Origin of the sequence: Streptomyces sp. NPDC006739 (genome assembly GCF_042869815.1) — a bacterium.
Lineage (GTDB): Bacteria > Actinomycetota > Actinomycetes > Streptomycetales > Streptomycetaceae > Streptomyces.
Window position 1 is genome coordinate 1 of the sequence record NZ_JBIAGM010000034.1, and the last position, 53,808, is coordinate 53,808.

Below are 53,808 nucleotides of genomic sequence, written 5' to 3' on the forward strand. Positions count from 1 at the left end.
CGTCGCAATCCACACCGAACCGGAAGGCCCTCACCTGTTCAAGATCCCTCAGCCGAGACCTGGCTCACCTGTCCACAACCTCCCCGGACAGAACAACTAGGTCGCGTATGGAGTCGTGATCAATCTGCTGGATTCGCCCTCGTAGAGGTCGTTCTCTTTCCGAACCTCGTGTGACGTTTTCGCTGGTCAGGCGTGAACTAGCTACTGCTGCGGGAGCCTCGGCTCGTCGGTCGATCAGGGGCCGTCCCCGGCTGGTGGCCAGGGCGAGGAACACGCCGACCTGGGCGTTTTCGATGCGCCCCGCGGTGCCGGTGTGTTGTCTCTGCACTCCCGCCGAGGTGTTCGGCGGCGTAGGCACGCAGGTCGTCGCGGACAGCATCGGCATCCCAGCGGGCGTAGCGCAGCAGACGTTGCATCGGCTCGGGGCTCAACTCGCCGGAACCGGCCCGCGATCCGGGCCATGACCTGGTCGAACATCGGCAGCCAGCGGGCAGGGTCCACGCTGTGGCCCGCGGCCACCGCACGATCTTCAGGAGTCCACACACCCCTTGATGATCACGGTGGCCGTTGCCGCTCTTACCCTGCTCCGGCGCCGCGCAAAGGGGAAGGCACTCAGCCGTATGCCGTGGACCTGGCTTTGCTGGCTGAAGCCTCGGGGACCGGAAGGACTTCAGGCATCCGTGTGCCGTAGTGCGGTGACGGCCTGCGCGGTGGCGGCGCCGATGGCACGGCTGATCGCGGCGTCGTCCGAGCCAGGCAGGGATCGAGTGAAAACAGCGGCGGCATATCGCCGGCCGTCGGGATAGGAAATCACGCCGATCTCGTTGCGGATCACGCCGACCAGGCTGCCGCTCTTGGCCGCGACGCGCACTGGCAACCGGAACCCGCTTGCGATCCGGTGCCGGGTCAACTGCCTGGCCATCGCGGCGCGCACACGTTCACACGCGGCTGCTGGGGCCGCCTGGTCCGTCCAGATCAGCCGCAGTAGGTCGACCATGTCGCGAGGGGTCGTGCGGGTCCCCTGCAACGGGTCCAAGGCGCGGGAGGCAAGGAGCTTCTCGTCGGCCTGCGCCATCTCGTTCGCCGATGCGCCGGCTGCCCAGGCCAGCAAGTCCTGCCAGTTGGCACGGCCGAGGTCCTGGCCGATGGAGTCGAGCATGGTCTGCAGGTCGGACTCGATCGCCGTGCCGGTCAGACCGAGCCGCGTTGCCGTTGCGTTGAGTGCGTCAACGCCAATTTGCCGCAGCAGTGCGTCGGTGGTGTGATTATCACTGATAGTGAGCATCAGGACGACCATGTCCCGCCATGAGAGCACGGCGTCGTCGTCGAAGAGCGAGATCCCGACCGGGCCGGGAGTCCGATCGGTGGCACTCAGCGTCACCCGCTCGCGCGGGTCCAATCGGCCTTCAACGAACAAGGTCTCCGCCTCGAGGGCGACCTGCACCTTGACCACCGACGCCGGGACCACGGGCTTGTCAGCATGCAGACCGAACTCGGCGTCGCCTTCCAGCGGCTGGACGCACAAGGCATCCTCGCAGCCAGCCTGTTCGAAGATTGCTCGGATGTCGTCTGTCATGGGCGTGGATTCTGCCAGCGTCGAGGCATGAGATCACGAAATCGCACTGGGGTGGGCTCCGTTAGGTTCTGGTTCTGCTTGTCGGTAGGGGCGGCCGCAGGTGGTGCAGGTGCCGGTCCAGTACCTCAGCAGGTCCTGGGGGGTATCGAGGACCTGGTAGAGGCATCTGAGCCTTCGGGTCGAGACGCCGGAGGGTGTGAGGAAGGCCTGGGCGGCGGTGACGATGGTGACGTGGTGGTGCCGGCCTCGCCAGGTGCGGCCTTCGAAGTGGTCCAGGCCACTGCGCCCGCGGCCGATTACCGGAGTGGGCCGGCTCAGCAGCTGGGCACCGAGCCTGGGTTCGTCTCCAGTGCCACCAGGGAGTTCACCGCGCTCTTCAGCGTGGTGACCGGGACCAGGCGGAGACCGTTCGGCAGTTCAGCCTTCGCGTCGGCGCACTCCGCCTTCGGCACCAGAAACACCGTGGCCCCGTCCCGGCTGGCCGCTTGCGTCTTCTGGGCCACTCCGCCGACCGCGCCGACCCCGCCGTCGGCGTCGATCGTCCCTGTACCGGCGATGGTGCGACCGCCCGTGAGGTCACCCCCGCTGCCGTCGCCGTCCAGCTTGTCGATGATGCCCAGGGTGAACAGCAGCCCCGCGCTGGGGCCGCCCACTCCGGCGAGTTTCAGTGCGATCCTGACCTTGCCGGTGCCAAGCCCGAGGTACTTGAGCGCCGCCTGGGTCGCCGCATCCTGCGACTCCCGCATCTGCGCCATGTTGTGACGCTCGATCTCCTCATCCGTGTTCCCGGTGTAGACGGCGTTGTGCGGCATCACGGCTCGGTCGGTGCGGAACCAGTTGCCGACGACTGCGCCGAGCGAGACCTTGGCATCCGGGCCGGTCACCACGATCGTGGCCGTCCGCAACTGCCCGATGGTCCTGCGGACCGGGGCGCCGGAGATGGTGATCACCTCCGTGCCCTTACTCCAACCGAGCACGTTCGCCGTCGGACCGGGCTGGGCTACAGAGAAGGGCAGCGGCGCGAACGCAGCCGTGGCGATCAGGGCCACGACGGGCAGAGCGCAAAGGGTCACGGCCTGGAAACGTGTGAGACGTAAGAGCATGCCAGTCCATCTAGGGGTTGTCTCATACATGAGCTATGGACTGCTGGTTGACCAGTCCGTTTCTTCGCTACCTGGCCAGGACGAGGTGCCGCCGTCTGCTGGATCTCGCGGCTTGGCGCGACTCGGGGAGCGCAAGCGGGAGACACCCCCGTGTTCCCCCGGCTCGGCTCCGCCAAGGGATCAGTGGGGCGTGGGCAGGCCGCGTTCGGCGGAGTTCATGAAGTCCAGCATGAGCCGGTTGGCCCGCTCCGCATGGTCGATCTGAGGTCCGTGGCCGGTGCTGGATATGATCTCGGCCCTGGCGCCGGGAATGAGCCGGGGGACGCGTTCGGCCTGCCGGTCAGGGTGCAGCAGGAGGCTGCGTCGGCCGAGCACCAGATACAACGGGACCCGGATGGAGCCCAGTTCAGCGTCGGTGAGGGGCTTAGGCGCGGGCCGGCGGATGCGGTAGGCGCGAACCCCGGCGTGGACCATGGCGCGGAGTTCGGGCACGACGAGGACCGGCTGTTCCAACCATGAGGCGAGGCGTGGTCGCAGCGGCTTCGGGGCGAAGGTGGCGAAGAGGCTGACGAAGATCCATACGAAGAAGCGCAGTCCCACCTTCTCCAGACCGCCGGGGTCGAGCAGGGTGACCGAGGCCAGCCGGTGCGGCGCCCGGTACGCCTGGTTGAGCGCCAGCCAGCCGCCGTACGAGGAACCGACGAGGTGCACCTGGTCAAGCCCGAGCCCGGCGAGGGTCTCGTCCAGCCACCGGGCGCCGTCCTCGGGCTCGTGCAGGGGCGCGCGCTGCACACTGCGGCCGGGGTCGCCCGGGGTGTCGAGGGCGTAGACGGGGCGCTCGGCGCTGAGGGCGGCCGTGTTCGGGTACCACATGGCGGAGCAGGAACCCGCGCCGTGGACCAGGACGACGGGGGTGCGGGCGCGGGCGGCCGGGTCCTCCGGGTCGTAGCGGTAAACGTGCGTGGTCCCGTACGACGTCGTGACGTCCTGCTCCCAGGACGCCGGCGCGCCCAGCGCGAAGAGCGCGTCGCAGGTCGCGAGGTAGCGGTCGCGCCAGGCGTCGCTGACATAACGGCCGACGTCGGGTCGGGATCGGGCTGCTGCGGGCTCGGGCACGGCCACCTCCGGGGCAGTCGATTCTTTGTGATACGAACGTACCATGAAATTGGTACGGCCGTATCATCAAGGTGGTTCGGAAACGATCACAAAGGCCGAGGACACCAACCCAGGACGGGAGCCGGACGATGCCCAAGCTCGTGGATCACGCGGAGCGGCGGACAGAGATCGCGCAGGCGCTCGTCCGGGCCGCTGGACGACGCGGGCTACACGCGGTGGGGATGCGGGACGTGGCGGCCGAGGCGGGTGTCTCACTCCGGCTGGTGCAGTACTACTTCGAGTCCAAGGAGAAGTTGCTGCTCTTCGGGCTGCGCCATCTGGCCGACAAGTTCGGGGAACGGGTGGCCGCCCGGGTCCGCGCCGCTGGTGCCGGCCCGGGGCCGCGCGCGGTGATCGAGGCCCTACTGACGGCGGCACTGCCGGTGGACGAGGAGAGCCGGCTCTTCCACCACCTGTACACCTCGTACGCCGTGCTGTCCGTGACCGACGAGGCCCTCGCCGCGCAGCCGTTCATCAAGGATCCAGACGCGGCCGAGGAGACCCTGAGCAGGGTGCTGCACCAGGCGGCAGACGCCGCACTGCTGCGGCCCGGGGTGGACACCCGCGCGGCGGCCATCGGGCTACTGGCCATGTCCGCGGGGCTCGGCACCAGCGTCCTGGTGGGCCAGCGCGACGCGGAGTCCGCCACCACCGTGCTCAACTACCACCTGGACCAGATCTTCCGGCAGTAGTCCAGTGACGTCCCTTCGGCCACGGTGCGCGTTATCCGCCGGCCGGACAAGTCCTAGCCAGTACTGTGCGGGAAAATTCACCGGGTTGTGGCAGACGGTGCAGCGTTCACGGGAATCCGTTGGGGATCGTTCGGTGTCTGCAGGCAGTCCTGCCGGATCCGTGGCTGGCCCTGGGGACAGACGCGCTGGTTGAGGCGATGCCCGCGTCCATGCAGGCACCGGATGCCGGGATCCAGTTCGATGGACGGACAGGTGATCGTCGGGCCGGAGTTCCGGAAGCTGGAAGAGGCGTGGATCGAGGGGGGCGCCGCGATGGCCCGTGCTGATGCCCGGGGCATCGGTATGGCGGCGTCCCAGGCCGATGTGGTCCACCGGGGCATGGTCCATGACCTGGAGGCGGACACCACGCGTGCCGAGTCGATGGAGTGCGCACGGACCATCGCCGCGCATGTCAGCTGATCGGCGGCCCGGCTGTCTGCCGCTATGACCGTAACGCGGGGACCGGTCAGGCCGCTGTGGCCAGGGGTCATCCTCCCCAACGTATGCCCTTCTCGCTGCGGATCCGGGCGCGTTCACGGTATTGGGCTGCCAGCATGTCGGGGTGACGGGCGTTGGTGCCGATTGCGCCGGGTTCAGGTGGCGGTGGCGCCCTGGCCCCGCCGGATACGCCCGAGGAGGTCCCGGTGGTAGGCCGCGAGGCTTCCCTCGGGGATGGGGGCGGTGCTGCCGGTGAGGGTGTACCACTCACCGGCACCCGTTTACTGGACGGCGACGCGCGTGCTGCGCTGGTCGTCGGTGAGTGTGGTGCGGACGGTGAGGTCACCGGTGATGACGCCGACGTGGTCGGTCATCGCCCCGCCGGGGCCGGTGGTGACGGTGCTGGTGTAGGAGTCGGTGTCCGGGCTGGTGTTCATGCGGGGCAGGTGTCCAGCATCTCGTTCAGCTTGTTCTTCTCCGGCTCGGTGATGTTCAACTCGTACACGTACTTCACGTGGGTCCAGGCCCGTGCGTACGTGCACCAGTAGGAGCGCAGCGGCGGTGCCCACTGGTCGGGGGACTGGTCGCCCTTTAGCCGGTTCGAGCTGGCAGGCACGGCGATCAACTGCGGGTTGGTGAGGTCGTTGGCCGACTTGCGGCGCTTGGCGGTGGTCCACTCATCGGCTCCGGAGCGCCAGCCGTTGGCGAGGGGGACGACGTGGTCGATGTCGACCTCGGTGGACGGCCGTGTGGAGATCTTTCCGTCGTAGGCGCTCATCCAGGTGCCGGAGACGGCGCGGCACTGCTCGTCCTGGACGACGTCCTGGCCGTCGCGGGCGGGGACGAATTCGCGGGTGACGCGGGTGCCGTACTGGGTGATCCAGTGGGGGTACTTCGAGCGTGAGTAGCCGGTCATCGGGTGCGGGGCGGCGACGGTGAGTTCACCGAGTTCCTTGCGGACGACGTCGGCCGGCGGCGGCTCGGGAAGATCCCGGCGCATGCTCGGCGCAGCAACCACGTGGGTGACGGGCGCTGCGGCCGCAGCTGGGGGAGCGGAGCTGACGGGGGCGAGCAGCGCGGCGACCGCCGCGGTGACCAGGGCGGGCTTCGCGTGGAACGGATGTATGTGCTCATCCCTCTCGAGCGGCAATGAAGGTGATCAAGACAGGTAGCGGCCCTGACGCGCTGGTGCGGGCGTACCGTCAGGGGCATCACCCGGATGGCGGGGGGAGTTCACCGGAGAAACGAACCACCAACGGTCCGCCACTGCTTGAGGCGTCTGCTCGCCCGCGGGAAGCGGTGGCGTCACTCATTTCCGATCCTCGTTGCCGGTTGCGTGCTGTTCGGCCTGAGTCCGGCCTCGTCGATGGTGGCCGTGCGGCTGGGTTCCTTCGGCTGCCGGTCCCGGGTGTCGGTTGCACGCGCGCCCCGCAGTCCCGGCAAATTGAAGGCCACGGCATCGCTTTGAGTCATACGCGCTGCGTGTCTGTGGTGCGTGAGGTGCGAGGCAGGGGGAACCGTTCACGGCGTGCGGCGCGCATATGCCCCTGATCCCTTGGAAGTAACTCATATTTTGTATGCTTGTAGGGCTGAAGTAAGGGAATCCGTTGGTCAGGAGGTTGATAACGATGGTTCCCCTGCTTCTGGTTCTTCTGCTGGCTCTGATCCTCTTCGGTGCCGGCTTCGCGCTGAAGGCACTGTGGTGGATCGCGGTGATCGTGCTCATCGTGTGGCTGCTCGGCTTCGTCGTCCGGACCGCGGACGGTGCAGGCCGCAAGGGTCGCTGGTACCGCTGGTAGGCACACTTTCTCAGCGTGAGGAGCGCTGGCTGTAGCGGAGATTGACGTGGGGTCCGGCCGGGCAGGCTGGGCCCCACGTCGTGCAAGAGGGGGTCTCTCGCTCCAGTTGAGGGGATGGATCGGGCGTACCGGGCGCGTGAGGGGGTACGTGTGGTGTGCACCGGCCCCGCAGAAGTAGCAGTGGAAACCTGCGCCTCCTGATCTCTGCGGGGCTGCTGCACGCTCCCGCCTTCTGAGCAACCGGCGCATGACGAGCGCAGGCCCGTTCACGCCCCTCCGGCGCATGCGGTGCCCACCGGGCAGGACCGAGGCAGCCGACCGCCCGCTCAGCTGATCCCGTACCGCGCCCCGATGCCCGCGACCACCAGCGCCAGCCCCTCCTCGAACTGCTCGTCGTAGCCGGCGAAGAGCAGCCGGCCGGCCTCGGCGGCGAGCGGGTACCCGGCCATCCGCCGGGCGCGTTCCTCGACGTCGTACCCCTCCCGGCGCTCGTTCGGGAGGGGGTTGACGCCCTGCTCCTCGGTGACGAAGCCGATGGTGTACGCGTTCGCCGTACGATCCGCATGGACCGCCTGGGCGAGGGTGAAGCCGGCGTCCGTCAGCAGCCCCAGGGTCGTCTGCAGCTCACCGGCGTGGTCCGTGCCCGTGAAGCGTGAGCCGCTGAACACCTTGGCCCCGTCGCGGTAGCCGAGCAGTGCGGCCCGCAGTCCACGGTTGGTCATCAGCAGCCGCTCCCGCCAGGTGTCGGCGCCGTCGAGCGCGGTACCGGCGACCATCCGCCGGTACATCTCCGTCGCCATCTCGTCCAGCAGTGCCTGTTTGTCCTTGAAGTGCCAGTACAGCGCGGGCGCCTTGACGTCCAGCTCCTTGGCGATGGCGCGCAGGGTCAGGCCGTCCAGGCCGACCTCGTTCAACAGCCGCAGCGCGGCGTCGGCGACGCGTCGGCGATCCAGCGGGGCGCGTTTCTCGGGGCTCACACTTGACAGCTTAACAGCGTTAAAGGCACGCTCATGGGCAACGGAACTTAACAACGTTAAGGGGAATGGTGATGGATGTTCTGATCGTGGGTGCGGGTCCGACGGGTCTGACCCTCGCCATCGACCTCGCACGGCGCGGGGTGGAGGCGCTGGTGGTGGAGCGGGACGCAGGCCTGTTCCCCGGCTCGCGCGGCAAGGGCCTCCAGCCGCGCACCCAGGAGGTCTTCGACGACCTGGGCGTACTGGAGGCGATCCGGGCGGCGGGCGGCCCCTACCCGGCCCGGATGATCTGGAGGGACGGCGAGCGGCTCGGCGAGGAGCGGATGTTCGACGCGATCGAGGCGGACGCGGGCACGCCGTACACCGAGCCGCTGATGGTCGCCCAGTGGCGGACCCAGGAGGTGCTGTACGCGCGGCTGGCCGAGCTGGGCGGGAATGTCGCCTTCGGGCGTGCGGCGACCGGCCTCGAGCAGGACGCGGACGGCGTGACCGTCCGGTTCGCCGACGGCACGACCGCCCGCGCCCGGTACGTCGTCGCGGCCGACGGGGGCCGGTCGGCCGTCCGGCGCGCGCTGGGCGTCGGCATGACCGGGGAGAGCGTCGACCCTGCGCCGTGCCTGGTGGCGGACGTACGGCTGACAGGCCTGGAGCGCACCCACTGGCACACGTTCACCAGGTCCGACGGCACCGTCGTCGCCCTGTGCCCGCTCGCCGGCACGGACGACTTCCAGCTGCAGGCGCGCCTGGCGGAGGGCAGGGCACCCGACCTGTCACTGGAGGGCGTCCGCGAGCTGGTGGCGGCGCACACGTACCTGGACGCCGAGGACGTCACGGAGCTGCGCTGGGCCTCCGACTTCCGGCCGCGCACCGGCCTCGCGGACCGGTTCCGGATGGGCCGGGTCCTCCTCGCGGGTGACGCGGCACACCTCCACTCCCCGGCCGGCGGCCAGGGCCTGAACACCAGCGTCCAGGACGCCTACAACCTGGGCTGGAAGCTGGGCGCGGTGCTTCGCGGCGAGGCCCCGAAGACCCTGCTGGGCACGTACGAGGAGGAGCGCCGCGCGAACGCGGCGGCCATGCTGGACCTGTCGACGGCCGTGCACCGCGGCGAGGTACGGCGCGGAAAGGCGACGGTGCAGCTGGGGCTGGGCTACCGGAAGTCGTCCCTGAGCGTGGAGACCCGCACGAACCCGACCGGGATCCGGGCGGGCGACCGCGCCCCGGACGGCACGGTGACTGGCGTCCGCCTCTTCGACGCGTTCCGCGGCCCGCACTGGACGCTGCTCGGGGCGACGACCTCAGCCGTCGGCGTGCGAGCGCTGCCCGCGGCGCCCGAGTCCTACGGCCCGGGCGTCTTCCTGATCCGCCCGGACGGATACGTGGGCTGGGCGGGCGACTCCTTCGACGGCGTCGAGGCTTACCTGGCCGAGGTCGGCGTCTGACACCGCCCGGGCACCGGCCACTGCGCGCTCGCCAGCGTCAGCTTCACCGCGAACCCAGGAACAGCGCCCCGGCCGCCGAAGTGGCCCTCGCCGACAGCCTCTTGCGCCGGCGGAACGCGGCGGCGAGCCGTGTCCGCTGAATATCAGCGTGCTGAGATGGAGGAAGCTGGCCAGCTGCGCGAAGGCGCCGACGACGACGAAGGCCTGGGCCGGGACGCCTACGAGACGCACGCCCCGCTTGAGGTCTTCGGCTTGATCGACGTCACCCCCGACGTCGGCCGTCACTCCGACGGCAAGTACGCCGGCTACGGCACCGAGGCTCGGCCGCCCGTCCTGCCACCGTGTCACCTTGACCGACGGGATCACCCGCAACGCCGTCGACGCGATCAAACCGGTGCTGAAAGACTACGCGGCTACCGGTACCTGGACGCGGACGCGGCCGCTGAACGCCCGGTAAGGCACACGAACGGTCCAAGGCTGGGTGGACCCGGTGGCCGGGACCGACGCAGGTACCGTACTCGCCCGGTACCGCGCCTGCCGGGAAAACGGTTGATGCGTCATGAGGTGCCCGGCCCGTTGCTGTCCCCGTGGCAACGGGCCGGGCCTTCGTTGTGCCTCCTGCCGGAGTGGAGCGCGGGACCGCCAGCCGGATCACAAGAAGTCCGTGCGGTCACCACCGTACGCAGAGCAACTTCGATCCGAGCATCGCCCGGCTCACCGGCACGGTCGATCGCGAACCGCGGGGACATGTCAGGGCTACGCAGCTCGCTGTTCCGCTACTGCCGGGCGGCGGTCTGTTCGTCAGCGACGGTCACGGTGGCGGCTTTGCCGTCCTGCAGTTGCTGAAGGCGCTTGAGTGTCGCGGCGAGCATGGCCTGTGTGCCCGAAGGGTCGCCTGCGGTGCCGCCTTCGATCCGTACCCGGATGTTGACCCTGCCCGAGCGGACGTACCCGTAGACGGAGTCGTCGCTGAGTCCGGGGTTGACGACCAGTGTGCTTTCGTCGCCCACCGGTTTTTCGGGTTCTGCTGCTTGCTGGTCTCGGTGCCCTTCAACGTCGTGTACTGGCGGTGGGCGGTGGGCGGTGGGCGGCGTCGGCGTCCTTTGTGCCGTTGCAGTACTGCCCTTCCGTCACCGACTTGTCGCCGTGGAAGGGCCAGCCGGGAAGGTTCTCGCCGTCGCCGAAGGGCTGTCCCGTAACCCGATGGCAGACGCGACGACGCGATCGTTGATCATGGTGGGATGCAGGTCATGACGGCATCATGCCCGGAGTGGATCGCATCGTTCACCGGCCTACGGCCCGGCCGGTTCCGCAAGCTCGTGCGCGTCGTGGCCCAGCGCGGCGGGGACGAGATCGCCGACGGACGCCCTGGCCGGCAAGGGCGACTGGACCTAGCCGACCGCGTGCTACTGGTCGCCGCCTACTGGCGCACCAACCTCACGATGCGCCAGACCGGACCGCTGTTCGGCGTCTCGCACTCCGCCGCCCATCGCGTGATCGACACCCTCGGCCCGCTACTGGCACTGGCCCCGGTCCGGCGCTCCAATTCCGACATGGGTGCTGCGCTCACCGTTCGGCCGTCGGTCGCCTGCGCGACCGAGCCGTCCACCGCGTGCACCGGAGCCTGGTAGAGCAGATGCGGGCCGGCGCCGCTGCAACGCCCGCCGAACGCCGTGCCCCAGCAGAAGCGCCGCCGTTATCGTTGACCGGTGATCGGCAACCTTGAGACGTTCCAGGACGAGCTGGCCGCCAGCGGGTTTCCGCCGCTGGTCAACAAGCTGGCCGGGGCCAGCTTCCGGGGCCGGATCGCCACCTGCGACCTCGGGCCGCTGCGGCTGGTCTCCCTCGACACGCCCGAGAGCGCCTGCATCGGGCGGGAGCGCGACGCCTCCGACGGCGAGAACCTGGCGGTCAAGGTGATGACCTGGGGCCGGACGCGGATCGAGCAAGGGCGCGGCGGCGCCGAACTCGGGCCGACCGACCTGGTGCTGCTCGATCCCACGCGTTCGCTCCGGTTCGAGAGCACCGCCGCGTCCCACGTCACCATCCTGGTTCCGCGCCGGGAGCTGCGGATCCGGCCCGCGCAGATCGACCGGCTCATCGGCGTACGCATCGACGGCAGCCACGGCCCGGGCGCTCTCGTCTCCGTGCTGGCCCGGGAGTCGGCGCGGTCGGCGACCGAGTTCCGCGAGGCGGAGGCGCTGCGGTCGGCGGCGGCCGTCGTCGAGCTGATCGCGGTCGCACTGGAGGCCCGGCTCGGCGACGAACAACCGGCGCCGGACGAGTGGCTGCGGGACCGGGTCACCGGCTACATCGAGGCTCGGCTGGCCGATCCCGATCTGTCGCCGCCCGGCATCGCCGCCGCCCACCACATATCCGTGCGCCGGCTGCACAAGCTGTTCGAGGACCAGCCGCTCACCGTCGCGGCCCTGATCCGCCGTCGCCGCCTGGAGCGCTGCCGAGCCGAGCTGACCGGAAGCGGACGTACGGTCACCGCCGTGGCCGCCCGGTGGGGATTCTCCGATCCCACCCACTTCAGCAAGCTCTTCAAGGCGACGTACGGCTACAACGCCCGCGCACTGATAACCAGCAACCGTGCACAGACGACCAAGACGCGCACAGCCGGCCCGGAGAAGGATGGTGGTGACCAAGGCAGGCAATAGCAATAGGAGAAGTCGTGGCGAAGGTAAACATCGTCCGCCCCGGTGAGGGCGAGATCCTCGGCAGCGGGGCACAGCAGATCCGCATCCTGGAGAACGGTGAGCACACCGACCACCGGCTGGGGTTCGCCGAGGTCACCATTCCGCCGGGCACCCCGAGCCCGTTGCAGCATCGCCACGCCCAGCATGACGAGGGCTTCTACGTGCTGGCGGGAACTTTCCGGTTCACCGTCGGCGAGGACCAATACGACGTGGGGCCGGGCACCTGGGTCATCGTGCCGACCGGGGCGCCGCACACGTTCGCCAACGTCGGCGACGAGAACGCGGTCATGCTGAACACCTTCACGCCGGACCTGTATGTGCAGTACTTCCGCGACTTCAAGGCCATGATCGATTCCGGGCAGCCGGTCAACGCCGAGACCATGCAACCGCTCTGGAAGAACTACGCCACCGAGATCTCGAACGAATACGCCTCGTGAAGCGCCTTCGATACGACCGCTACGGCGGCCCGGAGGTGATGCGGCTCGCTGAGTTGGAGCCACCACGCCCGGGTCCGGATGAGGTTCTCGTCCGCGTCCGAGCGGCCGGGCACTGACACGCCGCCTTGCTGGCAGTGGTTCGTCGCTGAACAGCACCGAGGCCACCGCTGTTCGGGGCGGCCTCGGCTGTTCGGCTGGCGAGGACCTCGATGCCGCCGCCGGAGCCGAGGCCCAGGACACGCTCGCCCTCGCGGAGTTCGGCGACGGCGGTGGGGTTGCCGCAGCCGAGGGAAGCGGCGACGGCCTCCGCCGGCAGGGCATCGCGGTCGTCGGCGGCGTAGAGGGTGGAGCCGAAGTTCTCGTCGACCTCGACGGGCTCGGGCCCACAACAGGCGGCGTTGCCCTCGGTGACCTTCACGGCCGCCGCGGCGTGGCGCTCGCGGACGGTTTCGGTCTGGGGCAGGTGCCACAGGGCGTTGTCGGTGCCGCGGAAGAACACGTCCAGGCGTCCGTCGGCGTTCTCGGCGACGACCGGTCGCCGCCGATGTTCTGCACGATCCTCACGGGGCTGTCCCAGGTGTTGCTGTTGGCGTCCCGCTGGCGGGTGACCCACAGACCATCGTCGGTGCCGCGGAAGAACACCTGAAGGCGGCCGCGGGCGTCTGTCGCCACTGCCGGGTCGCCGGACGGGGAGCCGCCCAGGCTGCCCGTGTCGGTCCAACCGCCGTAGCCGGACTTGGCGGTCTCCCACACATGCCACAGGGCGTCGTCAGTACCCGGGAAGAAGGCGGTTTCAGAGCCCGATCGACTACGAAAACGACTACTGGGCCAGCCTCGGTGAGGGGCTGGCTGCATAGGAAGGTCTCCACGATTCGAGGGGATTGGCAGGTCTCCGTGGGACTGGTGGAGTAGGAATCGCGTGGTCACGCGCTCAGGGGGTAACGGATCCACCAGGAGATCCCGGAAGGGCCGCCGGCTGGAAGGGCTGCCACGTGGAACGCGCCGACTGGCTGCTCACCCCCGCTCAGCGGGGGAATCCCGCGTCGCGGGTGGACCGCCGTCATGCCGATGGTGCGGCGTGGTCCACGGGCAACGACGTCCGCCCCCTGGTACACGGGGCGGTGTACTTCGCCGAGCTGCTCGCGGCCGTGCGGGCGCAGCGGGCCGGCGACATATTGATGTTCACGGACTGGCGGGGAGACCCTGACGAGCTGCTGGATGGTCCGAAGAGCGCTATCGGCGACGTGTTGTGCGACGCCGCACGCCGGGGTGTCGTCGTGAAGGGGCTGGTGTGGCGCTCGCACCTGGACCGGTTCCAGTTCAGCGAACAGGAGAACTATCACCTGGGGGAGGAGATCGAGGAGGCGGGAGGGGAGTGCCTGCTCGACATGCGGGTGCGGCCGGGTGGCTCGCACCATCAAAAGTTCGTGGTGCTGCGCCACCCGGGTCGGCCCGAGCGGGACGTCGCCTTCGTCGGCGGGATCGATCTGTGCCACAGCCGTCGGGACGACGCCGCCCATCAAGGTGATCCGCAGGCGCAACGCATCGCCGATGCCTACGGTTCCCGTCCGCCCTGGCATGACGTCCAGCTGGCGGTGCGCGGGCCCGCCGTGGGCGATGTCGAGGCCACGTTCCGTGAGCGGTGGACGGACCCGGCTCCGCTCAGTCGCAGCCCGCGCAGCCGGCTGCGGGCGGCACTCCGGGGCGAGGACACCCAGGCGGATCCGCTCCCGGTACAGCAACCCGACCCGGGCCCCCGCGGTTCCCACACGGTCCAGATCCTGCGCACCTACCCGAACCGCCTCAGGGGCTATCCGTTCGCTCCCGACGGTGAACGCAGCATCGCCCGCGCCTACATGAAGTCCCTGCGGCGGGCACGCCGGCTGATCTACCTAGAGGACCAGTACTTGTGGTCAGAGAGTGCCGCTCAGCCGTTCGCTCAGTCTCTCGCAGATCATCAGGGCCTGCGGATGATCGCCGTCCTGCCGCCACTGCCGGACCAAGAAGGGCGGATCAGCACACCGATGAATCTGCTGGGCCGGATCCGCGCCCTGGAAGTCCTGCGACGGGCCGGCGGTGACCGTGTGGCCGTCTACAGCCTGGAGAATCACGCCGGGACGCCCGTGTACGTCCATGCCAAGGTCTGTGTCATCGACGATGTCTGGGCCTCGGTCGGTTCCGACAACGTCAACCGGCGTTCCTGGACCCACGATTCGGAACTCAGCTGCGCTGTCCTCGACGAGACCCGTGACCCCCGTGAACCTGTGGACCCCGGCGGCCTGGGTGACGGCGCCCGCGTCTTCGCGCGCGAGCTGCGGTTGTCGTTGAATCTCGAACACCTTGACCGCGACGGGGACGGGGAAGCGGCTGCGCTCTGCGACCCGGGCCGCGCCTTTGCGGCCTACGCCGACTCGGCCGCCGCTCTGGACGCGTGGCACGACGGCGGCCGTCACGGTCCACGACCGTCGGGACGGCTGCGCACCTATCACCCGCCGCATCTGTCCCGCATCACACGGGCCCTGACCGACCCGCTCTACCGGGCCGTCGCCGATCCCGACGGCCGACCGCGCTCCCTGCGTCGGCAGGGTGCCTACTGACAGTGTCCCGGAGGCGGACCAGGCAGGACAGCCGGCCATACCCCAGTCCAGAACCCCTGGCGAGGGAAGGGCGACTGTCCAACTGGCAGCCGAGGCAGATGATGGTCCTCCGCAGCGAGAGCTGAAGCCGCATCCCAGGATCCTCCGCCGACTGGATGGTGCAGCGGCCCGCTGGCATCCCGCCGGCTCGGCGTTCCGGCTGCGCAGGCCTTCGAGGGCGTCTTCGGGCGGGGTTCTCCTTGTCGCCGCCTGCCTGACCCTGCTGCCAGCTCGCCCCGCTGTTGGGTATCTCTATCAGCTGCCGACCGGATCATCGATCACATCGGGCCCTTGCTGGCGCTGAAGGAACGGCAGCGCTTCTCCGCAGGCACCGTGCTCATCGTCGACGGCACGCTGGCGCCCACCCGCGACCTTTGCAGGGCTGATACAGGCAATGACCTCGGTGAATGGTCGACCGGCGATCCGGTCGATGGGCAGCAAGGTGCCGTCGAGAAACACGAAGGCCTTGTGCGCGACGATGCGTACGGCTGTGGCGAGGTCCGGTGCGATTGCGGCCAGGATCTCGACCGCTTCGGTGATGTAGCGGTAGCCGGTGGCGATTCGCCCCCGAACCCGGCTGCGAGCTGGGCGTATGTGTGACCGTACCGCAGGTGGGCCAGGACCGGCAGGGCCTGCCGATCTACGGGGAGCCGACGCCACCGCGTGTCCCGCTCCCGGCGTCGGGTGGCCAGCAAGCGGGAGAGGTAGCGCAGGGTCGAACTGGACAGATCGATCCCCGCTGGGCAAACGAGCACGTGAAGCTCCAGACAGACGGGTTGGAGGGTGTGTCCGGGAAGAGGGGAAGGTCCTGCATGGATCGCCCCGAGGTGACCGTGTATGGCTACGCCGGCGCCGGCATCGGTAGCCGACTTGCCGCCGCCAGCGGCAGAGGGGGCAGTGGCGAGAGCGCAGGACACCAGGGCTCACCGCGGGAGAAGATCACCTCGTTCCCGATGACTGGGGCTGGGCACCCAGTGCCTATGGCGTCGAGTCCGGTTCCGGTGCGAACCATCCTCGCCACCATCGGTCTGGTGCTCGCCACCTACGTCGCACTCGAGCTGGTAGTGCATGCTCGTCGGGTCTTGATCTGGGTGGTCATCGCGTTGTTGTTGGCCGTCTCCCTTCATCCGGCGGTCGAGGCGCTGCAGCGACGGATGCCGCGATGCCGACGGTCGGTGGCGACCTTGCCCGTCTTCCTGGCTGCGGCCGTGGCCGTCGCCGCGGTGGTCGCCCTGTTCGTCATCCCCCTGGCTCAGGAAGGAAGCCGGCTCCCCGGTCGTCTACCCGCCATGATCAGGGACGCACAGGCCGGTCGCGGGCCAGTCGGTAACTTACTGGAGCGGACGCACGCTCTGCAGTACGTCCAGCGGCATCAGGTACAGATCCGCGCGTTCGCCACCGGACTGACTACGGCCGCCGTGAAGTTCGTCCGCGGTGCCGCGACCACGGCGACAGGCGCTCTCACTATTTTCGTCTGGCCGATCTGATGGTCCTGGAGGGCCCCAAGAGGCCCCAAGGCCGTAGATCGGTCCCTGGCCCTCGTGGACACGGCGCCCGCGTCCCGCATACGCCGCGTCGGAGCCGCATGCGCCCGTACCGTCAACGGCTACCTGACCGGAAACTTGCTGATCAGCTTCATCTGCGGGCTCCTGGCCTACGTCGTGCCGGGCGCAGGCCGGCTTCGGCCGAAGCGGCACCGGCCAGCTGCCGAGCCCCTTGGCCGGAAGACCGGGATGCGGTGACAGAGGAGGCCGAGCCCGTGCCGTGGGCCCGCCTCCCCCTACGCGACACGTGGTCCGTCGTGGTGGATCCTCGTCTTGGAATCAGTCAGGGGGACGCCCGTCCCTCCGCGCCGGGTGGCGACGATCTCCGCCGCGATGGACAGCGCGGTCTCCTCGGGTGTACGGGCGCCGAGGTCCAGGCCGATCGGCGACCTCAGCCGGGCCAGTTCGTGATCGGTCAGGCCGGCTTCACGCAGCCGCCGGGTGCGGTCCTCATGGGTGCGCCGTGAGCCCATCGCCCCGACGAACGCGACCGGCATCCGCAGGGCCGACTCCAGCAGGGGGACGTCGAACTTGGCGTCGTGGGTGAGCACGCACAGCGCCGTCCGTCCGTCCGTCGACGTGCGCCGCAGGTAGCGGTCCGGCCAGTCGACGACGATGTCGTCGGCCTCGGGGAAGCGGGCCCGGGTGGCGAAGACGGGGCGGGCGTCGCACACGGTCACGTGGTAGCCGAGGAACTTGCCCGCGCGCACGAGCGCCGCGGCGAAGTCGATCGCGCCGAAGACGATCATGCGGGGCGGCGGTACGGTCGCCTCGACGAGCAGCGTGAGACCGCCGGGGCAGTGCGAACCGTCCTCGGAGAGACCGATCGTGCCGGTGCGCCCGGTGTCCAGCATGGCCCGGGCCTCGGCCGCCGCGGTCCGGTCCAGCTCCGGGTGACCACCGAGCCCGCCTTCGTGCGTTCCGTCCGGGCGTACGAGCAGAGCCGCACCGAGGAGGTCGGCCGAGCCCCGGGCGACCCGGGCGACGGCGACCGGCTCGCCCCGGACGACGGCCGACAGCGCCTGCCGGAACACCGCCGCGGCGGGCCCGTCCGCGCGGACCGGTGTGATCATGACGTCGATGACCCCGCCGCAGGTCAGCCCGACGGCGAAGGCGTCCTCGTCGCTGTAGCCGAACCGCTCGAGGACGGTTTCGCCGTCCTCGAGCGCCTGGACGCACAGGTCGTACACCGCTCCTTCCACGCAGCCGCCGGAGACCGAGCCGATGACCGTGCCGGCGCTGTCGACCGCCAGGGCGGCCCCGGGACCCCGGGGAGCGCTGCCGCCGACGGCCACGACGGTGGCGACGGCGAAGTCCCGTCCCTCCTCCATCCAGCCGTTCAGCTCGGAGGCGATGTCAAGCATCCCGGGCAGCCATGAGGACGCGGTCGGGCCGGATGGGGAGGTTCCGGTGGCGGGTCCCCGTCGCGTGCCAGACCGCGTTGGCGATCGCCGCCGCGGCACCCACAGTGCCGACCTCGCCGATGCCCTTGATCCCGACCGGGTCGTCGGGGTCCGGGTCGTCGATCCAGTCCGCCTCGATGTGCGGCACGTCGGCGTTGACGGCGACGTGGTAGCCCGCGAGGTCGGCGGCGTAGTGGCCACCCGAGGCCCGGTCGCGGACCGCCTCCTCGTGCAGGGCCATGGAGATGCCCCAGACCATTCCTCCGCGGAACTGGTTACGGGCCGTCAGCGGGTTGACGATCCGGCCCGCCGCGAAAATTCCGAGCATGCGGCGCACGCGCACCTCGCCGGTGGCGGGGTCCACAGCGACCTCGGCGAACTGCGCTCCGAAGGAGTGCCGTTCCTTCTGCGTGAGGGCCGCGAGGGCCTCGGTGGTGTCCGACCGTACGGTGATGCCCTCCGCGGGGATGCAGGCGCCCGGCACGAGCCGCTCGCGCAGTTCCCCGGCGGCGGCCGTGACGGCCCAGGACCAGGAACGGGTGCCCATCGAACCGCCGGCGATCCCAGCCGGCCCGAAATCGCTGTCCCCGATGCATACGTGGACGCGGTCCGGTTCCGTCCCCAGCGCGTCGGCGGCGACCAGGGTGAGCGCGGTCCTGGCGCCCGTTCCGATGTCCGCCGCGTTGATCCGTACGGTGAAGGTTCCGTCGGCCTCGGCCGTCACGGCCGCCGTGGACGGCAAGGCCCCGGCGGGGAAGGACGCCGCCGCCGTGCCGGTCCCGAGCAGCCAGCGTCCGTCGCGGCGCAGGCCGGGGCGCGGGTCCCGGTCCGCCCAGCCGAACCTGCGGGCGCCCTCCCGGAAACAGGCGAGCAGATTGCGGCTGCTGAACGGCAGCCCGGAGACGGGACCCCGCTCGGGCTCGTTGCGCATCCGCAGCGTGATGGGGTCGATCCCGCACTTCTCGGCGAGTTCGTCGAGCGCCGACTCCACGGCGAACGACCCCGGTGCCTCACCCGGCGCACGCATGAACGTCGGCGTCGGCAGGTCGAGCCGCACGACCCGGTTGGCCGTGTGGTGGGCGTCGGCGTCGTACATCACCCTGGCCACGCCGGCACACGGCTCGACGAACTGGTGCACGGTCGACGTGAGGCTCAAGGAACGGTGCTCCAGCGCGCGCAGCCGCCCGTCGGCGTCGGCGCCGAGCCTGATCCGCTGCGTCGTGGGGCTCCGGTAGCCGGTGAGGGAGAACATCTGCCGGCGTGTCATGACGACCCGGACCGGACGCTGGAGGACGGTCGCGGCCATCACGGCGGCCACCTGGTGTGCGCGGACGCCCTTGCTGCCGAAACCGCCGCCGACGTGTTCCGACCGTACTCGCACCGACGCCGGGTCGAGCGAGAACAGGTTCGCCAATTCGGACGCGACCCAGGTGGTGCCCTGGTTGGAGTCGACGACCTCGAGTCGGCCGCCGTCCCAGCGGGCCGTCGCCGCGTGCGGCTCCATCATGCCGTGGTGCTCTTCGGGCGTGGTGTATTCCTCGTCCACGACGACGGCGGACGCGGCGAGTTCGGCGTCCAGGTCACCCTTTTCCGCGACCCCCGGCATATGGCCGTCCACCGCGTAGGCGTCCGGGCGGTCCGCGGAGAACGCGATGTCGTGCGGCTCCTGCTCGTAGTGCACCGCGAGCGCCTCGGCGGCCTCCCTCGCCTGCTCGGAAGTCTCGGCGACGACCAGACCGACCGGCCAGCCGAGGTACGGTACCCGGTCGTGCTGGAAGACGGCCACGGTTGGGTCCGGAGCTCCAAGCAGGCCGACGTAGTCGGTGTCGAGGCGTGGGGCGTTGTGATGGTGCAGCACGGTGAGAACGCCCGGCATCGCGAGAACGGACTCCGTCTCGATCGACCGGATGCGGCCGCGAGCGACGGTGGACAGCACGAGCCAGCCGTGGGCGAGGCCCGAGAAGGGGATCTCTCCGGCGTAGCGGGCCGCGCCGGTGACCTTCTCGCGACCCTCCACGCGGGTGTGCGCGGTGCCGACGGAGCCCTTCGCCGCCGTGGTGCGGGATGTCGCGGTGGTCATCGGGCGGTCTCCTCGGCGAGTTCGGACAGGACGGCCACGACGAGGTTGCGCATCAGGGTGACCTTGTATCCGTTGTGAGGCAGCGGCTTCGCCGCCGCCAGTTCGGCGTCCGCGGCGGCGGCGAACGTCTCGGGACCGGCCGGTGCCCCGGCCAGTACCCGCTCGGCCGTCCGGGCCCGCCAGGGCCGCGACGCGACGGCTCCGAAGGCGAGGCGCACGTCGTGCACGGCGCCGTCCCGCACGTCCAGCGCGGCGGCGATCGATCCGATCGCAAAGGCGTACGAAGCGCGTTCGCGTACCTTCCGGTAACGCGAGCCCGCGGCGACCGGGGAGGGCGGCAGGGTGACGCCGGTGATCAGCGCGCCCGGGGGCAGGGCCGTCTCCAGGTGCGGGGTGCCGCCGACAGGCAGGTAGAACTCGGCGAGTGGCAACTCTCCCCCATAGGGGGTACCCCCAGGCCCGTCGGCCGTTTCGTACGTCACGACGGCGTCGAATGCGGTCAGGGCCACGGCCATGTCCGAGGGGTGTACCGCCACGCAGTGGTCGGAGGCGCCCAGGATCGCGTGGTTGTGGTGCTCACCTTCGATGGCGGGGCAACCGCTGCCGGGTACACGCTTGTTGCAGGGTTTGGTGACGTCGGTGAAGTAGCCGCAGCGCGTGCGCTGCAGCAGGTTCCCGCCGACCGTGGCCATGTTGCGCAGCTGCCCTGACGCGCCCGCCAGTACCGCCTGTGCGAGCGCCGGGTAGCGGCGCCGGATCTCGGGGTGGGCGGCCAGGTCCCCATTGGTGACGGTCGCGCCGACACGCAGACCGCCCTCGGGCGTCGTCACGATCTCATCGAGCGGGAGTTCATGGATGTCGATGAGCCGGGCGGGTCGCTCGACGCCGGTCTTCATGAGGTCGACGAGGTTGGTGCCGCCACCGAGGAAGCGTGCGTCCGGATCGGCGCCGAGCAGAGCGACGGCGCCGGCGACGTCGGATGCCCGCTGATAGCCGAACTCCCTCATGCCACGGCCTCCTTCTCACCCGCTGCGGGGTTCACGCGTCCCTCGCCCGTCCGGGATTCCGCCGCGCGGGCCACCGCCTCGACGATCGAGACGTACGCGCCGCAGCGGCACAGGTTGCCGCTCATCCGCTCCCGGATCTCGTCGGCGGTCAGGGCTGGTGGCCCCGCTTCGGGACGGACGTCTTCGGTGACGGCACTGGGCCAGCCCGCCGCGTGTTCCTCGATCACCCCGATCGCCGAACAGATCTGTCCGGGAGTGCAGTAGCCGCACTGGAAACCGTCCAGGTCCAAGAACGCCTGCTGAACGGGGTGCAACCGCTCACCGTCGGCCACACCTTCGATGGTGGTGATCTCGCGGCCCTCGGCCGCGACGGCCAGTTGCAGGCAGGCGACGGCCCGCCGCCCGTCGAGCAGCACGGTGCAGGCGCCGCATTGCCCCTGGTCACAGCCCTTCTTGGTGCCGGTGAGATCGAGACGCTCGCGCAGTGCGTCGAGCAGGGTGGTGCGATGGTCGACGGGCAGTGCGTACTTCTCGCCGTTGATCTTCAAGGTGATGACACTGGACGTCGATAAGGCCATGGGGTGCTTCTTTCGCGTTTTCCAGGACAGGTGGGAGAGGCGCGGCACCCGGAGTGCCGGGCGCGCGGAAACTGCATCGTGCGGGCGTGCACCATGACCTCGAAGCAAGCGTGCGGCTTCTCGGACCGAACGGTGGCAGTTGGCGACTGCCGCAGTGTCGCGTCCACAGCTATGGTGAACGTAAGCGGACAGGTGTCCATTACGGGAAATCTAGCGGACAGCTGTCCGCTTAGCAAGGGTCAGGTTCGGTCGCGAACCATCGAGGAGGACGAGTGCCGCAGCAGAAGGACTCACCCCGGCGCTCGGACGCACAGCGCAACCGCGAGCGCATCCTGCAAGTCGCTCTCGCCGAACTGTCGCACTGCGCGGACACCCCGCTGAGCGCGATCGCCAAGAAGGCCGGCGTCGGACAGGGCACGTTCTATCGCAACTTCCCCAATCGCGGATCACTCGTCCTCGAAATCTACCGCCACGAAATGCAGCAGGTCGCGGACTGCGCGGACCACCTTCTCGTGACCCGGGCACCCGACGAGGCCTTGCGCGCCTGGATGGACCGGCTCTCCGAGTTCGCCATGGCCAAAGCCGGATTGGCCGATGCGCTCCGGCAGGTGACGGGCGCACCGGGCGGCCCGGCGAAGCCGTCCCCCACGCCGGTGGCCTCCGCGGCGGAACGCCTGCTCCGTGCCAACGAGGCAGCCGGCACCATCCGGCCCGGAGTCACCGCGGACGACTTCCTCCTCGCCATCACAGGTCTGTGGCAGCTCGACCCGCACGACGACTGGCATTCACGCGCCACCCGGCTCTTCGACCTGGTCATGGACGGCCTGCGGACAGGAGCGCCCAGCACGTGAGTGTCGCGCCGCCGACGGCGGACGAATCACCCTCCCTCTCGGCATGCCCATACCCACGTGATCGGATCTATGGCTGAACAGCCAGCCGTTGTCCTGGTCGGCAAGCTTCAACAGTGGGAGATGTAGAGGTCACGCTGCGCATCGGAAGACTTCCTCGGTAACGGGTTCGACAGTACGACCGCCGGACGCCGCAGGACTCATCGCGGCTCGCGGATCCCCGGGCCGAGTGACACGCCCAAAAACGTCACGCGCCTGGCAGCCGCTACACGTGCAGGCCCGATGTCCTGGCACGGACGGATCATCGCGGTAGTCTTCGACACCGGACGCAGCCACACCATCCCATGAGCGCGGAAACCTGAAGCCGCGCCTCTGCTTACGGCGATCGCCGATCCGGACCGGGAGTTCGACGCCGTCGTCATCGGCCCAGTGAACGCGCCTACGACAACCAGTTCGCGGCCATGGTTCCGCTTTTCGACACGGCATCCTCCTGGGCACCGTGACCCGCACACCCGCCCCGACACCACCGCCGTGCTGCCGCCCGGATCCACCCTCCTGCTCTACACCGACGGTCTCATCGAAGCAGCCGGGCACTCCCTGGACGAGGGGCTCGGACGGCTGCGTCAGTTCGCGGCGGTCCTCGCCCACCGCCCCCTCGCCTCCTTCGCCGACCAGCTCCTGCGCCGGGCCCGCCCCGCCGACAACGACGACGTCGCCCTCCTTGCTTTGCCCACCCCCAGCGGAAACTCGCGAGATACAGTAAGCCGGGCGTCTCCCTGCATACGCCGAGGGCACTCTTCGCCATGCCGACACCGAGTGGGGCACGCCCGCGGCGCACGGGACTACTTTCGGGCCTTCACCGATGCCGTGGAGAAGACCTTCCCGGCCTTGGAGTACGTCTTCGCCGCCCCCGACCTCGCGGTCGGTGGACCGCCAGGGCGGCGCCCGACGGCGCCGATCAGGTGCTCGGACAGCAGCTGTCGGATCACGGTGGTACACCCCCGCTGCACGGAAATCTTTCCAGGGCCACTCAGCGGAGTACCTGGACAACCGCTCGTAAACCGTCTGCCGTGGCCCGTAGCGTTCCGTCAGGTCACGCCAGGGAGCACCTGTTCGCAACCGCCATAACACGCCGTTGATTACCTGCCGGTGGTCGCGCCACGGACGGCCTGGTCCATCGGTAGCCGGCAGCAGGGGCTTTCAGCGCCTCCCACGCTGCGTCCGTAAGCTCGCCGTGTCCTGTCACGTGATCGGTCACGAACTGGCCCTCATGCAGCCGTGGGCGTCTGCGTCTTGGCCTGGCGCACCGCGCGCAGGGCGCCGGACCAGGCGATCACCTGGTCGAGCATGCCGCCCACGGCGGCGTCGAGGCCCTCCTGGGGGACGAAGGTGCCGGTGTGGAACGAGGGGTGTGTCGAGATGGTGGGCTGGGCGCGGACCGTGGCCACTTGGAGTTCGGCGAGGACGAGCCGCAGCGCTTCGGCGGCCCGGGCTCCGGCGACCCAGCCGCCGTAGCTGATGATCCCGGCGGCCTTGTCGTTCCACTCCCGGTAGACGTAGTCCAGGGCGTTCTTCAGGGCTCCGGGGAAGGAGTGGTTGTACTCGGGGACGAGGAAGACGTAGCCGTCGAAGCTGTCGATGAGTGCGCCCCAGGCGCGTGTGTGGCCGTGCTGGTACTGCTGGTAGTTCGGGTTGCCGGGCTCGTCGAGGTTGCCGAGGTCGTGGTCGGCGAGGTCGATGAGTTGGTAGTCGGCGCCGCCGTGGGCACGGGCGGCTTCCAATGCCCAGGCGGCGATCTGGTCGCCGCGGCGTCCGGGGCGGGTGCTTCCGAGGATGACTGCGATGCGAAGTGGCATGGTCTTCCTTCCAGGGAGAGTTGTCACGTCAACTCTAGATCGGAGAGAGTTGACGTGACAACTCTGCTGGTCGCGGTATCCTCGGCGACATGACGGAGACTCGATCGCTGGTACCCGAGGAATGGGAGTTCTGGAATACCTGGATGCGCGCGCAGCGCCTGCTCACCAGGGAGCTGGAGCGTGGTCTGCAGCATGATTGCGACATCTCGAAGGCCGAGTTCAGCGTGCTGGTGACGCTGTGGCAGGCCGCTGGCCGTGAGATGCGTGTCGGCGAGCTCTCCGAGTCGCTCGACTGGGACAAGAGCCGCGTCTCACATCAGCTGACGCGCATGGAAAAACGCGGCTTCATCAAGCGCATCCAGTACGGGGCAGATGGTCGCCGCGCGGGGGTCGGGCTGACTGCCGAGGGGCGCCGCGTCGCTCAGAGTGCCATCCTCGTGCACGGCGGCAACATCCGCCGCCACTTCCTCGAATCGCTGACCTCCGAGCAGGCATCAGCCATCCGGGCATGGAGCGAGCAAGCAGTCGATCGCCTCGAGCCGCACCGCAGCGAGGCTGCCGGCGGCGGCGCGTCTTAGGGGCCTTTCCCCGTGAAGGTGGGCACGCGGTTATTGATCACGCGGCGAGCGTGAGTTTAGCGGTGTGGTGTCGGTGTTCGTATTCGTTGGGGCTGAGGTGACCGTTGGCGGAGTGCCGGCGGCGGGTGTTGTAGCGGGTCAGCCAGGCGAAGACCGTCCTTCTGCAGGTGGCGGCGTCGCCGTAGTCGTGGGCGCCCTGCAGGGTCTCGCGTTTCAGGGACCGTGGAAGCTCTCGCAGGCCGCGTTGTCCGCACTCGTGCCGACCAGAGCGGGGGCAATCAGTACGAGCTGGAGCAGCCCGTGAAGAAGGCGGTCCGGCACGCCGAGGAGGATCCAGCGGAGTAACCGGCCGTGCCGACCCTCCGGTCACTGTGGCTCCGGCCAGGTCATCAGCGTCTGATCGGTTTCCTCGTCGGTGAGGGTGATGCGCGCGCCGGGCAGGGTGCGTTGCTCATTGATCCAGGTGGAGAACTGCCGGCGCGCGGTCTCCTCACTGCCCCACCACCCCTGCACCATTGGGGGACGGCGTCCGTCGCCAGCGCCCGCGTGGCGAGAGTCTTGCCGGAGCGTGCCGCCCCGGCAGGACTCTCCCCTACGCGAAGAGAGCGCGGAGCGTCTGGCGCCGGAGGCCCTGCCGGCGCCCCGCTGAGCGACGAGGGTGGCAGCCCGGCGCCCGAGGACACCCGACTGCCACCGCGGGTACGTGCTCGGCGGCGCTTTTGGCTCGGCGTCGCTGCCGCCCAGCGCCACGTGCCGCCCAGCCACCTTCGCCGCCCTGTCTCACATACTGCTCAACGGAACCGAGAACAGCACGCGTTGCGGGACCGCCGGTGTGCCGTGCGCGTCCCCGTCGGCGCCGGCCGCCCACTCAGTCTGGGACCAGACCTTCTGCGTGCTCCACCACAGCGAGATGCCCTCGCTGTGCTGCGCCCAGCAGGCGTTGTCCATGTCCGAGCTGCTGCACGTGTCCGAGGTGGTGCCGCTGGTCCTCATCCGCCACATGACGCCGGACTGTCCGACGCCGCCGCGGGCGTCCGCACCGTAGTAGGTGTCGTTGTGCGCGAGGACCGACTGGAGTCCCACGGCGTTGGACTTCAGCAGCTGGCTGGCGTGCACGGTCCCCGTACCGCCGTCTTCGAGCGGCATGTTCCCGCCGGGCGCGGCGAGTTTGTAGCGGAAGATCCGGGCGGCCGGCCCGCCGCCGGACGAGAACCACTCGTTCGCCACGATGCTGAACGGGTTGGTGGTGCGGTCGAGGGAGATGGACGCGAAGCAGGGAATGTCGGTGTCGTTCGCCATCGTGCAGGCGCCCGGCTGGCTGTAGGAGCCGACGGCAGGCATAACGTACTGGTAGCCGTCGGCGGAGAAGCCTCCGCTCACCTTGCCGACCACGGTGCTGTTCACCTGTGTCTGCAGGATGTGCTTCATCGAGAAGACGTACAGCGCGTTGTTGCTGCCGTCGCCCCCACGTCCCGTGACGATGAGCTTGTCGCCGAACCAGACCATGCCGCCCACATGCGAGCCGAATCTGGCGAAGTTGTTGCCGCTGTCGGTGGGGATGACCAGAAGCACCCAGCGGTACTTGAGGTGGGCCGGGTCGTTGGCGTCGATGAACGCCACCCGTGCGGAGGTGCTGTCCTCGGTCCAGCCCGAGAGGATCACCTTGTTCGTGCCCCACATGCCGTCGTCGTCGGCGTCACCCGACGACGTCAGTCCCTGCGGCACCCAGTCCTGGGTGACCGAGTCGCCGGTGTCCCAGCAGTAGGCCGCGTCGGCGGTCGGCTTGACGGGCAGGGCCGCCAGTTCGGAGCCCTGGCAATCGGCCTGGTTGCGCATTGAGTGGTTGGCGCTCTTGAGGACTGTGTCCACGCCGACGTTGGGCATCTGCCCGTCGAGGGTGCTGATCGTGCCGGGGGACACCTGGTGTTCCGTGAGTCCCAGCTTCGCCATCTCGGTCGAGGAGGATGTCCGGTCGACCAAAAGCCCCGGGTTGGCCACCGAGCTGGCATAGGCGGGCGTGCCCGCCGACAGCGCACCCAGTAAGGCGGCCACCGGTATCAGGCCGAGCAGTACACGGGTTCTGGACATTTTCATGCGGCCTCCCTGGCACGAACGCACCCAGCTCCAGCAGGAGTTGTACCTGATCTGCGCGGGGGCGCCGCACCAGAAAATCACGGCACTCGCCTGCTCCGCAACGGCCGACGATCATGCAAGGCACCGACAATGGCCAGGACGCCGAGAACACGACAAACCGGTCCGCCCGGCGCAATCACCGACAACCCGGCCGAACCAGCTCCCGCAGGCGGCCTGAGCTACTCGTCACCGCCTCGGGTCGTCCGACACCAGCCCCGGTGAGCCGCACAGCTCTGGCAGGCCCAGGCCCAGCAAGCCGTCGCCAGCTGACCGGTGTCCCCGAGTTCACGGCCATGACGTCCCGGGCCGCCCTCACCAGCGGTTCGCCAGGCGAGAACCCGCCCGGCACTTTAGGCTTGCCACTCCGGCGCCAGCACCGACCAGACCTCGGCGTCGTGGCGGACGCCGCGGTAGAGGTAGGTCTCGCGCAGGACGCCCTCACAGGTCATGCCGAGTCGCTTGGCCACGTTGATGCTAGGCGTGTTGGTCGGCGACACAAACCACTGCACGCGGTGGATACCGCGTTCGTTGAACGCCCAGTCGATGATCAGCCGTGCTGCACGTCCGACCAGGCCCCGCCCTGTGGCAGCAGGCTCCAGCCAACAGCCGGCCTCGCAGATACCGGCGGCGGCGTCGAATTTCGGGAAGGAGACGCCACCTACGAGGGTGCCGTCGAGCCAGACGCCATACAGTCGGCCGGTGTCGGATCTGGGACCGACAGCAGATGATCAACCGGGCGCCGGCGCGGTTGAGGAGCGGGGCCGTAGGTCATTCGCGGCGCAGCCTCGCGACGAGGTCTTCGTCTCCGGCGTGGATCACGTGCAGGTAGGCCAGGTTCAATGGGGCCAGGGCGGCGAGCAGAGCCGGGTATACCTGGTGCATTTCGTGCTCGGTGATGTCGTTGTACGAGTTGCCCGGCGAGACCCGCAGCCCCGTACGGTCGGCGCCGATCTCGTCGGCCACCGCCAAGGCGACCTCGACGGCGAAGCGGATGCGGTTGGTGACTGCGCCGCCGTACTGGTCGGTGCGCTCGTTGGCGTTGTCGGAGAGGAACTGACCTCGCGGGCGACCGCATCGAGGTCCGCTCCGCCGGCTCCGCCCCCGCAGACACCGTCAACCCGGCCGTCGTCGAGGCAATGAGTGGGTTGGCATCGACATCTCCGCCGAGACCCCGAAGGTCCTCACCGTGGAGACCGTCCAGGCGTCCGACGTCGTGATCACCATGGGATGCGGCGACACCTGCCCCGTCTTCCCCGGCAAGCGGTACCTCGACTGGCAGCTCGACGACCCGGCCGGCCAGGGCGTCGAGGCCGTACGTCCCATCCGCGACGCGATTGAAGCACGCGTTCAGAAGTCGATCTCGGAGGTCGCGCCCGGCTGACGGCCAGGCACGCGCCAGGCAAGGCAGCTCAGGGTCCGACGTGCGCCGCCCCCGTTGTGGATGAGCGGTCAGAATCAGCGGTGTGGCGTGCCCAGTCGCAGGCGCGGGCGGTGTCATCACGGCCAACGCCACCCATCGACGCCACTTCCGATCCTCGTCGGCGAGACGCGGTGACATTTATCCCGCCCAGTGACAACTATCCAGCTCAACCACACGCAGGATCGCGCGGAGACGCGCAGGGGTCAGGCGGCAGTTCGGTTATGTGGGATCTCGGTGTGGACCGCGGTCAGCGGGGCGGCCGTCGCGGCCGACCCGATCGCCGGTGGCGCTTTGGCCGAGGCGTCCGGATGGCGGGCCGTGTTCTTGGTCAACGTGCCCCTGGGGCTGGTCGTACTGGCCCTGGCCTGGGGACGAGCGGTGCGCTGCCCGCGTGGCGCCAACCGTGTCGACTGGCCGGCGCACCGCGGCCGTCGCGGTGCTGGCACTGCTCACGGACGTCCTGATCGCCGCCGGCGCGGGCGCACGGGTGCACACCGCGTGGTCGGCGGGCTCGGGATCGCGTGACGGTATTCGCCGTGCTCGAACGACGCAGCAAGGACCCGGTCGTGAACCGGACGCTGCTGCGCTCGGCACCGGTACGGGCCGGGCCCGCTGCTCGCACTTGCTCACTACCTGGGACTGCTTCCTCCGGGACCGACGGTCCCGGTATCAGGCTGTCCAGCCCCAAGGGGAAACTTCGGCGTTGGCGTTGTCCCGGGCATGGACCGGACGCAACCGCGATGCCGTCCCGACCGTCAGCCAGCTGGACGAAGTGGAATCGGTGGCCTATCAGGCCTCCGGCCACGTCCTGGTCGACGTCATGGACGGGGGACACGGCGTCAGGCAACGTGAGGAGGGGTCCGGGACGAGGTCCGGCACTACGAGTGAGCAGGTTTCCCCGGGCGCGATGGTCACCGCCCGATCTGCCAGCATCACACGAATCGGCGACTCCTCCGAGTCCGGCACGCTGATCTCCAGCTGCTCGCCCCGGCGGCGTATTCCTACGCCGCGTCGGCCACCGCGACCACCCACACGCCAGGACGATCCAGGCCCGATGATGTCCTCGCGCCGACGCAGCAGGTTGCTCCGCCGGCGCCACAGCCGCTCGGTGCCGCTCATGACGGAACACCTCCGCGCAGTGCCGACTCCTGCGACGCGCAGTGCCGACTCCTGCGACGGTGACTCCGACGGAGCCGCACGCACAGGGGCCGAGAGGTCCTGTGGGCGGGCCACCCGAGTCGGCCGACGGCCGGCTCGGCACCGTCCGGCCGGTGAACAAGGGCCGGACGGCCCAAGCGTGGACTGCCGCCCGCCGCCCAGCCTGGTTTTGCGGGGCCTGCCCGGGATCGTGCCGGAGCCCGGCCGCCGCGGTCGGCTCCCGACCGGACAACCGGTCACCTTCACCTTCCCGCTGGACCACATGGAGGCGTACGAGCTCTTCCGCAAGGCCGCCGGAACCGGCTCGCGAGGCGGTGCTCGGCGGACAGCGGCACGCGGAAGTGACCGCTCCCGCGGCCTGACCGACAAGGAGCGTGACCGCCATGACCGAAGGGCCGACCGCGCATGCGGTAAGTGAGGCGCCGCTGGGTGATCTGGGCCATCGTCTGGCCACCCGGCGGGTCCGACTCGGCCTGACGCGGAGGCAGACCGCCGCACGGGCCGGCATGGCCACCAGCTACCTCCGGTATCTCGAAGAACATCCTGGCGCGGGCCCCGGCCCCGGCGTACTGAACCGGCTCGCGGAAGTGCTGGAGTGCACCGTGACCGAGCTGACCGGTGGCACCACCGATGCTCCATCGGGATTTGGCCGTGCTCTGCCCGCACCCGGCTTCTCCGAGTTGAGCGCCGGCGCGTGCCAGACACTGCTGGGATCGCACGGGGTGGGCCGGCTGGCGGTGCCCACGTCCACCGGACCGGTGACCGTGCCGGTCGACTACAGCGTCGTCAACGGTGCGATCGTCTTCTGCACCGCAGCCGGCACCACACCGGCCCTGGCCGACGGCCGCCGGGTGACCTTCGAGGTCGACCGCGTGGACGACGCGTTCAGCCAGGGCTGGAGCGTCCTGGTGCGCGGCGTCGCGTGGAGGGTGCGGAATCCGCTGGAGCGGCGCTGGTACGCGGAGCAGGCACACAGCAAGCCCTTGGCGGGCGGTGATCGTGATCTGTGGGTTCGGATCGATCCCGGCATCGTCACGGGGCGCCGGATCAGCGGCTGAGTGATCGCTGCGGCATCACAGTGGAGGCGGCATGTCGTCCGCCTCCGCCAGGAGGACACCGAAGACCAGCTCCGGACGGATGCGCACCGCCTGGTCCATGCCCTCGGCCGGCATCCAGGGCTGCAACAGGCCCCGGACGCGGTCCAATTCAGCTGGGTCGGTCACCAGACGGGCGTAACCCGTGACGACCACACTCCAGCCCAGGTGGCTGGCAGGTTCGATGTCGTCGGCCTCGTAGGCGACCACCACGCCGGTGCCGAGGGCTTCCTCGGCGTGAGACGTCAGGGCCGCCCCCTCGTGGGTGCGGAAAACGATGTCCCCGTGGTCCAGGACGTGATGGACCGGGCGGATGGCGGGCAGGGCCTGCCGGGTGAAGACGATCCTTCCCAGCGACACGCTGCCCAGCAACCGCAGCGCCACGGCGGAGTCGAGGTCGATGCGCTGGTGCGCGGTGGCGTGATCGCGGGTCATGGACTGCTTCTTCGCGGTGCGTAGGGGCCCCACCGGCTGGGGCCGGTCGGGTGCCGGGTTCCTGCGGGCGGAGCGACACCGCGGGGGACCGGTGCCGCTCCTGTTCTCACTGTCCTGCATGGCGAAACTGCTCTCCAGTGCCGGTCGGACCCGACCGGGGACCGGACGTCCCGCGCACCTCCTGTCACCCGATGCCCGTGTCGGCCGGCGCCGCCCGGCCGGCCTCAGAACGGGCCACCGGGATCGCGGAACGGCGAGCAGGCCTGACGCCACTCTCGGCCAGGCCGCGCGTCTCATGGCGCGCAGCAGGGTCAGGCGGCTGCCGGTCGTCGGCCCCGGCGGGGCGCTAGAAGGCATCGTCAGCCGCTCCGACCTCCTGAAGGTCTTCCTGCGCGATGACGACGACATCGCCGCGGAGGTACGGCGGGAGGTCGTCGTTCGCCTCTTCGGCACGGGCATGGCACCCGTGGGCGTGGACGTCCACGATGGAGTCGTCCGGCTCACCGGTCGTGTCGACGACCCGGCCTTCGTACCGCTCGCCATGCTGCTGGCACGGTCTGTGCCTGGGGTCGTCGACGTCCACTGCGCGCTGGCCGGACGGCGTCGTCGCCCACATCCCGGCCCCGACCCGCCGGATCCACCTCACACGTTCTGCGCATGACAGCGAAACGGGATCCGCCCCGCGATGGGCCCGAGGTGCACGCACGTCGTATCCGCCGTCCCCGGCGATCAAGCGGCGGAGTCCCACCCGTCGCCTCTGGGTACGACGACGGCGAAGGTGTTACCCGGCGCCCCGCCCGGAACCCGGCTGAGCATGCGGACGGACGGCGTCGGCCGTGTGGTGCGCCGCGTCGGGGATCGCGCCGGGTGCTCCGGGACGCCCGGCGCGAGCCTCCCGCAACCGGCGGCGTCACCTGCCAAGGGTGAGGTCGTAGCGGGGGTAGTGGTGCAGGATCGCACGGAAGGGACCGGCACTGCCTTCAAGGAAGGTGGGGAGAGCAGCCGATGCGCTATGAGATTCGCGTCGACGGGGAGATGACGGAGATTCTGGCCAAGGCGTTCCCCGAGCTGGAGCACGTGGTGATCTCGGGTCAGACGATTCTGTACGGTCCGGTTGTCGACGAGGCGCACCTGTACGGACTGCTCGCTCGTTGTCAGTCGTTGGGCTTGCAGGTATGTGAGATGCGCCAGATGCCTGAGTTATGCGGCAGGAGACGCCGTCCGGCGGCTCCTGCTCCCGTCGTGGCAGACCGGCTGGCCGACCGTGGGGTGTGGGGGCCCACCCGGCGGCGGTCACGGCACCGGCCGCCCGCGCCGTGCGGTCGGCGGTGGAGCGGGGGGCTGCCGATGAGCCGCACCCGTCGGTTCCATGACCGGCGTTCACCCGCTGCGGGTGAGGCCACCGTGCTCCCGCCCGCGCATGCTGAGGAAAGCGAGTAGAACCGTCGGGTGCAGACCCGGGACGGAGGAAACGGCATGAGCGCACAGACCTACCTCGCGTACGACTATCCGGCGCTGAGCGTCTTCTGGTCCATGCTGGTGTTCTTCGTGTGGATCATGTGGTTCGTCCTGCTGTTCCGAGTGGTCGTCGACATCTTCCGGGACGATGCCCTCGGCGGCTGGGGCAAGGCTGCCTGGACGGTGTTCGTCGTCGTCCTGCCCTTCCTCGGCGTCTTCGTCTACCTGATCGCCCGCGGCAAGGACATGGGCCGCCGCGAGGTCCAGCAAACCCGTGCGCAACAGCAGGCCGTCGACGACTACATCCGCCGGACCGCCGGAGTGGGTACACCCCTCACCCGTGCCGAAGAACTCTCGAAGCTCGCCGCCATGCGGTCCCACGGAGACATCACCGACGACGAGTTCCGGCGGGCGAAGGAACTGGTTCTCACCGGCAGCGGCGCGTCCGAACGCCCGTGAGCCGCTCCCTCCGCCACCGCCCTGCCGGGCCACTGATCCGAACCAGTGAAAGTGTGGTGTGCGCCCTCGTCATCGGGGACGCACACCATATGTCTGAGCAAGCATCCCGTGCAGCGGATCCGGGGCAGCGACGAAGGTCGCGGCAGATCGACTCCACCCTGCGGGCCAGGGCGACCGCGGCAGCAGGGGGAACGCTCGTCGTCTGGTGGCCTGCTTTCACGCTGGGTGCGTACAACGCGATCTTCTTCGACGACCTGCTGGCCCTGTGGGCGATGGCGACCGCAGTACTGCTCTCGGGCGCGATGCTGTGGAGGAGGCGTGCGCTGCCCTGGGGTGGCTGGATCGCGTTGGCGCTGCCCTCGGCCTGGATCCTCCTGGCCATGGTGGCGCCGAGGAGTCACGGATTCCCCTATCTCCACTACTTCGAAACGGCCATCACCTTGGTGGGCGCCCCGGTACTGACATGGCTCCTCTCAAGGATCCTTCTCACCGATTACGCGGCACTCCCTGTGCATGAGCGTCTGGGAGCCGTTGCTGTCACAATCATTGTCGGAGTCCTGGCTTTTCTGCTCGGCAAGTTCAACTTCCTGTTTCTCACCTGCGCCGACTACGTCGTGAGCGGCAACAATTCCCCTGCCCACTGTGCTCAGGGGCCGCCTCTGAACCACCTCTGAGGCGCCCCTTACCCGTGGTTTCGTCCCTAACCGCGCCCGCCTTGGCCAGGTCGGACAGCCGGCGCAGCTGCGTGGCCCGGTCCGGATCGCTGTCCCGGAACTCCTCCTTGGGCAGCAGATCGGCCTCGGACACCACGCCGACCACCCGGCCGTCGCCCTCCAGCACGGGCAGAGCGCTGACCTGCCACTGGTCCATGCGCTCGACGATGTCCTTGAACCGGGCCTTGCGGCCCACCGCCACGACGGCGCGCGTCATCACGTCGCTCACACGATGCGGACCGCCGGGCGTGCTCTCCCGCTCGGAACGCCGGTCAGGCCCGGAGACGGCGGTCATGTCAGGCCACCGCTGCCGTAGGGCCCGTAGAGGTCGAGCAGCCGGATCCGGGAGGCGCGCAGTCGTTGGGCGACCACCTGTCCGACCCAGAGGGCGATCGCCCGGCCGAACTCCGCGTCGGTGGCGCACGTGGCCCTGACCGACTCGGCGTCGAACTCCCAGGCCCGCACCGGACTCATGGCCTCGGCGCCCAGATGCCAGATGTACGGCGGGAAATGCCAGGACCAGCCGACCAGTTCGCCGTGACCGAGCGATTCGATGACCGCGGGACGGCGGCCGGGCACGTGCAGGTCGAGGGCGACGGTGCCGGTTCGGACGATCCAGAAACGGTCGGCGCGCCGCCCCTCCTCGAACAGGCGGGTCCCGGCCTCGAAGGAGACCTCGCGGGCGAGGCCCATCAGCCGTTCGCGGTACTCGGCGGGCAGCGCCGCGTTCATGGTGGTGGCGGAGGTCATCGCACCGGCTCCCTTCACGGTTCCTGACCCCAGCTTGCGCCCGCCACCGGCGATTCACCACGGGCCGCCCGGGCCCGCCCGGGGACCTTCGGCCCACGGGCGCCGTATCCACCGCCCGGCAGGCCGGGGCACCCGCAGTGGAGGGGCGCGGGACCCACACCATGCGCGCCTCTGCGTGAACGCGATCATCATGGGCGGCCCGGTCCTCGTCGTCACACCGGCAGCCGTTCGATGCCGTGGTGCGTCGTCAGCCGGGCCGCATCCGGCGGGGCCGTCTCTGCCTGCCGCCCCGCCGCGATCGCGTCCACGGACCGCGCAGGGGGAGATCGCCGCGGTCCCTCGGCTCGTCCGCGGCGGCCGCGGTGCCCGCCGGCCTCCTGTGCCGCCGGGAGATCACCTCCACGACCCTGCCACGAGGTGCGAGTGTTCGCGAAAGCCTCACATGGCGCACAGCCGGATGCGCGCTCGACACATCAACTCCCCTTTGTCTTAAGGGGTTTGCGATTGAAACAGTTCATGACCCGGTGATTGCATAGCTCCCGTTCTCTGCAAGAAGCACATGAGCCCCAGAGGGGAGTTGGACACTTTGACAACGGGGGAGTCCAGATCAAGGGTGCTTTCCTTGATCGCGATACTGGCGCTTCTCGTCGGCATGAACTTCGTCCAGTCCGGCAGCCCGGCCATGGCGGCACCGGCCGAGGCGACAGCGGCGGCCGGTGACCAGAACGCGGCCACCATCTCGGACGGCGAGTGGCACCATTGCCTCGACAGTGATTATGACGGCCGCGCCTTCCTGAGCCCGTGCGGCGGCGACCGCACCTACTACCAGCAGTGGCAGGCGGTCGGATCCACGCTCGTCGACGTGCAGACCGGTCTGTGCCTCGACGGCAACGACCGCGGTGACATCTACACCCGGCCGTGCGATGCCGGACAGCAGAACCCGTACCAGCACTGGCACGGCTCGAAGGGCCACCAGGACATCTTCAACGAGAAGACCGAGCGCTTCCTGACCGCTGACGACACCAACGTGATCGGCGGGGCGTACATCGGTCTCGACCGGCAGCAGTGGACGACGCACCCGGTGTCAGGCGCATGTGCCATCGAGCCGCTGACCATGAAGATCGACCACGTGGCGGACGAGTTCGTCTACGTGATGCAGCCGGTCCTCAGCCAGTCCACCGGGCCGCGCCACCTGCACTTTTCGGTCACCCACACCACCACCAACGCGGTCACGGCCGAGACGACCAACCGCTTCGGTGTGGAATTCTCCGTCGAAGGCCTCAAGGCGACCGGAGACACACAGGTGACCGACGGGGCGTCGTCGTCCGAAACGGTCAGTGTGAGCCAGGACTTCGACGCCAACGTTCCACAGGACGTAGCCAGGATGGAGGCCGGCTGGGCGGTGTACCGGCACGTGGTCACGTACCACTGGCACCGGGGAGCGAAGGACTGCTCCGAGCTGAACAGTCCGGAGGAAGTCCTCAAGGTTCCCTACGCGCAGGGGTACGGCTGGGACTGCGAACCGAAGCCGGGATGCAAGCAGTCGGCTCTGGCCGCCAACCCGGGCACCCTGAACAACGTCCCACCGGCCCCCGCCGGTTCGGAGAGCAAGGCCGGCGACGGCTCCGGCTTCCGGTCCTCCGCGCGGCAACAGGCCGCAGCCGCCACCCTGTACAAGTTCGACCCGGGGCTGATATCCCGTTCCGGGCCGACACCGCCCCCGCCTCCGCCGGCCCGCAAACCCACCACCGTGAGCTACACGGGCGCCCGGTCGGCGGACTATCACGCAACTTTCCTCGCCTCAGCCAGGGTGAACAGCGGAAGCGCTCCGGTCGGCCTGGGCACCGTCACATTCTCCCTCGGCCACACCTCCTGCACCGCCCCGCAGGGGCCCGCGGGCGACGCGGCCTGCCGGCTCACCCCGAAAGATGCGCCGGGCCGGTTGCCGCTACGGATCCGCTACTCCGGCACCCCCGACTACCTGCCCGGTTCCACCGAGGTGCTCTTCACGATCCGCAAGGCAGTCTCGAACCTGCGGTACACGGGCACGAAACGGGTCGCCAACGCACAGCCTGCGCAGCTGTCCGGGATCCTCACCGAGGGCGAGACCGGCAACACGCCCATTGCCGGGCGCGAGGTCCAACTGGGCCTGGGGGAAGGCGGGAACAAGCAGACCTGCACGGCGACCACCGACACCCACGGCGCCGCGAGCTGCACGATCCCGGCGGTCAAACAGCCGCTGAACGCCGACGCGACCGTCCCGGTGACGGCCGACTTCGGCGGCGACACCTACTACCTGCCCTCGACCGACCGGGCCGTGGCCCGGCTTGAGTACTACACGGGCCGGGCGACCGGCCTGTCCGCCTCCGTCAACCTCCCGCTCGCCTCCCTGTCGGTCGGCCCTTCGCCGGACACCGGCTTCGTCCGCACGGCGTCGGCCACCCGGACCGACACCCCCTGCACCGCCTCGGCCGGCGCCCTGCTGGTCAACGCTGACGCGCTGTGCCCGCAGGTCTCCGCCCGCCTGGCGCCGGGCACCGCGGAAGCGACGACCCGGGTGGCACACGTGCGCGTCGGACTGCCCGGCGTTCCGGTGATCGACATCTCCGGGCTCACCGCCACCTCCACCAGCACCTGCACGACGACGAGCGGCTCGGCCACCCTGACCCTCGCCGTCGCCGGCCGACGGGTGGCCGTGCCCACCGCGCCGAACAGCACCATCCCGCTGCCCGGCGGCGGCCACATCGTCATCGACGAGCAGTCGCCGGTGAACGGCGCCGACAGCGGACTCCTCGTCCGGGCCGCGCACATCGTGGTCCCGGGCGCGTCCGGCCACCTCGTCGACGTGGCCATCGGCACCGCGCAGAGCGCCGCACACAACTGCCGCTGACCTCAACACCGGTGACTCACGGGCAATCCGGCCGTTGTTGATGATGTGCCAAACCCCGGCGCCCGCGGATGAGGTGCCGGGTGCAGCAGCGGAACCGGCTGCTGCACCCGGCTGGTGCCACTGATACAGGATCCGGGTCTGCGTTCAGGGCGAGGCGTTGGCGTGCGTGCGAAGTCCCTTGCCCACGGCGCGGCGGAGCATTCGTCGCGCCAGCTCGGTCGCGTGCGAACCCTCACCGGGCGGGGCGTCGTAGTCGATCTCGAACAGGACGTTCCGGCAGATGAGAACGGCACGAGCGGTGGCCGACCCGGATCCCGGCTGGATGTATTCGTGACGCCAGTCGCAGGGGTCGGCCGAGGCGTCGACGTGGGGCTGGGTGCCCAGCCCGGTCGTCAGATCGGCGAACACGTTCTTCGCGGTCTCGGTGCCGCTCTTGTCGTTCGTCGCTGCGGGGCCATGGCGCATAGAGGCCGCCCATGCGTTGCGCCGCGCGGTCGCGCACCGCGGCGCCGTGCAGGGCCGAGGTGACCGTGTACCTGTCCGGAAGAGAGCAGGCAGGTGGAGGAGCGGCATAGGGACCGGCCGGTCGGCTGATCCGGCTGATGGACTGCGTGAGCTGGGCGCTGCCGAGGAACAGCACCATTCCGGTCAGGAGGAGAGCGGGCCACCGACCCAGCGGCCAGGCGGCCCGCGGCCACAGGCGGAGTCGGACTCCGCCGTCCCGGGGCGGTGGCGCCTCGCCGATCAGGTGCTCCTGCAACCGTGCGTGACGGAACTGGAACACCCCGCCCGTCTGGCGCAGAACACCGCGCGCGTGGGCGTCCTCCAGGAAGGCCATCGTCCGCCAGGGCGGCCGGCCCGTGGCCGCCAGGACGAGCGTGCCATGGCCTGGCGGCGTCGGGCGTCTCGGAAACACCAGTGGCCGAACTTACCGCACATCATCGCGACGGCCCCTGTCGGCCACGCCCACCGCTCGCGATGCGGCTGCTGTGGCGGATCCAAGTCGCTTGTACTTTCAGCGTCCGCCTCGGAAGGGCCGCTCGCAACTGGGGGTCCCCACCGCCCCGGCCTGCCCGTCAACGACTCCTGGACCAGCCCGGCGACGTCTTCCGACCCGTCGCCGGCGTGCGCAGCACCGCTTGACGCTGGGCAAGACCTGCCGTGACGGCGCAGCTCGCTCGATCGGAGAATCCGTCGAACTCGACGGCTGTCGGCGGGTGCGCCCGCTCCAGCACGCTGCCGTGCTCGTCGTCGTGTGGGCAGAGTCATGATGTCGTCGGCAAGCTGTGGACGGCGGTGAAGGTGCCGGTCGACTTCGCGGGGGCCTTCGAGCGGGGAGCACACCGTGCGCTTCGTCCCGGGTGGGTTCAAGCTGGAAACAGATCTCCAGATGGCGAGGGAGAGCGATCATGCGGGTGGGAGTGCTGACCGGCGGTGGCGACTGCCCAGGTCTCAATGCGGTGATCCGCAGTGTCGTACGCAAAGGCGCGCAGGAGTACGCCTGGAAGTTCGTCGGGATCGTCGACGGGTGGGCCGGTCTGGTCAAGGACGTGACCATGCCCTTGGACATCCCGGCCGTGCGTGGAATCCTTCCGCTCGGCGGCACGGTTCTCGGCTCCTCTCGCACCAACCCCCTCCGGCTCGAGGACGGCATCGACCGCATCAAGAACACCCTCGGCGTGCACAAGATCGACGCACTCGTCGTCATCGGCGGCGAGGACACGCTCAGCGTCGCGACCACACTGTCCGATGCGGGGATCAACCTGGTCGGAGTGCCCAAGACCATCGACAACGACGTGGGCGGCACCGACTACACCTTCGGCTTCGACACCGCTGTCGGCATCGCGACCGAGGCCATCGACCGCCTGCACACCACCGCCGAGTCCCACAAGCGCACACTCGTCGTCGAAGTGATGGGACGCCACTCCGGGTGGATCGCCCTGCACGCCGGAGTCGCCGGTGGCGCGAACGCCATCCTCATCCCGGAAGTGGAGTTCGATCTCGACCAGGTGTGCGCCTGGGTGGAGAAGCGTTTTGAGATCAACTACGCGCCGATCGTCGTCGTGGCGGAGGGAGCCGTTCCCAAGGCCGGGCAGATGGTGGTCAAGGACGAGTCGCGCGACGAGTTCGGGCACGTGCGCCTGTCCGGCATGGCCGACTGGCTCGCCCGGGAGCTCGAGGACCGTACCGAGAAGGAGGCCCGCACGACGGTTCTCGGTCACGTCCAGCGCGGTGGCACGCCGAGCGCCTACGACCGGTGGCTCGCCACACGCTTCGGCCTGCACGCCGTGGACGCGGTCAAGGACGGCGACTACGGCACGATGGTGGCTCTGCGCGGCACGGACATCACCCGTATCCCGCTCGCCGACGCGACGAAGGCGACCAAGCGGGTCCCCCACGAGCTGTACACCGAGTTCGACGTGTTCTTCGGTACCTGACGCCGCCACGCGGCAGCGTCACCCGTGCGGTACGACGACGACGGGGCAGCGAGAGTGGTGCAGGACGGCGTGGGCCACGGGACCCAGACGCCGCTCAGCCGCTCGCTGGCTGGAGCGCCGGCCCAGGACGAGCAGGTCGGCTCGTTGTGAGGCGTGTACCAGGGCGTAGGCCGGGTGGAGGAGCACCGCGTCCGGCAGCACCGCGACTCCGGGATACTTGTCCTGCCGGGCTTGGAGCACCTCGGACAGCTGTTGGACTTCCTCGTCCTCCCACGCCGCCCGGTCCTCTTCGGGCACTCCGACCGCCGTCCACGAAGCATGGCCGGACAGAGCCCATGCGTGCACGGCACGCAGTCGAGCGCCGTGCAGCCGAGCGGCACCGAACGCGAAGTCCAGAGGCGACTCGGCCGCGTGGGGCACGTCGACGCCCACGGCCACCTCGGCATCATGTGCTGCGACGGCCGGGTTCCTGGGCACGACGGCGACGGGGCAGGAGGCGGTGCTTGCCGCCGCCAAAGCCGAGGAGCCCACGGCGAGGCCGTTGAAGCCGCCTTCCCCTCGTGCCCCGACGACGAGCAGTTCAGCCGTCTCGGAAGCCGAGAGCAAGGCGGCAGGGGCCGAGTCGGCAACCTGCACGCCGCGCATCGACACGCGCGGATACCGACTGGCCAGGTCGGCCCTCGCCCGCTGGAGCAGTTCCTCGCCGGTCTGCTGCCATGAAAAGGCGACCGGCCCGTCGGCGGAGTCACGGACGGGGGCGGGCGCGGCGTGCACGAGGCGCAACGGGAGGCCGCGCAGAGACGCCTCCCTGGCGGCCCAGTCGCCCGCAACGCGACTTTCCCGGGATCCGTCGATCCCGACTACGACAGAGCGGGTCATCCCGCACTCCTTCCCGGCACCGCCTCGTGTGCAGCCGGACAGGTACTCTCTCGCCCGTGACGGGGGTTCTCCGTCCATCGGCGGCAGTCACCTTCTGGTGACCATTGTGAGTGTGGAAGCGCGGTGACACCCGCCGAGCCGCCGAGGGGGGCGGGAGGGGCGGCCCAGCGGATCCAGGACACTGAGAAGCCCCGCGTGAACCGGTCCGTGCCGGAGCGACCGGGGCCCCGCCGAGCGCCCTGTTCGGTCCCGTACCAGGGGCCGAACGGCCCTGTCGGACATATCGCCACACATGTGACTCTTGTGGCATGCAGAGGCAATCAGGTAAAGGCATCGATGGCGCCGGCCTCGGCCCGGGGAAGAAGACCCGCCTCCACCGGATCCTTCACCAGCACGGCCTGGGCAACGGTACTGCGATCTTCCTGCCCTACGACCACGGGCTGGAACACGGCCCACGGGACTTCTTCGACAACCCCGTCGTGAGCGACCCCGCGTACATCATCCGGCTCGCGTTGGAAGGAGGTTTCAACGGGATCGCCGTGCAGATCGGGCTGGCCGAGAAGTTCTACTGGGACTACGCCGGCGAGATTCCCCTGATCCTGAAGCTGAACGGGAAAACCGACATCCCCTCCGACGCCGCGGCTCTGTCCCCGCTGCACGCGTGCGTGGCCGACGCGGTCCGTCTCGGAGCCGACGCGGTGGGCTACACGCTGTATGTCGGCAGCCCCGCCGAGGAGACCGACTTCCGGCAGCTTCGCCAGGTCCGGGAGGACGCGCAGCGGTTCGGGATGCCGCTGATCGTGTGGGCCTATCCGCGCGGCGCGGCGATCGAGGCCAAGGGCGGCCGGGATTCCTTCTACGCCGTCGACTACGCCGCACGAACGGCCAGCGAACTCGGCGCGGACATGGTCAAGGTGAACTTCCCCCACCCCGAGAAGGTGTCCGGAGTCAAGGACGCCTACCGACGTGAATTCTCCCCCCAGCAGGCCATCGACGCCGTCGTGCGCTCCGCGAACCGCACCCTTGTTCTGGTGTCCGGCGGGGAGAAGGCGGGCGACGAGGCCATGCTGGAGAAGGCACGCCAGTCGATGGAGGCAGGCGCCACCGGGCTGATCTTCGGTCGGAACGTCTGGCAGCGTGAGCACGACGAATCGCTCCGATTCGTGGTCCGGCTCCAGGAAATACTTTCCAAATACCCCCAAGCAGGTGCACCCGGCGCCTGAGTCGCTCGCAGGGGTAGGTGCTGCCGGAATGACCTGTCGCGGGCAGGGGCGGCCCTGCGGACGATGCACCACCGGCCTTCGTGGAGGTCGAGTCGGCGGGTGGCGACCGGGATGGAGACGTTCTCGATCCGCGGACGCTGCTCGACCAGGCCGACGCTCTTCGTGCGTTCGGCTTCGGTGTCAGGGCAGTGGCGACGCGGCGGTCGGGTCGAGTTCCGGTTCCTCGACATCGAGGATGTCGCTGGTGTCGAAGCCGTGCATGTCTGCTGCGAACTCGGGGCTGGCCATGTAGGCGGTGGTGACCTCACCGGGGTCGGCGCCGTCGTGGTAGGAGATCAGTGCGACCAGGCGATACGCGCCGGCGTTGTGGTCCGTCCAGATCCCGTGCGTGGTGACGCCGAAGGCGCGCAGGCTGGGGACGTGCCGCGGCCAGTGCACGGTCGCGTAGTCGTGGAGTGCTTCGGCCGTTCGCAGGGTGTAGATCCTGAGCTGGTACACGATCGTCAGGGTCCTTTCGGATCGGACGGTGGACAGCGGCAGGCGGCGGGGTGCTGGGTCAGTGGAGGAGGCTTGCGCCCAGGGAGAGTACGGCCAGCCCCTGCAGGACGGCCCTGGGGACGATGACGCGGTCCCAGTCCCGTTGCAGGGTGCGGGCGTCGGCGGGAGTCTCGCGGGTGTCGGCGGCCGCGGCGTCATCGACTCGCGCGAGTCCGGATCGTTGGACGAGCGCGCAGAACACATCGGGTGCCGTAGACGATTCCCGTGCTCGTGATCGCCACCAGCGCGGCGAGTTGCGAGGTCAGTGTCATGCCTTCGCCTCCGGACCGTCGAGTGGCGGCAGGACGCCGATCTGCTTGAACATCTGCGTCAGGTTCAGCTCGTCCCAGTGCTCGACGAGCATGCCGTTGTGGACGCGCCAGATGTCGATGCTGCGGATCTCGACGGGTTTGCCGCTGGCGGGGATGCCCAACAGGTCCCCGGTGTGGGTACCGCGGTAGACGAAGCGGCCCACGACGCGGTCACCGGAGACGACCAGGTCTTCCGTCGTGACCTTCACGTCGGGCAGCCCGATGAAGAACGCGGACCAGAACTGGCGGTTGGCCTCGCGTCCGTCCGCGACGAAGTCGTTGTGGTTGATGTAGTCCTCGGCGACGAACCGGTCCACCAGGTCCGGGTTGTGGGTGTCGGTCATCTCGACGAAGACGTCGAGGAGCCGGCGTTCGGGGGTGGTCATGCGGTCTCCTCATGGGATTGGCACCGCTGGCGGATGCCAGGGCGAGGGTGGGCAGTCGGTGGTTCAGCCGCGGTGGTCGCGGCCGGTGGGACGGTGGCAGGTGAGGCCTCGATGGGCGGTGCGCCAGAGCGGAGACGGCCCGGGAGGTCGGGGTGGGCCGGTGCCGTCGGGCCCACCGTGATGACGTCGGCCAGACGGGCGTCGAGGTCGCTGACGCGCGCGTCGATGCCGGCGCCCGCGCGGTTGAGTGCGTTCTTTCCTCGCAGCGGATGCCCCGGGCGTCGTGGCTCAGATCGACCCGTGGAGACGGACTCGGCCGGCGATGGCGCGTCGGGCGACGTCGGAATCGAAAGCGATGGAGTCGAACTCGTGGGGGCGCCGGGGTGCAGGTGGAATTCGGCCGGCACGCCTGCGCGGCTGAGTTTGGCGGCGTAGGCGGTGCCCTCGTCGCGGAAGACGTCGAGCCGGCCGACCTCGATGCAGGCCGGCGGCAGGCCCGCCGCGTCCTCGAGCCGGGCAGGAGTCGCCGTCTCCGGGGCGTCGGGGCCGCCGGCGGCCTCACCGAGCAGGGCCGGCCAGGCGGTGAGGTGTCGTCGTAGGACCACAGGAGGCAGGGCGCGATGTGCGGGCCCGGCGTGGCGGTGCGGTCGTCGAGCATGAGCAGGGCCTGGCGGGCGATCTTCGGCCACCGCGTTCGCGGGCGAGGATCGTCAGCGCCGCGGCCATGCCTCCCCCGGCGTTGTCACCCGTCACGCAGATCCGCTCGGAGTGGGCTCCGGCTTCGGAGGCGTGGCGTCCGCCATGGCGCCGGCCATCGGGGTCAGGGCCGCGGCGATTTCGGGGTCCAGGCCGAGCGCCATGGCCCTTTCCTTTCGGTGGGGGATCGGGGTCAGTCGGCGGACGGGACGACGATGACCTTGCCGTGCACCGTGCCTTGGGCGGCTCGTGCGTGCAGGGCCGACAGCTCGGCCAGCGGCACCCGCTCGGCGACGTCGACGTGCAGGTCGCCGCGGTCGACCAGCGTTACCAGCCGCGCCAGCTGGTCGGCGTCGCTGCGGACGAACACGTCTATGCCGCGGACGCCGCGCTCCTCGTCGGAGGGTGCGGGCATCCAGACCGTGGTGTTGACCACGACGCCGCCCGGGCGGGCCAGCGTGACGAGCGCGGCCAGTTCGGCCGGGTCGACCGGTGCGAGGTTGAGCACGACGTCGACCGGTTCGGTCACCGCCGCGGCCACACTGGTGGTGGTGTGGTCGACGACTTCGTCGGCGCCGGCGGACTTGACCGTCTCGCCGCTGCGCGGGCTGGCTGTGGCGATGACGTGGGCACCGGCGTTCTTGGCCAGTTGCACGGCGTAGCCGCCGACCGCGCCGCCGGCTCCGTTGATCAGCACGCGTTGCCCGGCTGTCAGCTTGCCATGGTCGAACAGTGCCTGGTACGCGGTGAGGCCCACGAGCGGCAGTGCGGCGGCGTCGGGCAGCGGGACGTTCGTGGGGGCCGGCGTCAGGACCTCGGCCGGCGCGACGACGTACTCCGCGGCGGCGCCGTTCCCGTCCATCGGCAGGAAGCCGATGACGTGGTCGCCGGCCCGGAGACCGTTCACGCCCTCGCCCAGCGCGTCGACCGTACCGGCGACGTCGATACCGGGTGTGTGTGGCAGCACCACCGGGATGGGGCCGCGCATGAAACCGCCGCGGATGTTGCCGTCCACGGAGTTGAACGAGGTCGCGGCGACGCGGATCCGGACCTCACCGGCCCCGGGGACGGGCTGCTCCACGTCCTCGTAGTGCAGGACGCCGGGGTCGCCGTACTCGTGGAAACGCACTGCCTTCATTTCGGTTCTCACCTTCGCTGCGATACCAGTTGCTTCGAATTCGAAGCAAGCGTTGATGACGATACATCTGCTTCGAATTCGAAGCAAGTGTTGGCGGTCACCGCCGGCGCGAGCGCATCGCCGCGGCGAGTTCGCCGGCGGCTTCGTCGATGCAGGCGTGCAGCCGCCCCGCGTCGCGTCGAGTCGTGGCCTGCCAGTCGGCGGGGCTCGCGACGACGACCGTGGGAACCGGGTCGGCGCGCACGCCGGTCAGCCGCCCGCGCATGACCCGCGTGAGGTCGGGTGGCTGCCAGCGGGAACCGTTGTCGAGGGCGAGGAGCACCGGCATGCCGGAGAGGACCCCGTCCCCGAGGACGGCGAAGAACGAGTCGAACACCTCGCTCGGGGATGCGGCGAGCACCGGGGTCGCCACCACCAGCCCGTCGGCCGCCACGACCGCCGCGACCGCCTCCCGCAGGTCGAGGCTGGCGCGGCCGTGCGCGGAGTGCTGGGCGAGGTCGGCCGCCAGCCGGTGCAGCTCCACCACCTCCACTTCGGCGCGCGCACCGCCGGCCGCAAGCGACCGGCACACGGCCTCCGCGACCCAGTCCGCGAGCCGGCGAGTCGGACGCGGATGGCCGATATGGGCGCTCACGACGGCCAATGACACCGAATTCCACGCGGCGGTGCTCATCCCGGGGCCGTGTTCGTGGCTTCTTCCCGGCGGCCGGGTTGTGGCGTCGTCACCGGGGAGGCCCGAGGACGACGTTGCCCGACAGCTCCGCGGCTTCGGCGAGCAGCTGCTCGGGGATCTCGAAGCCCTCCGGCCGTGGTTCGCGAAGGTCGCGGCCCGCGTGGCGGAACATCTTCTCGAGTCCTCCGGGGGTCGAGATGAGCAGGAGGTCTGCCTTCTCGGAGGTGATGCGGTAGCCGTGCGGGATGCGCCGGGGGAGGAAGACGACGCCGCCCTCTCGCAACTCGTGCTCCTCGTCGTCGGCCCACACCAGCGCCGAACCGGACAGCAGCAGGAAGACCTCGTCCTCGTTGTTGTGCACGTGGAACGGCGGCGCCTCGCCCTTGCTGACGGCGAAGCGGCCGACGGTCAGCTGCCCACCGGTCGCCTCGGCGTCGAGCAGGACGCTGAAGACGCTCCCGCCGATCCACTCGAGCTGCTGGTGGTCCTCGCGTTGCGAGAGGTAGGGGATGCTCATGGCCGGTCCTCGGGATTTGTGGGCGGCGGCGCCGTCCTCCTTTCCCCAACCCTGCGCCGTACCACTGCCCGATCTCCACGTTCCGCGGTGCTCAACAGAGTCCAACGCTGCCCACACCGTGCGCTCAGGAGGCACGACATCGGGCCCGTGCATCCTCGCGTCCGCCCGCTCCGCCCGCCCGGGACGGCACCGGAACTCGCGGAGGTTCAGTTCCGGCGTCGCCCGTAGTGGCTGGAACAGTGGCACGCCACACTCTTCGAATTCGAAACAGTAGACTCGGGTCATGCCTGATTCGCCGCCGTCGCTCGACCCCGTGCAGCTCGGCGCCTACTTCGACCTCATCGAGGTGACCAGCCTGCTCCGGCACGCGGTCGAGCAGCAACTGCGCGAGAGCGGCGATCTCAGTTACGTGCAGTTCCAGTTGCTGGCCCGCCTCGGCGACTCGCCGACGGGCAGTCACCGCATGACCGACCTGGCCGACGGCGTCGTCTACAGCCGCAGCGGCCTGACCTACCAGGTAGGTCAGCTCGAAAAGGAGCGGCTGGTCCTCCGCGCTCCCTCGCTGGACGACGAGCGGAGCACCACCGTCACCATCACCGACGCCGGACGTGAGCTGCTCGCGAAGGTGCTGCCGGGGCACGTCGAGGTGGTCAGCAGCCTCTTGTTCGAGCCGCTTTCGCGCGCCGACGTCAGGGCTCTGGCCGCCCTGCTGGCGCCGGTGCGCGACCACATGCGCTCGACGCCACCCCGCTCGGCCACGCCCCGCCGCCGCAAAGGTGGAACGTGAGGCCGAGTTGTCAGGCCGACCGGCGGGCGAATTGTGCCGGTGTTACTCGGTATTGCTTCTTGAAGGCGCGGATGAAGTGGCTGCTGTCGGTGAAATGCCAGCGCGCGGCAGCTTCGGAGACGCCGAGTGGTGATCGGGGGGCGGTGAGGGCAGCGGCCGCCTCCTCCAGGCGTCGGCGGCGGATGTAGCCGCTGAACGACTCGTCCAGGCCCGTGAAGGCCCGCTGCAGGGTGCGGACCGAGACGTGCAGGTGCGCGGCGATGGCGGCCGGCGACAGGCCGGGGTCGGTGAGGCGGGCGTCGGCCAGGTCTTTGGCCGCTTGTGCCAGCGCCGGGGTGAAGGTGGGCTCGCGGTCGTCGAAGTGGTCGAGGACCAGTCCCTTGGCCAGTTCGAGCAGGGCGTTGCGGGACGCGTGAGCGGCCGCCGGGCTGAGGTCGCTCACGGTCTTCTGCACCATGCTGGTGTGCGCCATGAGGATCTGCGCCGCGGGCGAGGTGGCCTGGCCGGCGCGTGGTCTCCTGACGACCAGGGACCGCAGGGCGTCGCCGGGGAAGTTGTACGTGCGGGTGCCGATCTCCGGCGTGGTGTGGAAGTGGTTCTCCCTCACGACGTGGTGCATGAAGTACGCGCCGGCCGAGACGTACGCGTCGCCGCCCTGGTCGTGCGGATCCTGGAGGGCCACCGCGCCGCGCAGCCCGACGTACAGCCTGACTTGGTCGTGCTCATGTCGGCCGACTGCGCGGGTGCTCAAGGGTGAAGTGCCCCAGAGCTCGCTGACGGCCGTGTCCTGGAGGGTCACCGAGCGCATCGTCCCCTGGAAGCCGTCGACCGTGGAAGCGCTGAATTCCGGCAGGGGGTACAGGTCTCCCATGCGGTCGTTCCAGGTGTCGATGAACGGCTCCCACGTTCCCCGGCCGGTGCCGGTGGAGTCGGCGTCTACGGCGAACGTGCCCACCTTGCCGCCCGGACCAAGGAAACCCGACCTGCTTCTCACGTGTCCTCCGCGTCGCCGAAGATGTCGCCGGAATCCCATCCGATGTCGCAAACGTACACGCTTTCTACGCACGGCCGTTCCTACTCTTGGCTGCACTTCAGCCGTCGACGATCCACCGCCTGCGGCTCCCGCCGGCTCAGCTGTCCGACCGACCTCCGAGGAGACGACCGCGATGATCCCCGACGACGATCCGACCCGGTCGCTGACCTTGGCGAACCCCGACGACCCCGGCACGACGTACGTCTCGCTGGTGGGCAACACGTACGCCATGCTGGTCACCGGCGAGCAGACCAACGGCCGCTACTGCCTGATCGACATGCGGGTGCCCGACGGCGGCGGCCCGCCGCCGCACCGGCACGACTTCGAGGAGATGTTCACGATCCTCGAAGGCGAGATCGAGTTCACCTTCCGCGGTGAGAAGCACACCGTGGGGGCCGGGTCGACGGTCAACGTCCCCGCCAACGCGCCGCACAACTTCCGCAACGTCTCGGGTGCGCCGGCCCGCATGCTGTGCATGTGCACCCCTGCCGGCCAGGACGAGTACTTCCTGCGCATCGGCGATGTCGTCGCGGGCGAGGACGCTCCGCCGCCGCAACTGTCCGAGGAGGAGCTCTCGGAGCGCCGTCGTCGCGCTGCCGAACTGGCCTCCGCCTACCGAAGCGAGTTCCTGTAGCCCGCGAGGCCGCGAGCACGGCTGTAGCCCGCGAGGCCGCGAGCCCGGCCGTCGGCCGAAGATCCAGGACTCGGCGGGGCCCGGTTCCGCTCCGGTCACGGACGCGGCCGGGCTGAGCGGTGCGACCACGTTGAGCATCCCGGCGCCGCAACTGCGGACAGGCCGTCAGCAAGGAGCGCGGATTGGGAACGACGGGACTGGCGAGCCGGCTGGCCGCGGCACGAGCCGGTGCGCTGGTCGGCAGGGAGCCGGAACGAGCAGTGTTCGACCGGATGCTGTCGGGAGCGGTGGACGCTCCGCTCGTGACCTACCTGCACGGTCCTGGTGGCATCGGCAAGTCCTCGCTGGTGCGCTACGCGGCCCAGCGGGCCTCGCTCAGCGGCCGCCGCGTGGTGCACGTGGACGGACGGTTCCTCGACGCCGATCCGCGCCGGCTGGAGGAGGCCGCGGCCCCGGCGTGCGCGGAGCCCGGCGCGGTGCTGCTCATCGACACCTTCGAGCAGTGTCAGCCCCTCGAGGCGTGGCTGCGCGAGACTTTCCTGTTGCGGCTCGCCGACCGCGCGATCGTGGTTGTGGCCAGCAGGGTCGCCCCCGAGGCCGATTGGACGCTGGACCCCGGGTGGGCGCGGCTGTTCACCGCGCTGGCCGTGCGGCCGCTGGACGCCGCCCAGTCCCACGCCCTGCTCGCCGCCCGGGGTGTTCCCGCCGAACAGCGTGGCGCCTTCGTCGCTTTCGCCGGGGGCAGCCCGCTCGCCCTGTCACTCGCCGCCTCCGTGCCGCCGGCCGCGCCGGGCGCGCCCTGGGAGCCGACCGGCGATGTCCTGACGACCCTGGTCGAGCGGCTCGTCGGCGACCTGCCCAGCGCCGTCCACCGGCGCGCCCTCGAGGTGGTCGTACAGGCCTACGTCACCCGCGAGCCCCTGCTGCGCGCGGTGCTGGGCGACGCCGACACCGACACGGTGTTCTCCTGGCTGCGTCAACTGCCCTACATCGAGGCCACGCCCGAAGGGCTGCACCCGCATGACGCGGTGCGGGCCACGCTTGAGGCAGACCTGCGCTGGCGGGACCCCGAGCGTTACGACGCCCTCCGCGTCCGCATCTCGCTCGCGGGTCTGCGGGCCGTACGCGGCGCCGTCGAGGACGACGCGCTGCTGCGGGTCGCGGAGTGGATGTTCCTCTTCCGCAACCAGGGCGATCCGGACAGTCTGTATAACTATCGGACGCACCCGCACATCGAAGACACTCCACTTCGACCCGAAGACGTGCCCGGCGTGCTGCGCATGGCCGAGGAGGCGGAGGGCCCGGCGTCGGCTGCCGCGGTCGCGCACTGGGTGCGGCGCCAGCCGGAGGCTTTCCGTGTCCACCGCTACGCGGGCTCCTGCGCGCCCGTGTCGTTCATGGCCATCCTGCGACTGGACGCACCACTGGCCGAGGACCGCGCCGCGGACCCGGTGATCGCGGCGGTCTGGGACCTCGTGGAGACCGTCGCGCCCCTGGGGCCGGGCGAGCACCTCGGCATCCGCCGCTTCGCGGTGCAGTCCGGCGGCCACCAGCGGCCCTCGCCCCTGATGGAGCTCATCAGCCGGCGCGCCATCGGCGAGGAGATGAGGACCCGCGGACGCGCGGTGACCTTCACCGTCTTCGAGGACGCCGACCGGTGGGGACGCTACCTCGCCGAGGCGGGGATGCCGGAGCTCGCGGCAGTGGAGGTCGGCGGCAGGCGACAGCACGTCTTCGGCCGGGACTGGCGACGGCAGACGATGGAACAGTGGGTGCGGCACCGTGCTCGCGCGGCGGGCACGGCCGTGACGACCTGGCCTGCGACGTCGACCACGAGTGGTCCGGGCGACCAGTTGCCGCGCACGGCATTCGCGGAAGGCGTACTCGAGGCGCTGCGCACGTGGCACAGCCCCCGCGAATTCGCCACCAGCGTCCTGGTGCACTCCCATCTCGTGCCGTACGGCTCAGCCGACCCGTCCGCGGACCTGCGCGGCGCCATCATCACCGCCCTAAACGCGATACAGACCGACCCCGCGGGCGTCAAAGCCCACGAGGTTCTCACCGCCACGTACATCACGGCCTCCCGCACCCACAAGGGCGCCGCCCGGCGACTCGGGGTGCCCTACGGCACCTACCGGCGCCATCTCGCCCTGGCAAAGGAACGCCTCATCGGACAACTGCTGCGACAGCCGGCCACGACACCCACACCGCCCCGGCTGCACTCGCTCCCGGAGGAGTGAGAAGCCGGAGCCTCACCGACCGTGTGGAGTGGGGGTTCGACTCGGTGGACCCGTCGCGTGATCTTTCGGGCGCCGGCGTACATGGACGTCCCCGGCGTCAGTTCACCTCGGGTCCGAACCGGCGCCTGTACGCCGACGGAGTGATGCCCGTCTCGCGACGCATCAGCGTGCGCAGGTTGGTGGCGGTTCCCAGCCCGCTTCGTCGCGCGACTGCCTCGAAGCGTGACTCGCCTCGCTCGATCAACCGGCAGGCCAGGGCGAGCCGTTCCCCGGTGAGCCACATCAGCGGAGTCGTTCCCAGCTGTGCCCGGAAGCGACGGTGCAGCGTCGCCGGGCTGACCGCTGCGCGCGCCGCCAGGTCTGCGACCGTGAGGGGTGAGTCGAGCCGTTCCTGCGCCCAGGACAGGACGGGCGCCAGGGAATCGCCGGGGAGGTCGGGCATCGGACGCTCGATGAACTGCCGTTGCCCGCCGTCGCGGTGGGCCGCGAAGACCAGTCGCCGGCTGACGGAGTTGGCGACCTCGGCGCCGTGGTCGCGGCGGACCACGTGCAGTCCGAGGTCGAGTGCGGCCGCGCTTCCCGCCGCGGTGAGGATGTCACCGTCGTCCACGAACAGCACGTCCGATTCCAGGTGGACGGCGGGGAAGCGCGAGCGGAACGAGTCCGCCCACTGCCAGTGGGCTGTGGCCCGGCGGCCATCGAGGACGCCGGCCTCGGCCAGGGTGAAGGCGCCGCTGCAGAAGCCGATCAAGCGTGCGCCGCGGGCGTGCGCCCGTCGAACGGTGTCCAGGACCGCGGGCCGTCGGGGCACCTCGACGTCGGGGCGGTTGGGGACGATCAAGGTGTCCGCCGTATGGGCCGCCTCCAGGCCGGCGACGCCGGTGAGGGTGAAGAATCCGTCGCGCATCCGAAGAGCGGGCTCGGGGGAGCAGAGCCGGAAGTCGTAGAGATCGCGGCCGATCTCGGGCCTGCGCAGGCCGAAGATCTCGGTCGCACAGCCGAGCTCGAACGGGTTCGAGTTCTCGTCCACGATCACGACCACCCGGTGTACGCCTGCGGTGCGGGCCAGGTGCGAGGATTCTTTCGCCATGTGCAATTCCTAGCACTCACGCCGCCCGGGCGAGGCGGCCGAGGATGGGGCCATGAGCAACCAGCCGATCTCCCTCCGCCACGCCCTGGCCTCCTTCGACTCGCTGTGGAGTCCGCGCATCGTGACGCGTGTCAACGACTACGACGTCCGGGTCGCCAAAGTCGAGGGCGAACACATCTGGCACGTCCACGACAACACCGACGAGTTCTTCCTGGTGCTCGACGGGGAACTGCACATCTCGTTGCGCGAGCCCGAGGGGGAGCGCACGGTCCGGCTGCCGCAGGGGGCGGTCTTCACCGTTCCCGCGGGCACTGAGCACAGGCCGTACGCTCCGTCCGGAGCCGCCATCCTCATGTTCGAGCCGACCGGGACGCCGACCGTGGGCGACCGTCACGACGTGATCCCCGCCCACGTGGACGCGACCACCGGACACATCCTCAACCCTTGAGCCGGCGGGGCGAGGCGGAACCACCAGTGGGTGATCTTGCCGCAATCCAGGCATGATGCCCGTGGGTCCACGACACGCACAGGTTTCTGTCCGCAAGGCCAGGCGACGGCGACGGCACCCGCTTTGCCGAGGCACGGATGGAGCACCGGCGTCCAAGCCCCACCAGATTCCCGTGGGCAGCGCTGAGCAGGGTTGAGCAAGCCAGGACGTAGCGCCCGGGCAGTGGGACGGCGCAGGGTGTCCAGGCGGGCGAGACGGCGCCGCTGTCCGCGGACCCTGAGGAGCGGATATGAGCATCCCCTTCCTCACACCAGCTCACGGCCCGGTTCGCGAGCGGGAGAGTCGGACGCGGACAGCCGATACCGGTGCGCACGACGGGCAAGGGGGCCATGTGCCGGTCACCGGCAGACGAGAAGCGAAAGTGAGAACTCCCATGAAGGCAGTGCGTGTCCACGAGTACGGCGACCCCGACGTCCTGCGCCACGAGGCCAGGGCTGCATGACGAAAAAAGCTGCACCCCGGAGCACGCCCGTGGTGGGGTTCGTCGGGCTGTGGGATCAGGGTCTGCCGATGGCCCGAGCGATCGCCGAGGCCGGTTTCCCCTGCGCGTGTGGGCCAGGCGTCCCGCATCCCTCCAGCCCCTGGCCGACGTCGCGAACCAGGTAGCCGACTCGGTCGAGGAACTGGCCGGCAGCTGCGACATCGTCGCCTGTGCGTGGGCACCGACGTCGAGCGCCCGGTGGCACAAATGCTGCCCCACCTGCGTGCGCACAAGGCGGTCGTCGACCACGGCACCGGAGTTCCGGGCGCCAGCCGGCTGGCCGAGCAGTGCGCCGCACACCGTGTCGCGATGGTGGATGCCCCGGTCAGCGGGGGGCGGCCGGCGGCCGAGGAGAGGTGTTTGACCACCATGGTCGGCGGCCCCGAGGACGCGGCGGAGCGGTGCCGGCCCGTGTCCGAGGCGTTCTCCGCGCACATCTTCCACCTGGGCGGGAGTGGGGCGGGCAGACCGCGAAGCTGTTCAACCACGCGCTGCTCATGCTCAACCAGCGCTCCATCGAGGGTGTCGTTGGCCTGCCGACCGGATGGGAATGCACCTGGGCCGTCTGGTGGCGGTTCTCAAACTCGGCAGCGCCTCCAGTGCCGCGCTGAGCCTGCTGAACACCATGATCCGTCCCGAAAACGTCGAGCTGTCGAAGGTCGAGGCCCTCGACATGGAGCTGTTCGACCGGGCGTTGCGGGACGCGGGCATCGAAGGCGGTGAGGTCGTCGAGCGCGGCCCGTCCGGAGCGCGCGGCCTGCCCGGCCTGCTCAGGCGTCTGAACGGCTGACACCGCATGGACGCGATCGCATCCGAGGTCACCCGACCCGCAAGCCG

General features: G+C 69.8%; 51 protein-coding genes and 18 pseudogenes. 29 read left to right on the forward strand and 40 right to left on the reverse strand.

Going from position 1 to position 53,808, the window contains the following annotated elements; genetic code table 11:
• Positions 1–190 precede the first annotated feature (190 nt).
• The 5 genes and pseudogenes from ACFYMM_RS38695 to ACFYMM_RS38715 form a co-directional block, all read right to left on the reverse strand.
• Positions 191–440 (reverse strand): annotated as a pseudogene (locus ACFYMM_RS38695) (IS701 family transposase); the annotation flags it as partial.
• A gap of 230 nt (positions 441–670) precedes the next feature.
• The gene (locus ACFYMM_RS38700; protein WP_388396020.1) at positions 671–1,576 is read right to left on the reverse strand and encodes a serine hydrolase; all 906 of its coding nucleotides are present in this window, start codon (positions 1,574–1,576) and stop codon (positions 671–673) included.
• Positions 1,577–1,701: 125 nt separating this feature from the next.
• Positions 1,702–1,855, reverse strand: a pseudogene (locus ACFYMM_RS38705) (IS701 family transposase); the annotation flags it as partial.
• A 35-nt stretch (positions 1,856–1,890) separates the two neighbouring features.
• Positions 1,891–2,679, reverse strand: coding sequence for a S16 family serine protease (locus ACFYMM_RS38710; RefSeq protein ID WP_388396160.1), 789 nt, complete (start codon positions 2,677–2,679; stop codon positions 1,891–1,893).
• A gap of 180 nt (positions 2,680–2,859) precedes the next feature.
• Positions 2,860–3,795: an alpha/beta fold hydrolase gene (locus ACFYMM_RS38715; RefSeq protein ID WP_388396022.1), complete on the reverse strand. Its 936-nt coding sequence runs from the start codon at positions 3,793–3,795 to the stop codon at positions 2,860–2,862.
• Positions 3,796–3,923: 128 nt separating this feature from the next.
• Here ACFYMM_RS38715 and ACFYMM_RS38720 point away from each other — a divergent pair, with 128 nt between their 5' ends.
• Positions 3,924–4,526 carry a TetR/AcrR family transcriptional regulator gene (locus ACFYMM_RS38720; RefSeq protein WP_388396025.1) on the forward strand — a complete coding sequence of 201 codons (603 nt, stop codon included), beginning with the start codon at positions 3,924–3,926 and terminating at the stop codon, positions 4,524–4,526.
• 119 nt (positions 4,527–4,645) lie between these two features.
• Positions 4,646–4,985: pseudogene (locus tag ACFYMM_RS38725) on the forward strand (hypothetical protein).
• Positions 4,986–5,052: 67 nt separating this feature from the next.
• Here the strand turns inward: ACFYMM_RS38725 and ACFYMM_RS38730 are convergent.
• The 3 genes and pseudogenes from ACFYMM_RS38730 to ACFYMM_RS38740 all read right to left on the reverse strand — a co-directional run.
• Positions 5,053–5,139: pseudogene (locus ACFYMM_RS38730) on the reverse strand (IS630 family transposase); the annotation flags it as partial.
• Positions 5,140–5,284: 145 nt separating this feature from the next.
• Complete coding sequence (locus tag ACFYMM_RS38735) at positions 5,285–5,440, reverse strand: hypothetical protein (RefSeq protein ID WP_388396028.1); 156 nt, start codon at positions 5,438–5,440, stop codon at positions 5,285–5,287.
• A complete protein-coding gene (locus ACFYMM_RS38740) occupies positions 5,437–6,153 on the reverse strand; it encodes an HNH endonuclease family protein (RefSeq protein ID WP_388396031.1) in 717 nt (238 codons plus the stop codon). Before ACFYMM_RS38740 ends, ACFYMM_RS38735 begins: the two co-directional genes overlap by 4 nt.
• 478 nt (positions 6,154–6,631) lie before the next feature.
• On the opposite strand from ACFYMM_RS38740, the gene ACFYMM_RS38745 reads away from it, so the two are divergent.
• Positions 6,632–6,802: a hydrophobic protein gene (locus tag ACFYMM_RS38745; protein WP_360162700.1), complete on the forward strand. Its 171-nt coding sequence runs from the start codon at positions 6,632–6,634 to the stop codon at positions 6,800–6,802.
• Positions 6,803–7,128: 326 nt separating this feature from the next.
• Here ACFYMM_RS38745 and ACFYMM_RS38750 read toward each other — a convergent pair whose 3' ends face one another.
• Positions 7,129–7,779: a TetR/AcrR family transcriptional regulator C-terminal domain-containing protein gene (locus tag ACFYMM_RS38750; RefSeq protein ID WP_388396033.1), complete on the reverse strand. Its 651-nt coding sequence runs from the start codon at positions 7,777–7,779 to the stop codon at positions 7,129–7,131.
• A 65-nt stretch (positions 7,780–7,844) separates the two neighbouring features.
• Between ACFYMM_RS38750 and ACFYMM_RS38755 the strand changes: the two genes are divergently transcribed.
• Positions 7,845–9,221, forward strand: coding sequence for an FAD-dependent monooxygenase (locus ACFYMM_RS38755; RefSeq protein WP_388396035.1), 1,377 nt, complete (start codon positions 7,845–7,847; stop codon positions 9,219–9,221).
• Here ACFYMM_RS38755 and ACFYMM_RS38760 read toward each other — a convergent pair.
• Both ACFYMM_RS38760 and ACFYMM_RS38765 read right to left on the reverse strand, forming a co-directional pair.
• Positions 9,197–9,434, reverse strand: a pseudogene (locus tag ACFYMM_RS38760) (hypothetical protein); the annotation flags it as partial. The gene ACFYMM_RS38755 and the pseudogene ACFYMM_RS38760 sit on opposite strands and share 25 nt — an antisense overlap.
• Before the next feature lie 563 nt (positions 9,435–9,997).
• Positions 9,998–10,231 (reverse strand): hypothetical protein, encoded by a 234-nt coding sequence (locus ACFYMM_RS38765; protein WP_388396038.1) that lies wholly within the window; start codon positions 10,229–10,231, stop codon positions 9,998–10,000.
• Between the two features lie 231 nt (positions 10,232–10,462).
• Here ACFYMM_RS38765 and ACFYMM_RS38770 point away from each other — a divergent pair.
• The 3 genes and pseudogenes from ACFYMM_RS38770 to ACFYMM_RS38780 form a co-directional block, all read left to right on the forward strand.
• A pseudogene (locus ACFYMM_RS38770) lies at positions 10,463–10,774 on the forward strand (transposase family protein); the annotation flags it as partial.
• A 156-nt stretch (positions 10,775–10,930) separates the two neighbouring features.
• On the forward strand, positions 10,931–11,884 hold the full coding sequence (locus ACFYMM_RS38775; protein ID WP_388396041.1) for a helix-turn-helix domain-containing protein: 954 nt from the start codon (positions 10,931–10,933) through the stop codon (positions 11,882–11,884).
• A 14-nt stretch (positions 11,885–11,898) separates the two neighbouring features.
• Positions 11,899–12,360 (forward strand): cupin domain-containing protein, encoded by a 462-nt coding sequence (locus ACFYMM_RS38780; protein ID WP_388396044.1) that lies wholly within the window; start codon positions 11,899–11,901, stop codon positions 12,358–12,360.
• Positions 12,361–12,553: 193 nt separating this feature from the next.
• Here ACFYMM_RS38780 and ACFYMM_RS38785 read toward each other — a convergent pair.
• Positions 12,554–12,832 (reverse strand): annotated as a pseudogene (locus ACFYMM_RS38785) (arsenite S-adenosylmethyltransferase); the annotation flags it as partial.
• Positions 12,833–13,352: 520 nt separating this feature from the next.
• Here ACFYMM_RS38785 and ACFYMM_RS38790 point away from each other — a divergent pair.
• Positions 13,353–14,957, forward strand: coding sequence for a phospholipase D family protein (locus ACFYMM_RS38790; RefSeq protein WP_388396046.1), 1,605 nt, complete (start codon positions 13,353–13,355; stop codon positions 14,955–14,957).
• Positions 14,958–15,223: 266 nt separating this feature from the next.
• Positions 15,224–15,368: pseudogene (locus ACFYMM_RS38795) on the forward strand (IS5/IS1182 family transposase); the annotation flags it as partial.
• 33 nt (positions 15,369–15,401) lie between these two features.
• On the opposite strand, the pseudogene ACFYMM_RS38800 reads toward ACFYMM_RS38795, so the two are convergent.
• Positions 15,402–15,751, reverse strand: a pseudogene (locus ACFYMM_RS38800) (transposase family protein); the annotation flags it as partial.
• 246 nt (positions 15,752–15,997) lie between these two features.
• On the opposite strand from ACFYMM_RS38800, the gene ACFYMM_RS38805 reads away from it, so the two are divergent.
• Positions 15,998–16,483 carry an AI-2E family transporter gene (locus ACFYMM_RS38805; RefSeq protein WP_388396049.1) on the forward strand — a complete coding sequence of 162 codons (486 nt, stop codon included), beginning with the start codon at positions 15,998–16,000 and terminating at the stop codon, positions 16,481–16,483.
• A 293-nt stretch (positions 16,484–16,776) separates the two neighbouring features.
• Here the strand turns inward: ACFYMM_RS38805 and ACFYMM_RS38810 are convergent, their stop codons facing one another.
• From ACFYMM_RS38810 to ACFYMM_RS38825, 4 genes are read right to left on the reverse strand one after another with little or no spacing between them, the layout of a single operon-like run.
• Complete coding sequence (locus ACFYMM_RS38810; protein WP_388396051.1) at positions 16,777–17,904, reverse strand: XdhC family protein; 1,128 nt, start codon at positions 17,902–17,904, stop codon at positions 16,777–16,779.
• Complete coding sequence (locus tag ACFYMM_RS38815; protein ID WP_388396054.1) at positions 17,897–20,023, reverse strand: xanthine dehydrogenase family protein molybdopterin-binding subunit; 2,127 nt, start codon at positions 20,021–20,023, stop codon at positions 17,897–17,899. The genes ACFYMM_RS38810 and ACFYMM_RS38815 overlap by 8 nt, the downstream gene beginning before the upstream one ends.
• Positions 20,020–21,030: an FAD binding domain-containing protein gene (locus tag ACFYMM_RS38820; RefSeq protein ID WP_388396057.1), complete on the reverse strand. Its 1,011-nt coding sequence runs from the start codon at positions 21,028–21,030 to the stop codon at positions 20,020–20,022. Before ACFYMM_RS38820 ends, ACFYMM_RS38815 begins: the two co-directional genes overlap by 4 nt.
• On the reverse strand, positions 21,027–21,608 hold the full coding sequence (locus ACFYMM_RS38825) for a (2Fe-2S)-binding protein (protein WP_388396059.1): 582 nt from the start codon (positions 21,606–21,608) through the stop codon (positions 21,027–21,029). Before ACFYMM_RS38825 ends, ACFYMM_RS38820 begins: the two co-directional genes overlap by 4 nt.
• 272 nt (positions 21,609–21,880) lie before the next feature.
• Between ACFYMM_RS38825 and ACFYMM_RS38830 the strand changes: the two genes are divergently transcribed.
• Positions 21,881–22,459, forward strand: a complete 579-nt coding sequence (locus ACFYMM_RS38830; protein WP_388396062.1) for a TetR/AcrR family transcriptional regulator — start codon at positions 21,881–21,883, stop codon at positions 22,457–22,459.
• A 475-nt stretch (positions 22,460–22,934) separates the two neighbouring features.
• A pseudogene (locus ACFYMM_RS38835) lies at positions 22,935–23,194 on the forward strand (SpoIIE family protein phosphatase); the annotation flags it as partial.
• A 104-nt stretch (positions 23,195–23,298) separates the two neighbouring features.
• Here ACFYMM_RS38835 and ACFYMM_RS38840 read toward each other — a convergent pair.
• The 3 genes and pseudogenes from ACFYMM_RS38840 to ACFYMM_RS38850 form a co-directional block, all read right to left on the reverse strand.
• On the reverse strand, positions 23,299–23,445 hold the full coding sequence (locus ACFYMM_RS38840; protein ID WP_388396178.1) for a hypothetical protein: 147 nt from the start codon (positions 23,443–23,445) through the stop codon (positions 23,299–23,301).
• Between the two features lie 31 nt (positions 23,446–23,476).
• A pseudogene (locus ACFYMM_RS38845) lies at positions 23,477–23,702 on the reverse strand (transposase); the annotation flags it as partial.
• Positions 23,703–23,724: 22 nt separating this feature from the next.
• Complete coding sequence (locus ACFYMM_RS38850; protein ID WP_388396065.1) at positions 23,725–24,312, reverse strand: NADPH-dependent FMN reductase; 588 nt, start codon at positions 24,310–24,312, stop codon at positions 23,725–23,727.
• Between the two features lie 89 nt (positions 24,313–24,401).
• On the opposite strand from ACFYMM_RS38850, the gene ACFYMM_RS38855 reads away from it, so the two are divergent.
• On the forward strand, positions 24,402–24,890 hold the full coding sequence (locus ACFYMM_RS38855) for a MarR family winged helix-turn-helix transcriptional regulator (RefSeq protein ID WP_388396067.1): 489 nt from the start codon (positions 24,402–24,404) through the stop codon (positions 24,888–24,890).
• A gap of 37 nt (positions 24,891–24,927) precedes the next feature.
• Here ACFYMM_RS38855 and ACFYMM_RS38860 read toward each other — a convergent pair whose 3' ends face one another.
• The 5 genes and pseudogenes from ACFYMM_RS38860 to ACFYMM_RS38880 all read right to left on the reverse strand — a co-directional run.
• Positions 24,928–25,260, reverse strand: a complete 333-nt coding sequence (locus ACFYMM_RS38860; protein WP_388396070.1) for an IS3 family transposase — start codon at positions 25,258–25,260, stop codon at positions 24,928–24,930.
• Positions 25,257–25,406, reverse strand: coding sequence for a hypothetical protein (locus tag ACFYMM_RS38865; protein ID WP_388396072.1), 150 nt, complete (start codon positions 25,404–25,406; stop codon positions 25,257–25,259). Before ACFYMM_RS38865 ends, ACFYMM_RS38860 begins: the two co-directional genes overlap by 4 nt.
• Positions 25,407–25,670: 264 nt before the next feature.
• Positions 25,671–26,978 (reverse strand): hypothetical protein, encoded by a 1,308-nt coding sequence (locus tag ACFYMM_RS38870; protein WP_388396074.1) that lies wholly within the window; start codon positions 26,976–26,978, stop codon positions 25,671–25,673.
• A 395-nt stretch (positions 26,979–27,373) separates the two neighbouring features.
• Positions 27,374–27,730: pseudogene (locus tag ACFYMM_RS38875) on the reverse strand (GNAT family N-acetyltransferase); the annotation flags it as partial.
• Between the two features lie 64 nt (positions 27,731–27,794).
• A pseudogene (locus ACFYMM_RS38880) lies at positions 27,795–28,079 on the reverse strand (alkene reductase); the annotation flags it as partial.
• Between ACFYMM_RS38880 and ACFYMM_RS38885 the strand changes: the two are divergent.
• The 3 genes and pseudogenes from ACFYMM_RS38885 to ACFYMM_RS38895 all read left to right on the forward strand — a co-directional run.
• Positions 28,076–28,404, forward strand: a pseudogene (locus tag ACFYMM_RS38885) (phosphotyrosine protein phosphatase); the annotation flags it as partial. The pseudogenes ACFYMM_RS38880 and ACFYMM_RS38885 overlap by 4 nt on opposite strands.
• 273 nt (positions 28,405–28,677) lie before the next feature.
• Complete coding sequence (locus ACFYMM_RS38890) at positions 28,678–28,968, forward strand: hypothetical protein (RefSeq protein WP_388396163.1); 291 nt, start codon at positions 28,678–28,680, stop codon at positions 28,966–28,968.
• Between the two features lie 1,016 nt (positions 28,969–29,984).
• Positions 29,985–30,659, forward strand: coding sequence for a helix-turn-helix domain-containing protein (locus tag ACFYMM_RS38895; RefSeq protein WP_388396166.1), 675 nt, complete (start codon positions 29,985–29,987; stop codon positions 30,657–30,659).
• 15 nt (positions 30,660–30,674) lie between these two features.
• On the opposite strand, the gene ACFYMM_RS38900 is transcribed toward ACFYMM_RS38895, so the two are convergent.
• The gene (locus tag ACFYMM_RS38900) at positions 30,675–31,130 is read right to left on the reverse strand and encodes a pyridoxamine 5'-phosphate oxidase family protein (RefSeq protein ID WP_388396077.1); all 456 of its coding nucleotides are present in this window, start codon (positions 31,128–31,130) and stop codon (positions 30,675–30,677) included.
• Between the two features lie 118 nt (positions 31,131–31,248).
• Between ACFYMM_RS38900 and ACFYMM_RS38905 the strand changes: the two genes are divergently transcribed.
• The 4 genes and pseudogenes from ACFYMM_RS38905 to ACFYMM_RS38920 all read left to right on the forward strand — a co-directional run bounded on the left by ACFYMM_RS38905 (position 31,249) and on the right by ACFYMM_RS38920 (position 33,721).
• Entirely contained in the window at positions 31,249–31,791 is a 543-nt protein-coding gene (locus tag ACFYMM_RS38905) for a CBS domain-containing protein (RefSeq protein ID WP_388396080.1), read from the forward strand.
• Between the two features lie 344 nt (positions 31,792–32,135).
• Positions 32,136–32,330: pseudogene (locus ACFYMM_RS38910) on the forward strand (hypothetical protein); the annotation flags it as partial.
• A gap of 276 nt (positions 32,331–32,606) precedes the next feature.
• The gene (locus ACFYMM_RS38915) at positions 32,607–33,047 is read left to right on the forward strand and encodes an SHOCT domain-containing protein (RefSeq protein ID WP_388396083.1); all 441 of its coding nucleotides are present in this window, start codon (positions 32,607–32,609) and stop codon (positions 33,045–33,047) included.
• A gap of 89 nt (positions 33,048–33,136) precedes the next feature.
• Positions 33,137–33,721: a hypothetical protein gene (locus ACFYMM_RS38920; protein ID WP_388396086.1), complete on the forward strand. Its 585-nt coding sequence runs from the start codon at positions 33,137–33,139 to the stop codon at positions 33,719–33,721.
• A 19-nt stretch (positions 33,722–33,740) separates the two neighbouring features.
• Here the strand turns inward: ACFYMM_RS38920 and ACFYMM_RS38925 are convergent.
• Together ACFYMM_RS38925 and ACFYMM_RS38930 are read right to left on the reverse strand one after the other, a co-directional pair.
• A pseudogene (locus ACFYMM_RS38925) lies at positions 33,741–34,055 on the reverse strand (CBS domain-containing protein); the annotation flags it as partial.
• Entirely contained in the window at positions 34,052–34,510 is a 459-nt protein-coding gene (locus ACFYMM_RS38930) for a Crp/Fnr family transcriptional regulator (protein ID WP_388396087.1), read from the reverse strand. The pseudogene ACFYMM_RS38925 and the gene ACFYMM_RS38930, both read right to left, overlap by 4 nt.
• Positions 34,511–35,132: 622 nt before the next feature.
• Between ACFYMM_RS38930 and ACFYMM_RS38935 the strand changes: the two genes are divergently transcribed.
• On the forward strand, positions 35,133–37,400 hold the full coding sequence (locus tag ACFYMM_RS38935; RefSeq protein WP_388396090.1) for a choice-of-anchor P family protein: 2,268 nt from the start codon (positions 35,133–35,135) through the stop codon (positions 37,398–37,400).
• A 144-nt stretch (positions 37,401–37,544) separates the two neighbouring features.
• Here ACFYMM_RS38935 and ACFYMM_RS38940 read toward each other — a convergent pair whose 3' ends face one another.
• Complete coding sequence (locus ACFYMM_RS38940) at positions 37,545–37,865, reverse strand: hypothetical protein (protein ID WP_388396093.1); 321 nt, start codon at positions 37,863–37,865, stop codon at positions 37,545–37,547.
• Positions 37,866–38,809: 944 nt separating this feature from the next.
• On the opposite strand from ACFYMM_RS38940, the gene ACFYMM_RS38945 reads away from it, so the two are divergent.
• Complete coding sequence (locus tag ACFYMM_RS38945; RefSeq protein ID WP_388396095.1) at positions 38,810–39,838, forward strand: 6-phosphofructokinase; 1,029 nt, start codon at positions 38,810–38,812, stop codon at positions 39,836–39,838.
• A gap of 18 nt (positions 39,839–39,856) precedes the next feature.
• Here ACFYMM_RS38945 and ACFYMM_RS38950 read toward each other — a convergent pair whose 3' ends face one another.
• Complete coding sequence (locus ACFYMM_RS38950; RefSeq protein ID WP_388396098.1) at positions 39,857–40,717, reverse strand: universal stress protein; 861 nt, start codon at positions 40,715–40,717, stop codon at positions 39,857–39,859.
• Positions 40,718–41,025: 308 nt separating this feature from the next.
• Here ACFYMM_RS38950 and ACFYMM_RS38955 point away from each other — a divergent pair, with 308 nt between their 5' ends.
• Positions 41,026–41,940: a class I fructose-bisphosphate aldolase gene (locus tag ACFYMM_RS38955; RefSeq protein ID WP_388396100.1), complete on the forward strand. Its 915-nt coding sequence runs from the start codon at positions 41,026–41,028 to the stop codon at positions 41,938–41,940.
• 180 nt (positions 41,941–42,120) lie between these two features.
• Here ACFYMM_RS38955 and ACFYMM_RS38960 read toward each other — a convergent pair whose 3' ends face one another.
• The 8 genes and pseudogenes from ACFYMM_RS38960 to ACFYMM_RS38995 form a co-directional block, all read right to left on the reverse strand.
• A complete protein-coding gene (locus ACFYMM_RS38960) occupies positions 42,121–42,438 on the reverse strand; it encodes an NIPSNAP family protein (protein WP_388396102.1) in 318 nt (105 codons plus the stop codon).
• Positions 42,439–42,496: 58 nt separating this feature from the next.
• The gene (locus ACFYMM_RS38965; RefSeq protein ID WP_388396105.1) at positions 42,497–42,679 is read right to left on the reverse strand and encodes a hypothetical protein; all 183 of its coding nucleotides are present in this window, start codon (positions 42,677–42,679) and stop codon (positions 42,497–42,499) included.
• A 66-nt stretch (positions 42,680–42,745) separates the two neighbouring features.
• Positions 42,746–43,174 (reverse strand): ester cyclase, encoded by a 429-nt coding sequence (locus ACFYMM_RS38970; protein ID WP_388396108.1) that lies wholly within the window; start codon positions 43,172–43,174, stop codon positions 42,746–42,748.
• Positions 43,171–43,779 (reverse strand): alpha/beta hydrolase, encoded by a 609-nt coding sequence (locus ACFYMM_RS38975; RefSeq protein ID WP_388396110.1) that lies wholly within the window; start codon positions 43,777–43,779, stop codon positions 43,171–43,173. The genes ACFYMM_RS38970 and ACFYMM_RS38975 overlap by 4 nt, the downstream gene beginning before the upstream one ends.
• Positions 43,733–43,954: pseudogene (locus tag ACFYMM_RS38980) on the reverse strand (alpha/beta hydrolase fold domain-containing protein); the annotation flags it as partial. The gene ACFYMM_RS38975 and the pseudogene ACFYMM_RS38980, both read right to left, overlap by 47 nt.
• A 109-nt stretch (positions 43,955–44,063) precedes the next feature.
• A complete protein-coding gene (locus ACFYMM_RS38985) occupies positions 44,064–45,008 on the reverse strand; it encodes an NADP-dependent oxidoreductase (protein ID WP_388396113.1) in 945 nt (314 codons plus the stop codon).
• 97 nt (positions 45,009–45,105) lie between these two features.
• Positions 45,106–45,642 carry an NAD(P)H-dependent oxidoreductase gene (locus ACFYMM_RS38990; protein ID WP_388396116.1) on the reverse strand — a complete coding sequence of 179 codons (537 nt, stop codon included), beginning with the start codon at positions 45,640–45,642 and terminating at the stop codon, positions 45,106–45,108.
• A gap of 88 nt (positions 45,643–45,730) precedes the next feature.
• Positions 45,731–46,198: a cupin domain-containing protein gene (locus tag ACFYMM_RS38995; protein WP_388396118.1), complete on the reverse strand. Its 468-nt coding sequence runs from the start codon at positions 46,196–46,198 to the stop codon at positions 45,731–45,733.
• 283 nt (positions 46,199–46,481) lie between these two features.
• Here ACFYMM_RS38995 and ACFYMM_RS39000 point away from each other — a divergent pair, with 283 nt between their 5' ends.
• Complete coding sequence (locus tag ACFYMM_RS39000; protein ID WP_388396121.1) at positions 46,482–46,985, forward strand: MarR family winged helix-turn-helix transcriptional regulator; 504 nt, start codon at positions 46,482–46,484, stop codon at positions 46,983–46,985.
• 10 nt (positions 46,986–46,995) lie between these two features.
• Here ACFYMM_RS39000 and ACFYMM_RS39005 read toward each other — a convergent pair whose 3' ends face one another.
• Positions 46,996–47,979 (reverse strand): helix-turn-helix domain-containing protein, encoded by a 984-nt coding sequence (locus tag ACFYMM_RS39005; RefSeq protein WP_388396124.1) that lies wholly within the window; start codon positions 47,977–47,979, stop codon positions 46,996–46,998.
• Positions 47,980–48,151: 172 nt separating this feature from the next.
• On the opposite strand from ACFYMM_RS39005, the gene ACFYMM_RS39010 reads away from it, so the two are divergent.
• Both ACFYMM_RS39010 and ACFYMM_RS39015 read left to right on the forward strand, forming a co-directional pair.
• The gene (locus ACFYMM_RS39010; RefSeq protein WP_388396126.1) at positions 48,152–48,652 is read left to right on the forward strand and encodes a cupin domain-containing protein; all 501 of its coding nucleotides are present in this window, start codon (positions 48,152–48,154) and stop codon (positions 48,650–48,652) included.
• 182 nt (positions 48,653–48,834) lie between these two features.
• Positions 48,835–50,892, forward strand: coding sequence for an ATP-binding protein (locus tag ACFYMM_RS39015; RefSeq protein ID WP_388396127.1), 2,058 nt, complete (start codon positions 48,835–48,837; stop codon positions 50,890–50,892).
• A 97-nt stretch (positions 50,893–50,989) separates the two neighbouring features.
• Here the strand turns inward: ACFYMM_RS39015 and ACFYMM_RS39020 are convergent, their stop codons facing one another.
• Positions 50,990–51,982, reverse strand: coding sequence for a GlxA family transcriptional regulator (locus ACFYMM_RS39020; protein WP_388396129.1), 993 nt, complete (start codon positions 51,980–51,982; stop codon positions 50,990–50,992).
• A 52-nt stretch (positions 51,983–52,034) separates the two neighbouring features.
• Here ACFYMM_RS39020 and ACFYMM_RS39025 point away from each other — a divergent pair, with 52 nt between their 5' ends.
• From ACFYMM_RS39025 to ACFYMM_RS39035, 3 genes and pseudogenes are all read left to right on the forward strand, one after another.
• Positions 52,035–52,430 (forward strand): cupin domain-containing protein, encoded by a 396-nt coding sequence (locus tag ACFYMM_RS39025; protein ID WP_388396132.1) that lies wholly within the window; start codon positions 52,035–52,037, stop codon positions 52,428–52,430.
• 748 nt (positions 52,431–53,178) lie between these two features.
• A pseudogene (locus ACFYMM_RS39030) lies at positions 53,179–53,361 on the forward strand (NAD(P)-binding domain-containing protein); the annotation flags it as partial.
• 154 nt (positions 53,362–53,515) lie between these two features.
• The gene (locus ACFYMM_RS39035; protein ID WP_388396181.1) at positions 53,516–53,761 is read left to right on the forward strand and encodes a hypothetical protein; all 246 of its coding nucleotides are present in this window, start codon (positions 53,516–53,518) and stop codon (positions 53,759–53,761) included.
• The last annotated feature ends 47 nt before the right edge of the window (positions 53,762–53,808 follow it).

Excerpts from the sequence above, each read along its gene's own strand:
- ACFYMM_RS38905 (WP_388396080.1), top strand. The coding sequence starts at position 31,249 with ATGGCGAAACTGCTCTCCAGTGCCGGTCGGACCCGACCGGGGACCGGA.
- ACFYMM_RS38940 (WP_388396093.1), bottom strand. The coding sequence starts at position 37,865 with ATGCGCCATGGCCCCGCAGCGACGAACGACAAGAGCGGCACCGAGACC.
- ACFYMM_RS38945 (WP_388396095.1), top strand. The coding sequence starts at position 38,810 with ATGCGGGTGGGAGTGCTGACCGGCGGTGGCGACTGCCCAGGTCTCAAT.
- ACFYMM_RS39035 (WP_388396181.1), top strand. The coding sequence starts at position 53,516 with ATGGGAATGCACCTGGGCCGTCTGGTGGCGGTTCTCAAACTCGGCAGC.
- ACFYMM_RS38970 (WP_388396108.1), bottom strand. The coding sequence starts at position 43,174 with ATGACCACCCCCGAACGCCGGCTCCTCGACGTCTTCGTCGAGATGACC.
- ACFYMM_RS38915 (WP_388396083.1), top strand. The coding sequence starts at position 32,607 with ATGAGCGCACAGACCTACCTCGCGTACGACTATCCGGCGCTGAGCGTC.
- ACFYMM_RS38850 (WP_388396065.1), bottom strand. The coding sequence starts at position 24,312 with ATGCCACTTCGCATCGCAGTCATCCTCGGAAGCACCCGCCCCGGACGC.
- ACFYMM_RS38815 (WP_388396054.1), bottom strand. The coding sequence starts at position 20,023 with ATGACCACCGCGACATCCCGCACCACGGCGGCGAAGGGCTCCGTCGGC.
- ACFYMM_RS38825 (WP_388396059.1), bottom strand. The coding sequence starts at position 21,608 with ATGGCCTTATCGACGTCCAGTGTCATCACCTTGAAGATCAACGGCGAG.
- ACFYMM_RS38720 (WP_388396025.1), top strand. The coding sequence starts at position 3,924 with ATGCCCAAGCTCGTGGATCACGCGGAGCGGCGGACAGAGATCGCGCAG.
- ACFYMM_RS38810 (WP_388396051.1), bottom strand. The coding sequence starts at position 17,904 with ATGCTTGACATCGCCTCCGAGCTGAACGGCTGGATGGAGGAGGGACGG.
- ACFYMM_RS38755 (WP_388396035.1), top strand. The coding sequence starts at position 7,845 with ATGGTGATGGATGTTCTGATCGTGGGTGCGGGTCCGACGGGTCTGACC.
- ACFYMM_RS38900 (WP_388396077.1), bottom strand. The coding sequence starts at position 31,130 with ATGACCCGCGATCACGCCACCGCGCACCAGCGCATCGACCTCGACTCC.
- ACFYMM_RS39000 (WP_388396121.1), top strand. The coding sequence starts at position 46,482 with ATGCCTGATTCGCCGCCGTCGCTCGACCCCGTGCAGCTCGGCGCCTAC.
- ACFYMM_RS39010 (WP_388396126.1), top strand. The coding sequence starts at position 48,152 with ATGATCCCCGACGACGATCCGACCCGGTCGCTGACCTTGGCGAACCCC.
- ACFYMM_RS38895 (WP_388396166.1), top strand. The coding sequence starts at position 29,985 with ATGACCGAAGGGCCGACCGCGCATGCGGTAAGTGAGGCGCCGCTGGGT.
- ACFYMM_RS38735 (WP_388396028.1), bottom strand. The coding sequence starts at position 5,440 with ATGAACACCAGCCCGGACACCGACTCCTACACCAGCACCGTCACCACC.
- ACFYMM_RS38955 (WP_388396100.1), top strand. The coding sequence starts at position 41,026 with ATGCAGAGGCAATCAGGTAAAGGCATCGATGGCGCCGGCCTCGGCCCG.
- ACFYMM_RS38985 (WP_388396113.1), bottom strand. The coding sequence starts at position 45,008 with ATGAAGGCAGTGCGTTTCCACGAGTACGGCGACCCCGGCGTCCTGCAC.
- ACFYMM_RS38820 (WP_388396057.1), bottom strand. The coding sequence starts at position 21,030 with ATGAGGGAGTTCGGCTATCAGCGGGCATCCGACGTCGCCGGCGCCGTC.
- ACFYMM_RS38930 (WP_388396087.1), bottom strand. The coding sequence starts at position 34,510 with ATGACCTCCGCCACCACCATGAACGCGGCGCTGCCCGCCGAGTACCGC.
- ACFYMM_RS38920 (WP_388396086.1), top strand. The coding sequence starts at position 33,137 with ATGTCTGAGCAAGCATCCCGTGCAGCGGATCCGGGGCAGCGACGAAGG.
- ACFYMM_RS38855 (WP_388396067.1), top strand. The coding sequence starts at position 24,402 with ATGACGGAGACTCGATCGCTGGTACCCGAGGAATGGGAGTTCTGGAAT.
- ACFYMM_RS38745 (WP_360162700.1), top strand. The coding sequence starts at position 6,632 with ATGGTTCCCCTGCTTCTGGTTCTTCTGCTGGCTCTGATCCTCTTCGGT.
- ACFYMM_RS39020 (WP_388396129.1), bottom strand. The coding sequence starts at position 51,982 with ATGGCGAAAGAATCCTCGCACCTGGCCCGCACCGCAGGCGTACACCGG.
- ACFYMM_RS38995 (WP_388396118.1), bottom strand. The coding sequence starts at position 46,198 with ATGAGCATCCCCTACCTCTCGCAACGCGAGGACCACCAGCAGCTCGAG.
- ACFYMM_RS38710 (WP_388396160.1), bottom strand. The coding sequence starts at position 2,679 with ATGCTCTTACGTCTCACACGTTTCCAGGCCGTGACCCTTTGCGCTCTG.
- ACFYMM_RS38700 (WP_388396020.1), bottom strand. The coding sequence starts at position 1,576 with ATGACAGACGACATCCGAGCAATCTTCGAACAGGCTGGCTGCGAGGAT.
- ACFYMM_RS39025 (WP_388396132.1), top strand. The coding sequence starts at position 52,035 with ATGAGCAACCAGCCGATCTCCCTCCGCCACGCCCTGGCCTCCTTCGAC.
- ACFYMM_RS38870 (WP_388396074.1), bottom strand. The coding sequence starts at position 26,978 with ATGTCCAGAACCCGTGTACTGCTCGGCCTGATACCGGTGGCCGCCTTA.
- ACFYMM_RS38950 (WP_388396098.1), bottom strand. The coding sequence starts at position 40,717 with ATGACCCGCTCTGTCGTAGTCGGGATCGACGGATCCCGGGAAAGTCGC.
- ACFYMM_RS38865 (WP_388396072.1), bottom strand. The coding sequence starts at position 25,406 with ATGGTGCAGGGGTGGTGGGGCAGTGAGGAGACCGCGCGCCGGCAGTTC.